General features: G+C 57.6%; 52 protein-coding genes and 1 other RNA gene (2 of these 53 cut by a window edge). 10 read left to right on the top strand and 43 right to left on the bottom strand.

The features are described from left to right. From FO268_RS10290 to FO268_RS10245, 10 genes are all read right to left on the bottom strand, one after another. Positions 1 to 579: the 5' portion of an MFS transporter gene (locus FO268_RS10290; RefSeq protein ID WP_150992594.1), read on the bottom strand. The gene continues 561 nt to the left of window position 1, outside the view; 579 of the gene's 1140 nt are visible here — the first part of the coding sequence; it begins with the start codon at positions 577 to 579; its stop codon lies off the left edge, out of view. 224 nt (positions 580 to 803) lie between these two features. Beyond that, positions 804 to 1898 (bottom strand): chorismate synthase, encoded by a 1095-nt coding sequence (aroC, locus tag FO268_RS10285; RefSeq protein ID WP_150992592.1) that lies wholly within the window; start codon positions 1896 to 1898, stop codon positions 804 to 806. Positions 1899 to 1922: 24 nt separating this feature from the next. After that, complete coding sequence (gene prmB, locus FO268_RS10280) at positions 1923 to 2807, bottom strand: 50S ribosomal protein L3 N(5)-glutamine methyltransferase (protein WP_150992590.1); 885 nt, start codon at positions 2805 to 2807, stop codon at positions 1923 to 1925. Positions 2808 to 2867: 60 nt separating this feature from the next. Continuing rightward, on the bottom strand, positions 2868 to 4079 hold the full coding sequence (locus FO268_RS10275; protein WP_150992588.1) for a patatin-like phospholipase family protein: 1212 nt from the start codon (positions 4077 to 4079) through the stop codon (positions 2868 to 2870). Positions 4080 to 4084: 5 nt separating this feature from the next. After that, positions 4085 to 4987 carry a DUF4892 domain-containing protein gene (locus FO268_RS10270; RefSeq protein WP_225316600.1) on the bottom strand — a complete coding sequence of 301 codons (903 nt, stop codon included), beginning with the start codon at positions 4985 to 4987 and terminating at the stop codon, positions 4085 to 4087. Next, the gene (locus FO268_RS10265) at positions 4977 to 5894 is read right to left on the bottom strand and encodes an alpha/beta fold hydrolase (protein ID WP_150992586.1); all 918 of its coding nucleotides are present in this window, start codon (positions 5892 to 5894) and stop codon (positions 4977 to 4979) included. Before FO268_RS10265 ends, FO268_RS10270 begins: the two co-directional genes overlap by 11 nt. Positions 5895 to 5902: 8 nt before the next feature. Continuing rightward, on the bottom strand, positions 5903 to 6253 hold the full coding sequence (locus tag FO268_RS10260) for a PilZ domain-containing protein (protein WP_008171779.1): 351 nt from the start codon (positions 6251 to 6253) through the stop codon (positions 5903 to 5905). A 114-nt stretch (positions 6254 to 6367) separates the two neighbouring features. Beyond that, on the bottom strand, positions 6368 to 7372 hold the full coding sequence (holB, locus tag FO268_RS10255; protein ID WP_150993329.1) for a DNA polymerase III subunit delta': 1005 nt from the start codon (positions 7370 to 7372) through the stop codon (positions 6368 to 6370). A gap of 31 nt (positions 7373 to 7403) precedes the next feature. After that, complete coding sequence (locus FO268_RS10250; RefSeq protein ID WP_150992584.1) at positions 7404 to 9506, bottom strand: transglutaminase family protein; 2103 nt, start codon at positions 9504 to 9506, stop codon at positions 7404 to 7406. After that, on the bottom strand, positions 9503 to 10540 hold the full coding sequence (locus FO268_RS10245; RefSeq protein ID WP_150992582.1) for a DUF58 domain-containing protein: 1038 nt from the start codon (positions 10538 to 10540) through the stop codon (positions 9503 to 9505). Before FO268_RS10245 ends, FO268_RS10250 begins: the two co-directional genes overlap by 4 nt. 221 nt (positions 10541 to 10761) lie before the next feature. Between FO268_RS10245 and FO268_RS10240 the strand changes: the two genes are divergently transcribed. Further along, positions 10762 to 11394 carry a hypothetical protein gene (locus tag FO268_RS10240; RefSeq protein WP_150992580.1) on the top strand — a complete coding sequence of 211 codons (633 nt, stop codon included), beginning with the start codon at positions 10762 to 10764 and terminating at the stop codon, positions 11392 to 11394. A 149-nt stretch (positions 11395 to 11543) separates the two neighbouring features. On the opposite strand, the gene FO268_RS10235 is transcribed toward FO268_RS10240, so the two are convergent. After that, positions 11544 to 12479 carry a DUF6160 family protein gene (locus tag FO268_RS10235; RefSeq protein ID WP_150992578.1) on the bottom strand — a complete coding sequence of 312 codons (936 nt, stop codon included), beginning with the start codon at positions 12477 to 12479 and terminating at the stop codon, positions 11544 to 11546. Between the two features lie 176 nt (positions 12480 to 12655). After that, positions 12656 to 13258, bottom strand: a complete 603-nt coding sequence (locus tag FO268_RS10230; RefSeq protein WP_150992576.1) for a hypothetical protein — start codon at positions 13256 to 13258, stop codon at positions 12656 to 12658. Positions 13259 to 13386: 128 nt separating this feature from the next. On the opposite strand from FO268_RS10230, the gene FO268_RS10225 reads away from it, so the two are divergent. Further along, a complete protein-coding gene (locus tag FO268_RS10225; protein ID WP_150992574.1) occupies positions 13387 to 14691 on the top strand; it encodes an anthranilate synthase component I family protein in 1305 nt (434 codons plus the stop codon). Positions 14692 to 14735: 44 nt separating this feature from the next. Here FO268_RS10225 and thrH read toward each other — a convergent pair whose 3' ends face one another. Then, the gene (gene thrH / locus FO268_RS10220) at positions 14736 to 15347 is read right to left on the bottom strand and encodes a bifunctional phosphoserine phosphatase/homoserine phosphotransferase ThrH (protein ID WP_150992572.1); all 612 of its coding nucleotides are present in this window, start codon (positions 15345 to 15347) and stop codon (positions 14736 to 14738) included. Positions 15348 to 15550: 203 nt separating this feature from the next. On the opposite strand from thrH, the gene FO268_RS10215 reads away from it, so the two are divergent. Beyond that, entirely contained in the window at positions 15551 to 16273 is a 723-nt protein-coding gene (locus FO268_RS10215) for a phosphoadenylyl-sulfate reductase (RefSeq protein WP_150992570.1), read from the top strand. Between the two features lie 17 nt (positions 16274 to 16290). On the opposite strand, the gene cysB is transcribed toward FO268_RS10215, so the two are convergent. Then, positions 16291 to 17268, bottom strand: coding sequence for an HTH-type transcriptional regulator CysB (gene cysB, locus FO268_RS10210; RefSeq protein WP_150992568.1), 978 nt, complete (start codon positions 17266 to 17268; stop codon positions 16291 to 16293). Positions 17269 to 17783: 515 nt separating this feature from the next. Here cysB and FO268_RS10205 point away from each other — a divergent pair. Then, on the top strand, positions 17784 to 20510 hold the full coding sequence (locus FO268_RS10205; protein WP_150992566.1) for a LuxR C-terminal-related transcriptional regulator: 2727 nt from the start codon (positions 17784 to 17786) through the stop codon (positions 20508 to 20510). 260 nt (positions 20511 to 20770) lie between these two features. On the opposite strand, the gene dinG is transcribed toward FO268_RS10205, so the two are convergent. The 5 genes from dinG to FO268_RS10180 all read right to left on the bottom strand — a co-directional run bounded on the left by dinG (position 20771) and on the right by FO268_RS10180 (position 27852). Then, positions 20771 to 22957 carry an ATP-dependent DNA helicase DinG gene (gene dinG, locus FO268_RS10200; RefSeq protein WP_150992564.1) on the bottom strand — a complete coding sequence of 729 codons (2187 nt, stop codon included), beginning with the start codon at positions 22955 to 22957 and terminating at the stop codon, positions 20771 to 20773. Further along, a complete protein-coding gene (locus FO268_RS10195) occupies positions 22957 to 23727 on the bottom strand; it encodes a general secretion pathway protein GspB (RefSeq protein WP_150992562.1) in 771 nt (256 codons plus the stop codon). The genes dinG and FO268_RS10195 overlap by 1 nt, the downstream gene beginning before the upstream one ends. A gap of 1 nt (position 23728) precedes the next feature. After that, positions 23729 to 25438, bottom strand: coding sequence for an ExeA family protein (locus FO268_RS10190; protein WP_150992560.1), 1710 nt, complete (start codon positions 25436 to 25438; stop codon positions 23729 to 23731). A 98-nt stretch (positions 25439 to 25536) separates the two neighbouring features. Further along, entirely contained in the window at positions 25537 to 27024 is a 1488-nt protein-coding gene (locus tag FO268_RS10185; RefSeq protein ID WP_225316594.1) for a DUF3336 domain-containing protein, read from the bottom strand. A gap of 36 nt (positions 27025 to 27060) precedes the next feature. After that, positions 27061 to 27852, bottom strand: a complete 792-nt coding sequence (locus FO268_RS10180) for an MlaA family lipoprotein (RefSeq protein WP_150992556.1) — start codon at positions 27850 to 27852, stop codon at positions 27061 to 27063. A gap of 36 nt (positions 27853 to 27888) precedes the next feature. Here FO268_RS10180 and FO268_RS10175 point away from each other — a divergent pair, with 36 nt between their 5' ends. Further along, a complete protein-coding gene (locus tag FO268_RS10175; protein WP_150992554.1) occupies positions 27889 to 28296 on the top strand; it encodes an acyl-CoA thioesterase in 408 nt (135 codons plus the stop codon). A 26-nt stretch (positions 28297 to 28322) separates the two neighbouring features. On the opposite strand, the gene FO268_RS10170 is transcribed toward FO268_RS10175, so the two are convergent. The 3 genes from FO268_RS10170 to FO268_RS10160 all read right to left on the bottom strand — a co-directional run bounded on the left by FO268_RS10170 (position 28323) and on the right by FO268_RS10160 (position 35142). Next, positions 28323 to 29444: a beta-ketoacyl-ACP synthase III gene (locus tag FO268_RS10170; protein ID WP_150992552.1), complete on the bottom strand. Its 1122-nt coding sequence runs from the start codon at positions 29442 to 29444 to the stop codon at positions 28323 to 28325. Positions 29445 to 29530: 86 nt separating this feature from the next. After that, positions 29531 to 33457 (bottom strand): ATP-dependent RNA helicase HrpA, encoded by a 3927-nt coding sequence (gene hrpA, locus FO268_RS10165; RefSeq protein WP_191966939.1) that lies wholly within the window; start codon positions 33455 to 33457, stop codon positions 29531 to 29533. Positions 33458 to 33465: 8 nt separating this feature from the next. Continuing rightward, positions 33466 to 35142: a long-chain fatty acid--CoA ligase gene (locus FO268_RS10160; RefSeq protein ID WP_150992550.1), complete on the bottom strand. Its 1677-nt coding sequence runs from the start codon at positions 35140 to 35142 to the stop codon at positions 33466 to 33468. Positions 35143 to 35350: 208 nt separating this feature from the next. On the opposite strand from FO268_RS10160, the gene FO268_RS10155 reads away from it, so the two are divergent. Further along, positions 35351 to 35836, top strand: coding sequence for a MaoC/PaaZ C-terminal domain-containing protein (locus tag FO268_RS10155; protein ID WP_150992548.1), 486 nt, complete (start codon positions 35351 to 35353; stop codon positions 35834 to 35836). Here FO268_RS10155 and FO268_RS10150 read toward each other — a convergent pair. The 19 genes from FO268_RS10150 to dnaX form a co-directional block, all read right to left on the bottom strand. Continuing rightward, positions 35833 to 36795 (bottom strand): AgmX/PglI C-terminal domain-containing protein, encoded by a 963-nt coding sequence (locus FO268_RS10150; protein ID WP_150992546.1) that lies wholly within the window; start codon positions 36793 to 36795, stop codon positions 35833 to 35835. The genes FO268_RS10155 and FO268_RS10150 overlap by 4 nt on opposite strands. After that, positions 36788 to 37282, bottom strand: coding sequence for an ExbD/TolR family protein (locus FO268_RS10145; protein WP_150992544.1), 495 nt, complete (start codon positions 37280 to 37282; stop codon positions 36788 to 36790). Before FO268_RS10145 ends, FO268_RS10150 begins: the two co-directional genes overlap by 8 nt. Further along, on the bottom strand, positions 37279 to 37794 hold the full coding sequence (locus tag FO268_RS10140; protein WP_150992542.1) for an ExbD/TolR family protein: 516 nt from the start codon (positions 37792 to 37794) through the stop codon (positions 37279 to 37281). The genes FO268_RS10145 and FO268_RS10140 overlap by 4 nt, the downstream gene beginning before the upstream one ends. Before the next feature lie 15 nt (positions 37795 to 37809). Beyond that, a complete protein-coding gene (locus FO268_RS10135) occupies positions 37810 to 38460 on the bottom strand; it encodes a MotA/TolQ/ExbB proton channel family protein (RefSeq protein WP_150992540.1) in 651 nt (216 codons plus the stop codon). 16 nt (positions 38461 to 38476) lie between these two features. Continuing rightward, positions 38477 to 38794: a hypothetical protein gene (locus FO268_RS10130; RefSeq protein ID WP_150992537.1), complete on the bottom strand. Its 318-nt coding sequence runs from the start codon at positions 38792 to 38794 to the stop codon at positions 38477 to 38479. Continuing rightward, on the bottom strand, positions 38795 to 39268 hold the full coding sequence (locus FO268_RS10125) for a tetratricopeptide repeat protein (protein WP_225316591.1): 474 nt from the start codon (positions 39266 to 39268) through the stop codon (positions 38795 to 38797). After that, positions 39255 to 42050, bottom strand: coding sequence for a tetratricopeptide repeat protein (locus FO268_RS10120; protein ID WP_225316589.1), 2796 nt, complete (start codon positions 42048 to 42050; stop codon positions 39255 to 39257). Before FO268_RS10120 ends, FO268_RS10125 begins: the two co-directional genes overlap by 14 nt. Next, entirely contained in the window at positions 42047 to 43633 is a 1587-nt protein-coding gene (locus tag FO268_RS10115; RefSeq protein WP_150992535.1) for a tetratricopeptide repeat protein, read from the bottom strand. Before FO268_RS10115 ends, FO268_RS10120 begins: the two co-directional genes overlap by 4 nt. 69 nt (positions 43634 to 43702) lie before the next feature. After that, the gene (locus FO268_RS10110; RefSeq protein WP_225316587.1) at positions 43703 to 44272 is read right to left on the bottom strand and encodes an AraC family transcriptional regulator; all 570 of its coding nucleotides are present in this window, start codon (positions 44270 to 44272) and stop codon (positions 43703 to 43705) included. Positions 44273 to 44576: 304 nt separating this feature from the next. Next, complete coding sequence (locus FO268_RS10105) at positions 44577 to 45755, bottom strand: vWA domain-containing protein (RefSeq protein WP_150992533.1); 1179 nt, start codon at positions 45753 to 45755, stop codon at positions 44577 to 44579. Between the two features lie 22 nt (positions 45756 to 45777). Further along, entirely contained in the window at positions 45778 to 46620 is an 843-nt protein-coding gene (locus tag FO268_RS10100) for an AAA family ATPase (protein WP_150992531.1), read from the bottom strand. Between the two features lie 91 nt (positions 46621 to 46711). Next, complete coding sequence (locus tag FO268_RS10095) at positions 46712 to 48718, bottom strand: vWA domain-containing protein (protein ID WP_150992529.1); 2007 nt, start codon at positions 48716 to 48718, stop codon at positions 46712 to 46714. A gap of 3 nt (positions 48719 to 48721) precedes the next feature. Next, on the bottom strand, positions 48722 to 49066 hold the full coding sequence (locus FO268_RS10090) for a hypothetical protein (protein ID WP_150992527.1): 345 nt from the start codon (positions 49064 to 49066) through the stop codon (positions 48722 to 48724). Then, positions 49066 to 49512, bottom strand: a complete 447-nt coding sequence (locus FO268_RS10085) for a YcgN family cysteine cluster protein (protein ID WP_150992525.1) — start codon at positions 49510 to 49512, stop codon at positions 49066 to 49068. The genes FO268_RS10090 and FO268_RS10085 overlap by 1 nt, the downstream gene beginning before the upstream one ends. Beyond that, a complete protein-coding gene (locus tag FO268_RS10080; protein ID WP_150992523.1) occupies positions 49509 to 49802 on the bottom strand; it encodes a YcgL domain-containing protein in 294 nt (97 codons plus the stop codon). The genes FO268_RS10085 and FO268_RS10080 overlap by 4 nt, the downstream gene beginning before the upstream one ends. Then, a complete protein-coding gene (locus FO268_RS10075; RefSeq protein WP_150992521.1) occupies positions 49799 to 50947 on the bottom strand; it encodes a ribonuclease D in 1149 nt (382 codons plus the stop codon). The genes FO268_RS10080 and FO268_RS10075 overlap by 4 nt, the downstream gene beginning before the upstream one ends. Positions 50948 to 50966: 19 nt before the next feature. Next, positions 50967 to 51569 (bottom strand): recombination mediator RecR, encoded by a 603-nt coding sequence (recR, locus tag FO268_RS10070; RefSeq protein ID WP_150992519.1) that lies wholly within the window; start codon positions 51567 to 51569, stop codon positions 50967 to 50969. Positions 51570 to 51581: 12 nt separating this feature from the next. Beyond that, positions 51582 to 51905 carry a YbaB/EbfC family nucleoid-associated protein gene (locus tag FO268_RS10065; RefSeq protein ID WP_150992517.1) on the bottom strand — a complete coding sequence of 108 codons (324 nt, stop codon included), beginning with the start codon at positions 51903 to 51905 and terminating at the stop codon, positions 51582 to 51584. A gap of 33 nt (positions 51906 to 51938) precedes the next feature. Continuing rightward, positions 51939 to 53870: a DNA polymerase III subunit gamma/tau gene (dnaX, locus tag FO268_RS10060; RefSeq protein ID WP_150993319.1), complete on the bottom strand. Its 1932-nt coding sequence runs from the start codon at positions 53868 to 53870 to the stop codon at positions 51939 to 51941. Between the two features lie 190 nt (positions 53871 to 54060). Here dnaX and FO268_RS10055 point away from each other — a divergent pair, with 190 nt between their 5' ends. After that, positions 54061 to 54780, top strand: a complete 720-nt coding sequence (locus FO268_RS10055; protein ID WP_150992514.1) for a hypothetical protein — start codon at positions 54061 to 54063, stop codon at positions 54778 to 54780. Between the two features lie 83 nt (positions 54781 to 54863). Here the strand turns inward: FO268_RS10055 and ffs are convergent. Both ffs and FO268_RS10045 read right to left on the bottom strand, forming a co-directional pair. Beyond that, positions 54864 to 54960: signal recognition particle sRNA small type (gene ffs / locus FO268_RS10050), an RNA gene on the bottom strand. Positions 54961 to 55047: 87 nt separating this feature from the next. Beyond that, on the bottom strand, positions 55048 to 55728 hold the full coding sequence (locus FO268_RS10045) for a 2OG-Fe(II) oxygenase (RefSeq protein ID WP_150992512.1): 681 nt from the start codon (positions 55726 to 55728) through the stop codon (positions 55048 to 55050). A 143-nt stretch (positions 55729 to 55871) separates the two neighbouring features. Between FO268_RS10045 and FO268_RS10040 the strand changes: the two genes are divergently transcribed. The 3 genes in view from FO268_RS10040 to FO268_RS10030 are tightly spaced (at most 17 nt apart) and all read left to right on the top strand, a layout consistent with a single transcriptional unit that may run on beyond the window. Further along, a complete protein-coding gene (locus FO268_RS10040; RefSeq protein WP_449806511.1) occupies positions 55872 to 56765 on the top strand; it encodes a D-hexose-6-phosphate mutarotase in 894 nt (297 codons plus the stop codon). Positions 56766 to 56782: 17 nt separating this feature from the next. Further along, the gene (locus tag FO268_RS10035) at positions 56783 to 57598 is read left to right on the top strand and encodes a lysophospholipid acyltransferase family protein (protein ID WP_150992508.1); all 816 of its coding nucleotides are present in this window, start codon (positions 56783 to 56785) and stop codon (positions 57596 to 57598) included. Beyond that, a protein-coding gene (locus tag FO268_RS10030) for an SDR family oxidoreductase (protein WP_150992506.1) crosses the window boundary here: on the top strand, positions 57598 to 57671 show its 5' portion. It continues 874 nt past the right edge of the window; only the first 74 of its 948 coding nucleotides appear in the window; the start codon lies at positions 57598 to 57600; its stop codon lies off the right edge, out of view. Before FO268_RS10035 ends, FO268_RS10030 begins: the two co-directional genes overlap by 1 nt.

Genomic DNA, 57671 nt, shown 5'->3' with positions numbered 1-57671 from the left:
CACAATTGCCTTCAGGCTGCCCTTGGGCGCGGGCGCTTTGCGCTCTCCCCGCTCCGACGGCACCAGAAATGCCGACACCGCTATCCCGGCAAATACTGGCAACAGCAGCCAGGGCAACAGATCAATGGGGACCAGCTCCAGAATTCCACCCACCAGGGCTACCGCACCGATAAAGCCTACCGACCCCCAAAGCCGGACCTTGCCGTATTTATCCCGCTGGGCCCCCAGTGACCGAAGGGTAATGACCTCGTAGAGCGGAAGGATCGCGTTCCAGAAAAACGTGAACGCCAGCATCACCAACAGGAGCCCGTAAAAGCCTGGCTCCATGAACACGCCAGCAAAAAACAGCGACCCGGTGATCGCCCCGAACCGGACCAATCGAACCCGTTGCCCGGTCTTGTCCCCCAGCCAGCCCCACACATTGGGGGCCACGATCTTGGTTAACTGGATGGTTGCCATCAAGGTGGCAATTTCAAGATAAGAAAAGCCCTGGTCTTCCAGGTAAAGGGACCAATACGGCAGTAATCCGCCCAATAGAGCGAAGAACCAGAAGTAGAGGTTGGAAAGGCGCCAGTAGATAACAAAACCTCTCTCGAGATATCACAAAGTCTGGTGGCTTTGGCGGGAAACAGGGTTCAAAAACGTGGAGCGCCAGGGATGGCGCGACCGAGCCCTACAGGGACGTATTTACGGGCGTTTTTTGAACCCTGTTTCCCGCCGAAGCCGCTTTGCCCGTAGAGACTGCCGGCTTGCTGTCGGATTACGGCTTCGCCTAATCCGACCTACGGGGTTAGCGTACGATGTCAGAGTTGGCCTATATCTGGTGTGGATACTGAAACATCGCCATTTTGGCCGCGATGGCGCAGGTAATGGTCCATCAGCACTATGGCCATCATTGCCTCAGCAATCGGTGTAGCCCGAATCCCCACGCAGGGATCATGCCGCCCGGTCGTGATCACCTCCACCGGGTTGCCATGCACATCAATACTTCGCCCCGGCAACCGCAAGCTAGAGGTCGGCTTCAGCGCAATACTCGCAAGAATCGGTTGGCCGGAAGAAATGCCACCCAATACACCGCCGGCATGATTCGACAGGAACCCCTCCGGTGTCAGTTCATCCCGATGCTCAGTGCCCTTTTGGTCAATACAGCCAAAACCGGCACCAATTTCCACACCTTTTACCGCATTGATACTCATCAGAGCATGCGCCAGATCCGCATCCAGTCGGTCAAAAACCGGCTCTCCCAACCCCGGGGGCACACCCTCGGCGACAACATTGATACGGGCCCCGATGGAATTACCCTCTTTGCGCAGGGCGTCCATATAGGCTTCCATCTCTGCGACCTTGTCGGCGTCGGGAGAGAAAAACGGGTTCTGGTGAACCTGATCCCAGTCCAGCTTCTCAATCTTTATAGGCCCGAGCTGCGACAGATAACCGCGAATGGTAATACCCAGGCGTTGTTCAAGAAACTTCCGCGCCACCGCACCAGCGGCTACACGCATGGCCGTCTCCCTCGCCGAGGAACGGCCACCGCCACGATAATCCCGCACACCGTATTTGTGCATATAGGTGTAGTCAGCATGAGCTGGACGGAACTGCTCCGAGATTTTGGAATAGTCCTTCGACCGCTGGTCCGTGTTTTCAATGATCAGACCAATAGGCGTACCAGTGGTTCGGCCCTCGAAAACGCCAGAGAGAATCTTCACTTCATCCGCTTCGCGGCGCTGCGTGGTGTGTCGCGAGGTGCCCGGCTTACGGCGGTCCAGATCCCGCTGCATATCCTCCACCGACAGCTCAAGCCCCGGAGGACACCCGTCGATAATGCATCCCAGCGCAGCGCCATGGCTTTCACCAAAACTGGTGACCGTAAATAATTTTCCGAAGCTATTTCCCGACATGATTCAGTATCTTATCCAGGGTTCTTAATTAAGGTCTTCAGCAGTCAACAGGAAAACTCCGTCGCCACCATTCTCGAATTCCAGCCAGGTAAACGGCAAATCAGGATAGGCTTCCTGCAGCGCTACCCAGCTATTGCCCACCTCAACAATCAACAGCCCACCCGGGTTCAGGTGCTTCGCGGCACCCGCAAGGATCCTGTGAGCAATGTCCAGCCCGTCACCGCCAGCTGCCAAACCCAGTTCCGGCTCATGGCTGTATTCTGCCGGCATGTCCGCCATGTCTTCAGCATCTACGTAGGGCGGGTTGCTGAGGATGACATCGTAGCGGCCTTCGATACTGTCAAAGACGTCTGAGCCAATGGTTCTGACCCGGTCACCGAGCTCATGATACTCGATGTTTGCGGCTGCGACTTCCAGGGCATCGAGCGAGATGTCCGACAGGTCGACTTCCGCCGCTTCAAACACGGTAGCTGCAGCAATGCCAATGCAACCGCTGCCGGTGCAGAGATCCAGAACTCTGCCCACCGGGTGATCCCCCAGCCAGGGCTGAAATCCGTTCTGAATAAGCTCCCCCAACGGCGACCGCGGCACCAGCACACGCTCATCCACATGAAACGGTAGCCCCATAAACCAGGCTTCGCCCAGCAAATAGGCCAACGGCACGCGCTCGTTGATCCGACGTTCCATACGCTCGACGATCAGTTGCCGTTCATGACGGGTCAGGCGTGCGTCCAGAAACAGGGTATTGTTTTCCAGTGGCAGATGGAGGCTGCGCATAACCAGATGGACCGCTTCGTCCCAGACATTGTCGGTGCCGTGTCCGAAAAACAGGGGGGAATCGGCAAAACGTGAGGACACATAGCGCAGGTAATCCCTGACTGTATGCAGGTCATCGATGGGGCTGGTCACAAGCTCTCTTCCCGTCCAGAAATGGTAAAAGAACGGAATTATACGCTTCCGCTGCCAGGATTACAGTGCCAGCGGCCCGGAGCTGTTGAGGTTTTCTTCGTAGCGATCCAGGGCAGCGGCCATTCGCTCGCGGCCCAGCTGGATCAGTTCCGGCGCCTTGTGGTAGTCATAGCTGCGGCCGGCATTCTTGGGTATGTTCACCAGCAGATCCGGCGGATAGCCGGCAATTTTGTACTGCACCAGCGCGCTCTGCATGGTTTCAATGGTCAGGTTCATTACGTCGAACTTGCCGATGCCCAGCTTGTCCCAGTCGACAGTTTCGTGATCATCCTTATGCCGTGCAGGTTCCGGTTTCACGGCCGGGAAGGCTTTCTTGATTTCCTCTTTTTTCACCGCCTTGCTGATCTTGGCTTCCGGGGAGTCAGGCGGACTCGCCTCTTTTCGTGCAGAGAATGTCTTGATCGCGTCCCAGTCAAACCAGCGAGAGGCCTTGTCGCGAATCTTGTCCACCCACTCATCCATATCCACACCGGCCTCGCCGGGGTGGCCAAAGGCTGCATCGGGCAAACGGCGGCCACGATCATCCTCACCACTGAGGTTTACGGCTACCACCATATCCGCATGGGATGAAATCGTCGGAATAATCGGCAGCGGATTCAGCAAGGCGCCATCCACCAGCACACGCCCGTTGAGTACCAGCGGTGTCACCACACTCGGAATGGCGACGGAAGCCCTGATGGCCTGATCCAGAGGGCCTTCCTGAAACCAGATTTCCTTGTGGGCGAGAAGATCCGTCGCAACCGCGGTATAGGCCAACGGCAGATCTTCGATCCGTGTATCTCCAATCATTTCCCGGACTACCGAAAAGATCTTCTCGCCCCGGATCGCTCCCACGGAATTAAAGGTGACATCAAGCAGTTTAAGCACATCGAACTGCCCCAGGCCGGTCACCCAGTCCTTGTAGTCCTTCATTTTGCCAGCAGCGAAGACCCCACCAATCAGCGCCCCCATGGAACATCCCGAGATGGCGATAATCTCATAACCCCGCTCCACCAGAATCTCGATGGCACCGATGTGAGCGTAGCCTCGAGCACCACCACTGCCGAGTGCTAATGCGACCGTTTTGCCCTTACCGGGCTTTTCCGGAGCCGGCTCCTTTTCGGACCTTGCGGACTGCGCCGCAGAGATACCCGTGCTGGTGACTATCTGTGAGATATCATCTTCAGGTTTCTGGTCTTCATCCTGAGATGCAGAATCTTTGGGCTTGTTCATCCCCTTCACCTTGTAATCACCATCACTTCAACCCGGTCACCCTGGCGGTCGGGATTCGGGATCACAACCGCAGGACCAACTGTAATAATTGTTTGCCGACTTTCGGACACCCCACTCTTGGCAAGCACCTGCGCCAAAGACTTTGCAGCTTCCTCCGCCCGCGCTGCGGATTCCTCGAAACTCTCGTTTTCCTTCAGTTCCGAGTAAGCAGTGAGAATCACCCTGGCACCCTCTTCCCCGGCCCAATCATTAATAATCCGGCGGTCGGCGCCACTCCAGTCAAAGCGGTAAGTAATGCCTCCCTGCCAGGGTACGATAACCGGCCCTTTGATGCGGGCGCTTTCGTTACCCAGCCCAGGTATTTCGGTGCCTTGGGGCGCCACCAGGTGCTCCACCCAGACGTACTGGCGCTGATTCGCGCGGGTGACGGTATACACCAGGGTCAGCCAGGGCTTGCCGTTCTCATCAACTGAACCCGCCACCAGGTAGTCCTGGTTATTGTCTCGGCCATAGAGGCTGGATTGATCAAAGATCTGGTTAGCCCAGACATTGCTTCGCCCGCAGTTCCGCCCGGAACACTCGAACAGGATCTGCGCACCACGGGTCTGAAGTTCCCTCAAATAGTGATCACGAGCTTCTTCACGGTTCGCTCCTCCCCGGACTTCGTACAACTGGCCGACCCCTTTGACGGGAAGCCGCGCCATGGCAGCTGACCGGATTTCATTATTCACCTCTCGGACCGGACTGAAGAGAACCAGGTGCCCGGGAGACGAAATAGCCACTTCCTGCTCCAGTTGCGAATCCGGAAAAGCTTCCGGGGGTGGCATCTGGGCCGACACCACGGCCGAGCCACCCGCAAAAAATACGGCGACCAACATGACAAACTGCGACAAGCGCTTATTCTGCATCGTCTAAAAAGCCTCTGACTGCATCGACAACAGGACCGACATTTCCTTCGAGATGGCAGTGATGGCCCCCCGGAACGTTTATCAGGTCAAGCTCTGCAATGGCATTCATTCGTGAACCCAATTCCGGGCGACTCGCAAGCAACCCTTTCTCGGCACGCAAAAAGCGTGTGGGAGTAACAACCTTTTCGAGGCACGCCGTTACCTGTGCTTCGTCCATCATGATCATCGAAGGATGACGTAGCCGGGGATCTGCCCGCCACATAAAGCCTTCCCCTGATGGTTTCATACTTCGGGCAACCAGCATCCGCGCGGCCGGAGGAGACAGGGGAATCATTCCTCCCTCCCGGGCCTTGGCTGCGGCCGCGATATCAGGGTATACGACCGGTTTTCCGGAACCCGTCATTCGCTTGGTAATCGCCTTGCGCATCTGTCCGATAACTTCCTCGGGTTTGCGGCTGATGGGGCCGATGCTATCAATCATTACCAGCCGCCGTACCCGTTCGGGAAAAGCCGCCGCATAAAGCACACTGACAATTCCACCGAGGGAGTGACCAACAAGATCAATCTTGCCGCATCCTCCTCTGTTGAAGCCGGTCTCAACCAGTTCCGCCAGGTCCGCGACATAATCCATCAACAGGTAGCCCTGACCCGGAGGCCGGTGCCCGGAATGGCCATGGCCTGCCATATCAATGGAATAGACATCGCGGTGGTCGGACAGTTCCGGCGCCAACCGGGCAAAAGACAACGCGTTGTCCAGCCAACCATGAAGCATCAGTACCGGGCAGTCGTTAGTGGTGCTGGCAGCGGGCCAGTGCAGCCCGGCGAGGGTGATATGACGCAATGGCCAATCTATTTCCCGATGCGAGATGCCGGCATCAGGAGGGGTATCCAGTGCAGTATCATTCATTGAAACACTTACATGGTGTGGGTGGGTCGGTCAGAACTCAGTGATCCCGCCAGATAGGATTCAATCTTGGTGCGTGCGGTCTCATCGTCGCCGTTGAACTGGACACCAATGCCCGCAGCCCGGTTACCCTGGGCGCCTTTCGGGGTAATCCAGATCACCTTGCCAGCCACCGGGATTTTTTCCGGCTCGTCCATCAGGTTGAGCAACAGAAAAACTTCGTCCCCCAGCTGGTATTGCTTCTGCGTGGGGATAAACAGGCCTCCCTGACGGATATAAGGCATATAGGCGGCATAAAGTACCGCCTTGTCCTTGATCGTCAGGGTAAGAATGCCACTGCGCGCGCCAAAACCGGGCCCCATAGTAAACACCTATCTCTTTTTTGATGACCGGAGTTAAGAAACTCCTGATATTTCGCAATCATAGCAGTAGTCGGCAGAAACTGCCCTATCCTGCCAGGCACCTGGCCGGGAAAATTATCCCGCGGCGGAACGACGCACCGGCATGAGTTTTTGCCAGGCAATGAGTAACCGCCCTGCCTCCAGTTCGGGATTCACATTATAGACACCGGCTGACCGCGATTCGTGGATGGCATCCAGAAGTTCATGGGCACGCCAGGGCGGATTATGGCTGGCCAGGAATGCCAGCATCTCCGCTGCGTCTTTATCTCTGGGCGCGCTACCCGCACCGATACGAGCCAGATCGCCAGCCCAGCCTTCGAAAAGCCACAACGCGCTTTCAAGCCCCATGGCCTTGAAAGGCTTTGCCGCCTCGGCAAGGGAGAGCTGCCCTTTCATAAAGCACCGGAAGTTCTCCAGCGCTTCGTCCCTGAGAGTGATGAAATCACCGGTAACATACTCCAGGGCAAGGCGTGGTGCATTGGCGGCCAGGCTCAGGGCCTTTTCACACTGTTCGGGTGTGGGACGACCGTCATCGTCCAGTTCACTTACCGCACCGGCCAGCCAGCCGGCAGCCTGCTCCTTTCCCGGCGTTGCAATCAGCAAACTCTGGCACCGCGAACGGATGGTGGGCAATACCGGCCTGCCACTTTCCTGAAGCAGAACGAGCGTAACATCGTCAGCCGGCTCTTCCAGCGTCTTTAACAAAGCATTGGCGGAATTGATGTTGAGCTGGTCAGCGCGGTCGATGATGGCCACCTTACGAGACGCCACCTGGGGGGACCCCACCGCAAACGAAGACAGTGCGCGAACCTGGTCGATCTTTATCATCCGGGACTTTTCCGGGGTGTAAACCCGGATATCCGGATGGGTGCCGGCAGACACCAGTTCACACTGTTTGCATTCGCTACAGGGCGCGCCGCCGGCCATATCAGGCCTCTCACAGACCAGCAGCCCTGCCAGGGCGTCTGCGAACAGGCGTTTACCGACGCCATTTTCGCCGGTCACCAGCAGTGCATGGGGCAGCCGACCGTCACTCATGCGCTGCATGAGCCTGCCCCAGCTATCCTGTAGCCAGGCCATTGTTGCTATGGACGTGTTCACTTGTTCACCTTCAATGGTTTCCCTCTGGCGCACCCGAGGGCCGGCGATTAACTTGTGGTTTACGGTCGGCCTGTCGTTTCATGGTTATCAGCAACCGCTTCATTCTGGCAAGATCGCCCCGTTTTTCAGTCTCAGATTCGCTCCCATAGTAATGTTTGTTAACCATGCGGGCAAAAGCGTTTGCGGTCCCTGCCGCCGCGGGCCTGGCCCGGGCCAGTCGGCCTGCCAGCTGGGACGGCGTCTCGCCATGTCGTACGGGAACGCCAGCGCGATCACACAGTCGGTGCCAACGTGTCACCGTGCGCCCAATCGGATCCCGGATTTCAACGCGACGGTACTGCCAGGCCGTCACCAATCCCGCGAGCAGCAGGCCGGCGCCTATGATGCCGGCGGTAATATAACCGAGCTCCCGCAGGCCGATACCGCCCGGCAACCGCGACATCAGGTCCATTTGGGACTGGCCCTGGTAGCCCACCACCCAGCGCTGCCAGTGGTAGTTCATCAGGTCCAGTTTAAGAGAGGCCCACTGAAGCACCGCCATGTCGCCATAGCGCTGCGGGGAAGCCCATTCATTTTCCAGAAACGAACCCTCCTCTGCCATGGCATCCCGCAAGCCTGACTCAATCCTTTGCGGAGCGATAGCCGCGGTTGGATCCATACGCACCCAGCCCTGCCCCGGCAACCAGACTTCCACCCAGGCATGGGCGTCGTATTGGCGAATAATGAGGTATTCGTCATCGGCTCCGGAGTCACCACCCTGGTAGCCTACAACCACCCGTGCCGGAATACCGGCAGCGCGGAGCACAAAAGTAGCGGCGCCGGCATAGTGGGCACAGAACCCCCGTTTTTCATCGAACAGCAAAGCGTCGATACCGTCATCGGGCATGGCAGGCGGGCGCAGGGTGTAAAAATATTCCTGTTCGCGAAAGCGGTCCAGCAAGTGCTGAACAATAGCCTGCGGGTTGCTGTACTCGGCGGCCAGATCTTCGGCAAGTGCCCGGGCTCTGGGATTGCCTGAACGGGGCAATTGGAGATAGCGCTGGACCTCCTCCGGTGCTGCTCCGGCTTGACCGGCCGGGTTGTCGTCGGTGAGCGCCATGCGGTACCGCACTGCACTGTCGGCTGGCCGGTCAAAGCGGAAAAGGCCCTGATCGTTGGGCTTGACGTTGTCGGAGACGGCCTTGGAATTTTCCAGGGCGAAAGCCCAGGTCTGGTCCGTGGGTTCCATCAACACATCGTACTGGTCCGGTGACAGCTTACCCACACCGCCGTCAACGGAAACCCGCCCGGGCCTGCGGAACTGGCGCCCGGAACCTTGCTGCCAGGTTTCACCATCCAGCCGGTCCAGAATCAGCCCGCGCCAGTAACGGTCCCGGTAGGGAGGAATTTGGCCACCAAAGGTCACCCGGAAAGCCCGCTCACTGCTCTGGGCAAGACTGGAAATGTCGCCAGGTGTCATGGTATCGCTGATACCCGTGCGCGCTTCCCCTGAGACCAGCGGCACACTCCACAACGGGGCCATGCGGGGAAAGAACACAAACAGAAGCACCACAATCGGCAGGGTTTTCAACAACATCATGCCCAGGCGCCGCCAACCTGATTTCATGGCGCCCGGAATATCAGGTGCATTGACTACCTGCAGGCCGACAAGCAGCAAGGCAACCCCAACCAGGTTAATGACACTCCAGTGGATTTCCTGATGAAACAGAAAATTGACCGTGGCGAGATACACCAGAATGAAAAACAGCACATAGAAATCGCGCACCGAGCGGGTCTCCAGCCATTTCAGCCCTACTGCCAGCACGAAGAAAGACGACGCCGTCTCCACCGTGAAGCGTCCCTGGACCGTGGCTATGTAGACCGCCACCAGGGCCAGCATAATACCGCTTCGCAACCATTTGCCCGGCAATCTCAGGCGCCCGGACTGAGCCAGCCAGCGCCAGCCCGCAAGTCCGGCGCAACTGGCGACCAACCAGATTGGCAACCGGTCCCATTGCGGCACCAGCAGCAGCGCGAAGCTGGCAATCAGCCATATCAGCGCCCTGCCCGAAACCAACTCGGTGGTTTCGCCAGAGTCACTGACAGAACCCCGGTTTCCACCACGTATTATCATATAGCTCCCCTCCCACCGGCAGCAGCCACAGGCCTGGAACCTTCGCCTGCACGGGTACCATAGGTAAGAGGCCCTCCCTCTCGAGGCTGCTCAAGGCCGAAAATGGCCAGTGCCTTCAGGCAGCGGCTGGTATGCGCAGCCCCGGTATCGGGCTCGATAACCTGGCCGGGCAGGTTGAGCCCGAAACGGCTATTGCTCCGCGAACGCTCAAGCACCTGATGCGCCAGGTAGCCCAGCCGTAGCTCCCGATCCACCCCGGCGAAGGCCTCGTAATCGAGCCAGTGGGGGCTACCCTGTTCTCCCTCCCAGTCCGCAATCACCATTTCACCGGTGCGGGCATAGCGCTTCCACTGAACCCGCTGGCTCATATCGCCTTCGCGCCAGGGCCGGATATCTGCATGATCATTGCCATCAAGGGAGCGGGTTCGGGACTGTTCATCGCCATCCTGCACCGTGCTCGCAACGTCTGGCGCGGCCAGCGGATTGGGATAGACAATGGCGGAGGTAACCGGCCGCAACCAGGACCAGGCGCGGAACAACCCGAATGGAAAGCGGGTTTCCACCAGGATGCGATCCGGTTGCAGGTAGCCGCGCTGGTACGAGGGAACAGAGAGGCTCACGTCTGCCTGTTGCCCGGCCGGTATATGCTGCTGCGTCAGAATGACATCATCGCAGGCCAGGGACAGGGCCAGGGTATCGTGGCGAGGAGAGACTGCGCGCAAACGAAACGGGATGAGACCGCCGGCAAAGCCCTCGCCGGCCTGGATCAGAGTCAGTTCCAGCCCTGACAGATTGCGGTGGGTCTGATGCATGGCCGCTACCACCACGGCACCAAGAAGGAACGTGAGCAGGTAAATCAGGCTGTTCTGGTAGTTGATACCGGTGATCAGCATGATCAGTAACAGTGCGCCAAATACGACACCGGCCCCGGTCGGCAGTATAAAGATGTTGCGCTGCCCGAACACGCGCTGGTCGGAGCGGGGTATCCGCTGGTTCACCCACTGCTGCCAGCGTTTTCGAATTACCTTCAACATAAATACCCTGTAAAACCGGATCGATCAGCCACGACTATAAACACCTTTAAGGGCCGTTGCAGAAGAATACTGCAAATACTCCGATTCTGATCACAAATGCCATAGAAATGGCTTGAAATACGGCCCGTGCGGCCGAATACTTGTAGTAAGGAGCCTACTGACTGCAGTCGAAATTCAGCAGCGCCTCATTTTCGCGTTTGGACACGGCAAGAGGCTACGTCATGATACGCCGCACCCCCCTTTACACTGCACTCGCCGGGACAGCTGGCCTGGCTGCATCCTTCGCCTCGCCATTAATGGCAGGTGTGCAATCCATGACATCTGATGAAATGGTAGAAACCTACGTGAAGGATTCCGCCGTTATTGTGGTTCCCAAGCAAAGGCAGAAAACAGAAGCGGACCGCAAGCAGATTCTCCGCTCTCTTACCATCTCACCGGGAGAACCGGTGCTGACAGAAGCAGAAGAAGAAGCCTATCGCGACGCGCTTGAACGCTTCCAGCGTGAAGGCAAGGCCGACGCACTGGAAAATGCGGAAGAGGAGTTTCTCAGACGTGCCCTGCTTCTGCCTCAGGAAGAACTGGCACGAGCGCAGCCACCACGGGATCTGACGCCGAACATTCCGCCCATCATATTCGGGCAGCAGGCACAGATACCGGATGAGCCCTTCACCCAAACATTCCTTAACGACCAGCTGGGTATCGGCTTCGACGGCCAGAACCTGAACTTTTCCATCGGCAATCCGCCTGGCATTGATAATATCCAGGTGCCCCATGGCATTAACGAGGGGCCGGTAACCCTGACGCCACGGCCCGGTGGCGGGTTTGATCTTTCTATCAAGGTGCCGGATCAGTAAGCCTGCAACTTCCATCGAGTCACCTCGCAAACAAAAAAGAGCGGCAACCTGGTAAAGGCGCCGCTCTTTTTTATGTCTGAGAAATGCTCAGGCATAAAAAAACGCCCCGCAGAGCGGGGCGTTCACACCGGAGTTGTTATCCGGTCAGCTTAGTGACCGTAAACAGCCAGCTTGGTGTTGCTGATGTGCAGGTTGTCGATACCGATAGTACCGATGTTTGCACCACCGATAACGGTTTCGGCAACGTTGATGTCCATCAGGACGTCTTCAACATCTACACGCAGTACGTCGGTTGCTGTGGAAGCACCCAGGCCGCTGCCCTTGTAGACATCCAGACCAACGATGGCGAAGCCAGCCTGTGCCAGTCCAACCTTACGCAGCTCTGCTGCAGTCGGAGCAGTCGGGTCCTCTGCGAAGATTTCGACCAGGGCGGTTTCACCGAGAACTTCGCCGCCAGCCTCAGAGCTGTTGATGGTCATACCGCGAACACCGATGCCCAGGAATTCAACGTCGAAGCTCATTTCGTTCACAGTGAACGCCGCGTCGATGTTCAGGGTACCAGTGCCGGCCTGGCCGTCTACGTCGTCAGTATCAACAACGATGTCCAGTGCGCCGAGAAGACCCCAAGCGTCCATGTTGGAAACCAGAACGGTGTTCTGGCCGCCGTTACCGTCAAGCTCCATGGAGCCGGCGGTGAAACCCCAGTCGATGGGAACCGGGTTGCCACTGCCATCGGTCTGCAGGGAGCCAACGTGAATGATCGCGTCACCATCGTCAGCGATGTCGATGTCGATCTTCAATTGGTCGAGCAGTTCACCGGCACCAGTTGCAGCAGCGTAATCAGCAGCAGACTGTGAGCTACTGGCCAGGGCACCACCCAGTTCGATGTCCTTAACAGCGAAGGTACCTTCGTCCGTGTAGGTGAACTGTCCGATGCTTACCTGGGTTTCCAGCTCGATGGTCACACCGGCCTGACCGGTGACGTTACCCATCATGCTGTCGTCCATCGCCTGCAGCTCTGCTTGAGCGGCGAAGGGCGCGGCGGCAACTGCGGTTGCCAGTGCAATTTTCTTCAGGCCTTTCATATTGTTCTCCTTGATTGAACTTATTGTTATCCAGTTGAACTTTTAGTCTTGGTGTGAGGCTCAACCTCACCACTCCATTTAAGATTGTTTTACACTCCGGTTCCGTGAATACATTCACAAAATGTCACAAAACAAATCACTTATTAATAATTCAACGAATATTTCCATATTTTCAATCAGTTACCGTTTTCAGAATTATTTTCTTTTTCGTCATAAAAAATCTGGAACGGCTTGTCCTGGGACATGGGCTCACCAAAACTTGCTTCCCCGTTTTCGAGACTGACCGGAATCAGCTTGATGCCGGAAACCCCCAGGCGATGTTCGTGCTCCAGAGCCATCGCGCGAATCGTCTCGCCATCTTTCTCAACGCTTCCAGGATAAGCAATTATCGCTGAATGGATTTCGCCCCGACGGGCGATCGACTTCAGCCCCGCGCGGTACATCAAAACTTTCACCTGCCCCGGTGCCTCCTCGGCTTCGTCAGCCAACCTCATCTGCTGAACCTTGTCGGACTTCATCACCATGAACGCCATGGGCCGGAAAATCCCTGCTTCCTCCAGCTCATCACCAGCCTTGTTGACAGCCGCATCCGTCATTTCCTTGAGATGGCGCTGAGCAACCTTGACCACCGCCGCCAGATCCTTGTCATCAAGTTTGCCATCGGAAAGCACATGGTCCTCCATCTCTATCGCTTCCTGTGCAAAAGCCGCGGTTGAAATCGCAAATCCGATAATGAGTGCCGGGACAAAACGCTTACCAATGCCGCTACAAGTCTTCATACTGGTTACTGCCCTCAGGTTTATTGTTTAGAATGCACCGGCTCAGCGGCCTTTCCAGGCCCAAACGCGGTGACTTGCCGCACAGGCTACCGTGAACCCATGCAAGATTTTGTTAAGTATGTAACATCGTGAAAACATTAAATGCGGAAGAGGCTCAACGCCTCATTTCACAGCTAACCGGTCATCATGGGTTTATCGATTACACGGATGCCGGCAGGCAGCGGCGGGTCGTAACAGCGCTTCCCTTGGAATACTGGCCGGTTCCCCGGGAGCCATCGGCGTTTTCGGAGCTGACCGATCGCATTGAAACCGTCTGGGCGGAATTTTCAACAGATGACGCTCAGGCCCCAGCCGGCGGCGTCATGGGCACGTTGTTTTACGAGGCCGGCAACCTCACTGTGCCCGGTTTTTCCGGCCGTGCCGCTACCGACGCCGGGGACTACGGCTACATTGGCCTCTACCTTTGGCACCTCATCCTTGATACCTCTGGCAAGCAACCTCCCAGGCTCGATTTCCATCCTGATTGCGACAGCGAAACAAGGGAACGAGTGCTCAGCCTTTTCAGATTCACCACTGATAATCCCGCCCCATTCGTAATAACCCGGGATTTTGCCGCGGCCAAACCCTCCGAGCACTACTGCCACGGCGTAACCGAAGTGCTGCGCTACATCCACGCCGGGGACTGTTACCAGGTCAACCTGTCCAACAAGTACACCGGTGGTTACCGGGGCGCTCCCTACTCCGCCTTCCACGCGCTATGCAAGGCGGTTCCTGTTCCCCATGCCGCTTATGTCAATGCCGGTACCTATCAGGTCCTCAGCATTTCGCCGGAACTGTTCCTCAGTATCGAACGGGGCCGAAAGGTGATCAGCAAGCCCATCAAGGGCACCCGCCCCAGGGACCTGCTCTGTGAAGAGAACGACCAGAAGATTGCCCGCTCCCTGGCAGCCGCGGAGAAAGACCGTGCAGAGAACCTGATGATCGTAGATCTGATACGCAACGACCTGTCCCGGTTCTGTGAACCGTTTTCCGTCTCGGTGCCCCGGTTATTCAGCATTGAAAGCTACGAGAATGTACATCAACTGGTCAGTACGGTTGAAGGGAAATTACGTCCGGATATCACCCCGTTTCGCGCCTTTCTCTCTGCCTTTCCGGGAGGCTCAATCACTGGCGCTCCAAAACGCAGAGCGATGGAGATCATCGACGATCTCGAGGCACACAGTCGGGGCCCTTATTGCGGCTCGGTCTTCCGCTGGGATTTTTCCAACACTCTGGAGAGCAATATCGCCATTCGAACCCTGATGACGGATTCCGAGGGAGAGGTTCACTGCTGGGCGGGGTGTGGCATTGTGGCAGATTCAGATCCGGACGATGAGTACCGGGAATCCGTGGACAAGGTCCAGAAGCTGATGAAAGTGCTGGAAGCCTTGTAATCCGAAACCGGGACGGCTTGCCCACCCCGGTTTCCTCGAGCAAATCAGTTGTGAATGGCGCTGGCCTTGAGGAACTCCGCTTTCAGCTCGTCAAAGGTATGCACCGCCGGGAACTGCGGAAATTCCTCGATCACGTTCTGGGGCGCATGGAAAAGGATGCCCGCTTCCGCCTGACCCAGCATGGTGGTGTCGTTGTAGGAATCACCGGCTGCAATCACCCGGTAGTTAAGCAACTGGAATGCACGCACGGACTGGCGCTTGGGGTCCCGCTGGCGCAACAGGTAATCGGTAATCCTGCCCTCGTCATTCACTTCCAGCTTGTGGCACAGTAGCGCCGGATAACCCAGCTTGGCCATCAGTGGCATGGCAAACTCGTAGAACGTGTCTGACAGAATCACCACCTGGAAACGTTCGCGAAGCCAGTCCAGAAACTCGCTCGCACCAGGCAGCGGGTCCAGCTCACCAATCACTTCCTGGATCTGAGGCAGACCATAACCGTGCTGGTCCAGCAACTTCAGGCGCTGCGTCATCAGCACGTCGTAGTCGGGAATGTCGCGGGTTGTCGCCTTGAGCTCCTCAATGCCGGTTTTTTCCGCAAACGCGATCCAGATTTCCGGGATCAGTACTCCTTCAAGGTCAAGGCACGCGAGTTCCACATTGGTCTCCTGATAATTAAGCGCGGGTCAACCCGGCGTGTCGGTAACCGCCGGGGATTGGAATCAGGCGGTATGATAAGAAAAACCCGCGCGGAATGCATCGTGGATCTTTCCGGCTATAACGATATAGACCGGCATTCCTTCAGACTGACGCGTGTTAATGGTAGATTTATCACACATTTACACCCCAGGTGATGCGTTCAATGACGGATATTTCACAGCTACAGAACGAGCTCGAGGGCCAGAGCCCAAGGGCCATCCTCAAGGCTGCACTGGCGAAGTACGACAATATCGCCATTTCTTTCAGTGGTGCTGAAGACGTTGCGCTGATAGAACTTGCCCACAAACTGACCGACAACCTTCAGGTATTCACCCTGGATACCGGACGCCTTCACCCGGAAACCTACGAATTTATCGACAGGGTTCGAGAGCATTACGGGATCAAGATTGAAGTGATGTTCCCCGATGCCGCCGAAGTGCAGGATCTGGTTACCCGCAAGGGCATGTTCAGCTTTTATGAGGACGGTCATTCTGAGTGCTGTGGTATCCGCAAGGTAAACCCGCTGCGAAAAAAACTGGCGACGGTGGACGCCTGGATCACCGGTCAGCGCAAGGATCAGAGCCCGGGTACGCGCAACGACGTGCCGACTGTGCAGATTGATGACGCCTTCTCGACAGAAGACAAAAAGCTGGTCAAATTCAATCCGCTGGCGAACTGGAGTTCAAAGGAAGTGTGGGACTATATCCGTATGACGGAGGCGCCCTACAACAAACTGCATGAAAAAGGCTTTGTCAGTATTGGCTGCGAGCCTTGTACCCGTGCCATCCTGCCGGGGCAGCATGAACGGGAGGGCCGCTGGTGGTGGGAAGAAGCCACGAAGAAAGAATGTGGCCTGCATTCCGGAAATCTGATCGCCCGGGCATAGGCCCGGGCGACAGCCGGTCAGTAGGTGGGCAGTTCGACGTCCTTGAACAGGCCTTCGATTTCCGCCCGGCTACCCTGGTGCGCAACCGCCTCATCAACCCGCTCGCGGGTAAGATGGGGCGCAAAGCGCTGGATAAAGTCGTACATATACCCCCGCAGGAAGGTGCCCTTCCGGAAACCTATACGGGTGACGCTGGGACGGAACAGTTTGCTGGCGTCCAGTGCCACCAGGTCAGGGTCACTGGCCTCATCGAAGGCCATGCTGGCGATAATGCCAACCCCCAGCCCCAGGCGCACATAGGTCTTGATGACATCGGCATCCGCCGCCGTGAAAACCACCTTGGGCGTCAAGCCGTAGGCCTGGAAGGCTTCATCAAGTTTTGACCGGCCGGTAAAGCCAAATACGTACGTAACCAGTGGGAACTGCGCCAGATCAGGCAGGGTCAACTCAGACTTCTGGGCCAGAGGGTGATCCTTGGGCACGATGATACTGCGGTTCCAGCGGTAGCACGGCATCATGATCAGGTCGTTGAACAGTTCCATGGCTTCAGTGGCGATGGCGAAGTCCACAGCCCCGTTGGCCGCCATTTCCGAGATCTGCATCGGTGTTCCCTGGTGCATGTGCAGGGACACGTCCGGATAGGACTCGATAAACCCACTGATAATCGGCGGCAGAGCATAGCGGGCCTGGGTGTGAGTCGTGGCAATGCTCAGGTCACCCTTACGCTGATTGCTGAATTCCTGAGCAATCTTCTTTATGCCTTCCACCCGGCGCAGAATCTCGCCGGCTTCGCGGATAATAATTTCGCCACCCGGCGTTATACGTGTCAGGTGTTTGCCGCTGCGGGCAAACACTTCCAGGCCCAGTTCATCTTCCAGAAGGCGAATCTGCTTGGATATTCCCGGCTGGGAGGTAAAAAGGCTCTGGGCAGTGGCGGATACGTTGAGATCATGGTGCGCAACTTCCCAGATATAGCGCAACTGTTGTAATTTCATCTACCCTGTCGCTCCCCATAGGGCCCGGATTGACTCCGGGCATTTATATGCTGGTGTTATTGTAGAAGAATACGCATAAAGAAGTGATTTTTCATTCTTATTGAGCATAGAGAATCCTTTCCACCTCAGTTTAGACCAAAAAAACGAGAACGCAGCATGGTGACGCGGGCATTTGGCTTTGCGGCCCTTGACTTAATTGTGACAAAGCACACAATCCGTTATCTGGTGTCCCGTCTGGTTAATTCGTTGACCTACTGAGCCACTGAGGGTCTTGAGAGCTAGGCGCGATGGTGAAGGTTTGGTGGCTCCAAATCGAGCCAGCGCAACGCGGCTATCACGGCCCTCAGTGGCTCCCGAAGGGCGAGACGCTGCGGCCTCTGGCCGGTGTTGCCAGCCCTTGATGTGGAACCACCACACCTTCGGACTGGCGCCTTGGCCAGAGGCCGCAGCGTCACGCAGTAGGTCAACGAATTAACCAGACGGGACACAACCATTCACCGGCATTCAGGGCAACAATGCTGTTAACCACCAAGTTTCTCAGACCCACCGCGGACCCCCGCTCGGTAAAGCGTGAGCGCCTTAGTGCGCTACTGCAACCGGATGGCGCAAAGCGGCTGAATCTGGTGGTAGCCCCGGCCGGCTTTGGCAAGACCACACTGGTGAGCCAGTGGTGTGCTCAATCCCCTTCCACCGTCGCCTGGCTATCCCTTGATGAACACGATGATGAACCCCGACGGTTCTGGCAGTACGTGGTCGGGGCGTTTGAACACAATGGTCTTGCAGGCCTCGAAGAATGCCGGCAACAGCTGAGCCATTGCAGCCAGCAGGAGCTGGAAGGCCCCATCACCGCGCTGATCAACGTACTTGCCGCAGACGGCACGCCCTGGTCGCTCATCCTCGACGACTACCACTTCATCCGTGATCCGCAACTGCAACGGCAGGTGTCCTATTTCATTGACTACCTGCCGCCCGATATCCTGGTTACTCTGGCCTCCCGTACCGAACCTGCATTGCCGCTTTCGCGCTGGCGGGTGCGCCGCTGGGTCGAGGATGTCCACCCTGGCCTGCTGGCGTTTTCCGAAGAGGAGTGCCAGCGTTTCTTTCACGACACCATGGGGCTGGAGCTTTCTGAGCAGGAGGTTCGCAGGATCTGTCGCAAAACCGAAGGTTGGGTAGCGGCAATGCAACTGTCGGCACTTTCCGGTGGCAGTATCGATGAGCAAAGTGCCGAGAGCGGCCAGCCGCGAGTCGATCTGGATGAACGGAAAATCAGCGACTATGTGCTCACGGAAGTTCTGGAACAGCAGCCGGCACCGGTGCGGGATTTCCTGCTGGACACCGCCTGCTGCCCCCGACTATGCGCCTCCCTCTGCGATGAGGTACGGGGTACCACCAACAGCCAGGTGTTGCTGGAGCAGTTGTTGCGCGAAAACCTTTTCCTGATTCCTCTGGATACCCGTAACGAATGGTTCCGTTATCACGATCTGTTCCGTGACGCGCTTTTGCAACGGGCCAGGCATCTCAAACCGGAAGACACTGAAAAACACTGGCAGAGAGCGGTCAACTGGTTACTGACCCATGGCCACGTTCAGGAAGGGATCTCCCAGATCGTCCAACACCAGGACTGGCCCTGGCTCGCGCGGGTGCTGGCCGAACACGGTAACAACCTTATCCATGGCGGATTTCACCTGCCTGTACTCAGCTGGCTCGATTCTCTTCCCCCCCATAGCCTGCAGGAAAGCCCACAGCTGCTGATGCTACGGGTGTGGGCCCTGTTCTTCGCCAACCGCGTGGATGTACTCGACCCTCTGCTGGGCGACCTGGAGGACATGCTGGACAAGCAGGTGGCAGACTCCCACCCGGATGCCGAGGGTGCCCTCGGCCTGCAGAGCGAGATTTCACTGATCCGCTCCTACCTCGCCCGCTCCAAAAGCGATGACAAAAGTGCCAGCGACCTCACCCAACAGGTGTTACGGGATATCGACCACACCCGTATTCCTCTGAAATCAGTAACCTATTACGGGGTCGGGCTGGACTACTATGGCAAGGGCGACCTGGCTGCCGCCGAAGACGCGCTCAAGTCTGCGGTGCGTTACGGCGAGCTTGAACGCAAGCCCAGCACGGTGCTTTCCAGTGGCGGACTCCTGGCCTGGATCCAGTACAACCGGGGGGATATCGACGAAGCACTGGATACCTGCACGCGTGTCCGGCAGTGGGTGGACCAGCACCACAGCGACCCGCGCCAGCCAATGCTGATTTCCTGCTGGCAAAACAGCGCACTGATCGAGATATACCGCGAACGCAACGAACCCCAACTGGCGGCCTCTTATCTGGCGCCGCTGCTGGACCACGTCAACAACGGAACGGAGCCGGGGCAGCATGTCATTATTCAGTATGTACGCGGTCACCTGGCGTTCAGTGAAGGGCGGTACCAGGACGCCATAGAAGCACTGGAAGATGCCGCCAGCGTTGCCCGGCGCAGGCGTGATCACATCCTGTTCGAGCCGCCGGCCTGCTCGGCCATGCTTGCCCGTTGTTATCTGGCCACGGGGCACCTGGGCCAGGCGGATGAATGGGTGCAACAGGTTACCAGTGACCGTTTTACCAACCCACTGAATCGCGAACAGAACCAGATCAGTATTGCCCGGGTGCAGGTAGCACTGGGTCACCCGGCAGCTGCCATGCAGACACTTGCGCCCCTGCGCCTGAGCGCCGAAAAGGACCAGCATTACCGCCACCTGGTGGAGATTCAGCTGGTATATAGTGATGCGCTTTATGCCGAAGGCAAGACGCAGGAGGCGGAACAGATGCTCGCCCAGGCAGTGCACCGGGCAGCCGATGCCGGCTTTATGCGCCTGCTTGCCGAGGAGAGCCCCACCATCCGCAAGCTGTGCCTGGAGCTACCGCAACTGAGGGCTCCGGGGCGCTGGAACACCCGCGTGCTGACCATGTTACGGGAGCAGGCGGAGACAAGCACCTCTGAACCCCGCCAGGCGCCCACAAGCGAAAGCACAACACCTGAGGGTTCCCGCAACCAGGAGCTGGCCGAGCCTCTCAGCCAGAGGGAACTGGAAGTTCTGGAACTCATCAACCAGGGGCTGGCCAATAAAGACATCGCCGACCGCATGGGCGTAGCACCAACAACGGTGAAAGCCCATATCCGTAATCTCTATGGCAAACTGGCCGTGGGATCGCGAACCGAGGCCCTGGCCAGGGCCAGGGAACTACGGTTGCTGGCGTAGCGGGACTTTTCTGATGGGTCCCGTTTCGGGCCACACCTGTGAAGCGCGTCACATTTTTTCGTATATTTAGTGACCCACTACGCCCTTTGGACGATCCGGATACGCCCCCTACTCCCTTATTATTCTCCCAACGCTGAGGGAAACCTTGGTAAGAATTCTGAAACTTCAGGCCTTCAGACTTCTTGTTCCGCGTTGTTTCGACGCCCGGGTTCGTTAAGAGCCCACTCTATAAGAGCCACCCAAATGGGTCGGCTCTTTTTTTATGGCTCGATGATCCTTCGGAAAGGTGGCAGTGCATCCAGCAGCAACTGGCCATACCGACGCGCAATGATGCGGCGATCCAGTATGGTGACCCGGCCCGTGTCGGATTCGGTCCGCAACAGGCGGCCTACCGCCTGCACTAATTTGATGGAAGCGTCAGGCACTGTGATTTCCATAAACGGATTGCCGCCCCGATGCGTCACCCACTCCGCCAGGCTGGCCTCAATGGGGTCATCCGGCACCGAGAATGGCAGCCGCGTGATCACCACATGGCTCAGGTACTTTCCAGGCAAGTCGATACCCTCCGCGAAGCTGGCAACGCCAAACAAGACGCTGGGAAGCCCCTCATCCACACGGCTGCAGTGGCGGCGTAGCACTTCACCTTTCGCCATATCATCCTGGGTGGTGATCAGCTCCGGAAACTCCGGCGCCAGTGCGTCCCTCACCAGTTTCATCTGTTTGCGTGACGTAAACAGTACCAGAGTCGCCTTCTCACCGGCCCAAAGGTCCGGCAGTCGCGACACTACCTGATCGGTAAAACTGTCGTCCGTCGGCATGGCGGTCATGGCAGGCACTTCCACAGTTGCCATCTCGCCGTAGCGGAATGAGCTGGGGACCACCACAAAACGACTGGTTTCGGGTAAGCCAGCGCGGGCCTTCAGGCGGTCAAACCGGCCCAGGGCGGTGAGAGTCGCACTGGTCAGAACCGCGCCATAGGCGCGGGACCAGAGCCGGGAATACAAAAGGTTGTCCGCCAGTACAGGGCTGCTGTAGAGGGTAATGTCTTCAGCATGGTCCCAGCGTTGCCGTACTGCCCAGCGAGCAGCAGGCGGCCCGGAGCGTTTCTTTTTTGAGGCCTCTTCTTCACTGGCTTCCGGATCTTCCGCCGGCTGGCCCGGGTTGTCGCTCCAGGCCACCCATAACCGCAGCTGATCCTCTGCCCGGCTGTGGAACGAACCAATCACGGGGTACCAGGATTCCGCCGTATCCCGGTCTACATCGCTTGCCTTGCGCTCGTCGAACGCCGTCTGCAGCTCCTCCACCATCACCCCAAGCTGGCGCGTGAGCGTTGCAGTGGCAATGCGGGCCTCAACCGCCAGTGCTGCCATTGCTTCGGGCAACGCGCCCTCGGGATAGCGCCATTGGGCGGACCGGCGTTCTTCATTGAATTCCCAGCCGGTGTTCTGCTCTGCTTCCTCATAAACTTTTGTCAGGGTGAGGTCCACGTCCCGGGAGGCGGAGCTGATCCGGTCGATGGTTTTGGCGGCCTGAGTGCCAGGAGTCAGGAACGGCTGCATCTTGCCGAGCGCCTGGGCCAGCTGTTTGAGCCATTGGCGGGTGGAGTTCAGGGGCACCGAAGCTGCAAAGTGGTTCAGCGCCTTGTCCGGCAGGTGATGCGCTTCGTCGAAAATAAACAGTGCGTTTTCCGGCTCCGGAAGAATCGCGCCGCCGCCGAGCGCCAGGTCTGCCAGCACCAGGTCGTGGTTGGCCACCACGATATCGGCGTCATCCAGATCCTTGCGGGCATCAAAAAAAGCGCAGCTGTCGAAATAACTGCAGTGGCGGTTGGTGCATTGCCGATGATCCGTGGTGACCTGGCGCCAGACATCGTCGGGAATCTGGTCCGGCCAATGGTCGCGGTCTCCGTCCCATTTGCGGGACCCGTAGCTGGCCAGCATGTCCTCGAAGAAGGCCCGGGTACCGGGCTCTTCCTTGCCAGGGCCGTCCAGCAGGAACAGCGGCATGGTATCGCTGTCTCCGTTGCCTTCGTCGTGAAGGCGCGCTTCCAGGCGGGACATGCACAGATAGCGGCCACGGCCCTTGGCCAGGGTCCAGGTGAAGTCCTGCTTGCTGTGCTTCTTCAGGTCTGGGAGGTCCTTGTGCACGATCTGGTCCTGCAGCGCCACAGTTGCTGTCGAGATCACCAGGGTTTTACCCAAGGCTCGGGCCACGGGAATGGCGGCAATCAGGTAGGCCAGGGTCTTGCCGGTACCCGTCCCGGCTTCCACCACACAGGCGCCCGCCGGTGAAGTACGCTGGCCGTCGTTCTCGGTGATATCCCCCATGTAGCGGGCGATCTCGGCAATCATCAGGCGCTGGCCGTAACGCGCGCGGATGTCCTTGCCGGCCAGCACATCACGGTAGGTCTGTTGTATCTGCTGTTTGACGTCCTCGGAAAGTGCCATTACCTGGGGCTCACCCAGTCCCGGACAACACCTACGCGGAATCGGCGGCCGTCCATACTCAGCTCTACACCTTCCTCGGTAATCCGTTCCACGGTAATGCCGGAGAATGATTCCCCGGGGCGCAGATAGTTGTCATTGATCATCACCCGTCTGGAAGACGGCTCGGACGCGTAGATGTGACTGTTAAAAATCAGGTCAGGTACCCTTTTCTGGAATGACAATGGAAGCTCAACAAGGTGTGGAGTGCGGGCAGCAGCCGCTTCGCCATCGGCCACACTGGAAGAATTAACCGGGCTGGGTCCCCTCGCGCTCGGAACAATCACCGTGGGCCGTTCCCGTTCTGCTTCCTCAACCGCAGGCTCAGCTGTCCCGGGCATGGGGATCTCGACGGCATTGGCAAGCACTTTATCACGTTTCGCCGGGGTCGCCGGGGTCGCCGCTGGCGCAGGCGACGACTCGAGCGACGGCTCCGACGAGGGCTTGACCGGCTCCGGCGCGGGTTCGGCGGGGTTTACCTGGGGTACTGAAGCAACGGTTTCTGCTGAGGCGGAGGCAGGCTCCTGGGCAGCCGTGTCTGAAACCCTGGGCCAGAACAACCAGGCCAGGAGGACGGCGTTCAGGACGAGAGCAATGGCTACTACCCATACCAGCACCGGTACCGATTTCTTCTTCGGTTTGTGGATCATCTGGACTTGTTGGCCAAGATCCGGCACCCGCCCCTGGCGGCGCTCCGTTTCCGATTTTCTCAGGGCATCAAGAATATAGGACATGTCAGTTTACTATCCCCCCTGAATAGAGCCGGGGACCATCGGATTCCAGATCGTTGTTCATCTGGATGATGGTCATGGCACCGGCAATGCCGTCCACCGTCAGACCTTTGCGCTCCTGATACCAGCGAATCTGATCTTCACCGGGCATGCGGTTAACGCGATTTTCCTCTTCACGGGAAGTCGAATAACGGCCGGCCAACTCCATCATCCGAGAGCTCATCCATATCTGCTCGGATACATCGTCGTCACCGTCTCCCCCGCCGCTTTGCCGGATATGGGGAGGCACCTCCCAAAGTACCGTGAATTCACCAAACCAGTAGGGCTCCAGGCTGGAGAAGCTCACATCGCGCTGGCCGTCCGGAAGTTCGATGGTAGCCCGATTGTTGTCGAGACCGCTCAATACCGCGTAACGACTGCTCCCGTCGTCACTGCGAAGCTGCAGAATGGCAGGCCGGTTCAGGTATTCCAGGCTCCGGCGTGAACCACGGTTCTCAAGACACCGCAGGCCCTCGTCCTCGGCATAGCGACAGGCAATGGGATTACCCGCTACCCGGTATTCACGCCCCCATACATTGAACAATTCCCGGAATGCTGCGGACAAAGACAGTGTGTTAGCGGAATAGTCAAAACCTGGCAGTACCTCTTCCGTTACCACCGGCTCTGGTGAAAGCTTTGGTGAAGGCTCCGCAGACAGCTCTGGCAATGCTTCTTCTGATAGTTCTACCCGCTCGATTATGCCGGACAATCCCTCGCTGCCTTCTTCTGCGGACGCGCCTGGCGTTATCTCATCGGCTCCAGGCAAGCGATCCAGCGCCAAGGCCGTCATGATAACGGCTATTACAAGACTGGCGGCTACCAATAACAGCCGGGATTTATCAGAAGACCCACCGGAGCGCCGGCGGGACCGGTTTCCATTCACTTCACGTGCGGCCGTACGTATGTGGGAGGCACTGATCTGGTGCTCTCCCTCAGCATAAGCCCCCAGCAAGGCACGGTCACTAATCAGGTTGATCAGTCTGGGTACGCCGTGGCTGGCACGGAACAGGGCCCTGACCGCTCCGTCGGTGAAGATCTCACCGCGAAGGCCGGCAACGCTGAGCCGGTAGCGCAGATAGGCTTCTATCTCCTCACGCCCCAGTGCATCCAGGTGATAACGCGCCGTCACCCGCTGGTTCAGCTGCCGTAACTCCGGTAGTTCCAGAATATCCTGCAATTCCGGCTGGCCCAGCAATACGATCTGCAACAGCTTTTTCTCGGCGGTTTCCAGGTTGGTAAGCAGGCGCAACTGTTCCAGCACCTCGGCGGACAGGTTCTGGGCCTCGTCGATCATCAGCACCTTGTGACGACCCGCCGCATGCGCCTTGAGCAGATCGTCATTGATCAGCCCCACCATGTCCTTGATGGACGCGCCTGCCGGATGGGTAATTTCCAGCTCATCACAGATGGACGATAACAACTCCCGGGCGGAGAGCCTGGGATTGAGGATAAGGGCAATATCGACGTGGTCCGGCACGTTTTCGATGAAACAGCGGCTGACCGTGGTCTTGCCGGTACCGACTTCGCCGGTAATCACGATAAAACCACCCTGCCCTTGCACACCATACATCAGGTGCGCCAGCGCTTCTTTGTGGCGCTCGCTGAGATACAGGTAGCGGGGATCGGGAGCAATCGAAAACGGGGGTTCCCGAAAACCGAAGAAATCGTAGTACATGAGTGTCCAGTCAGGTGCTCAGACGGAGCTTGCGGGAACCGCCACAGGGCTCCCCGGCTATCGCGGTATCATACCGCCCGGCTCCCCGGGCTGTCATCTCATGATGTGCCGGAATCCGCACTACTTACCAGTCTCAACTCGACAGTAGCGCGACGCTGCTCCGTCTTGAGCCTGCTAACGCAGCGCTCCAGCGTCTTGGAAATCCGGGCATGGGAGCGGATCATGGAGATCTTGGGCCAGGTCGCCCGCTCTCCCTGAAGGATCATCTCCCGCACCCACACCGGGTCGGGGTTGGCCAGCATGCGGCGATAATCCCGCAGCCGGTAGGCCGGCGATATCGTCACATCGCCGGAATACCGCTGCCCCATAATGGTGTGCATCTGGCCTGCCATCTGCCGCAGAATCTCAGGCCGAACCCGTTTGCGCAGGAAGTCAAAAATCCCCTGCCCATGAAACTGAATCTCCGATTTCAGCAGGTGCAGCGGTAAGTTGGCGAGACTGATTTTCTCGTCCCGGCCGCGACGGTTCAGAAACGGGACTACATGGGGATTGGTCTGGCTGACGATAGTGAAATTCACATCGTACAGGTGCATTAGCCGCTCAATCGGCAGGTCACTGACCACGGAGCCATCCACAAACTTCAGACGGGGCATGTAGGGCAGGATATTACCCTCGATGTCTTTCTTCATCAGCGGCACTGGCGGAAAAATACCCGGCACAGCCGCACTGGCCAGCACCGCGCTCCACACCAGCAGATACGGAGATGTATAACCGCACAACAGGCGGGCCTTCTGATGAGCCTGAACGGGAGAAACGCTCACATTGATCGAACGACCACTTTTCTGGAAGGCTTCCTCAAAGGTGTATTCACCGATATTTGCCCGCAGACAGCGCTTCAGCTGTTCCTGGTCCATAAGGCCGTCGCCACTTATAGCACTTACGAGGCCCCGCCATTTCCAGGCCTTGAGATCGTGGTTCTCCGGCACCAGCATTTCCGGCACTTCGGCATCGCTGTGAACACCCAGTATTCCAGCAATAATGGCACCGATACTGGAGCCGGCAATCACCTGGGGCAACAGCCCCTTTTCCCAGAGCGCCTTGATCACCCCGAAATGAAACATGCCCAGGGTTGCCCCACCGCTTAACAGCAACGCGGGTCGCCCGTAACTCGTAAGCGTATCGCGGAAGAACTGCAGCTTGTCAGCAACCGGGAAGCCCGGGACTGTGGTGTCACATAGAAAATCCAGCGACTCGCACACCTGCGTAATGTATTCCTCAATGAGATGCTTGGTGCCCACGTGGGAGCGGGTGTAAAGGGCGGTGTTGCCCATGTTACCCAGATCGTGGTGCAAACCCTCCCTCAAGGCACGTTTCAGGCGCTCGAAGTCGTTCTGCTGGCGATAATTGCGAAGGTTGCTGAGACGGTCGTAGATCAGTTCATAGTGGTACTGGTCGGAGGCAAAGTCTTCCTTCCACTCGACATTGCCTTCCAGAAAATCCAGCTCCAGGGCAGCTGCCTTCCAAACCTCGTAGTTAGGGGCCTCCGCCATCATCTTGCGGAACTTGCGGATACGGTCATCGACCATCAGGTTAACCTCCCTTGTTCCTGCTTCACCCTTCCGTCAGAAGTCCTCCAGCATCAGATCCTCGTCATCATCGCTGGCAAACGGATCATTCACTGTCCGTCCATCGTTAATCAGATAGGCACGGCGCTGAAGGTAGGCGTTCCGTACAAATGTATAGTTATCACCCGACATGAACGCTTCGGCGGGGATCAGGTCGGCACGCTTGTCCACCACCTGCAATGCCCTGGCATAGTATACATCCGGGGTTTCCGCCAGATCCCAAGCTGACGGCAACACCAGGAAGTCCGTGGCAAAACCGCCGAAGTCCCGGGGGTTTGAGGGGCCCAGGAACGGAAGCATCAAATAGGGGCCGGACTCCATGCCCCAGTAGCCAAGTGTCTGGCCAAAATCCTCTGGCCGTTCCGGCAGCTCGAACATGGTGGCCACATCAATGAATCCGCCAAGCCCGAACACGGTGTTGTAGGTAAACCGTCCCGCGGCAACCACGGCCGCTTCGCCCTTGAGCTGGAAAATACTGTTGGCGAAGTTGCGGATTTCTGTAAGGTTATTAAAAAAGTTGGTTACCCCACGGTCGGCGAAACCCGGCATAATAGAGCGATAACCCTTGGCAATGGGCCTCAGAAACCAGTTATCAATGGTTTCGTTGAAACGGTACACCTTCCGGTTCCAGCCCTCGTAAGGATCGACCTCACTTGCCGGGGCCTCAAACGTTTGGTCAGCCATGTCCGGATTGGCCGGCTGGACAGTTTGCGCCTTCGCTATGCCTGCAAACAGGAGCAAGGCAAACAGGGCACCGAGTAAAGGGAGCCGAAAAAAAACGTGTCTCATCATCAGACCTGAGGTTGTTAAAAAAGGAGCATACCGATGTCAGTACCCGGAAATCTTGTCAGCACTCTTTCCATGCCGCTGCGATGGGGTGATATGGACGCCTACGGACACGCCAACAATACGGTCTATTTCCGCTTTTTCGAAGAAGCCCGCATCCTATGGCTGGCATCCCTTGAACTTGGCGCAGAAAATGACCCTGACGGCCCCATCATTATAAAGACCAGCGCCACCTTTCTGAAGGAGCTTTCGCATCCGGCAACGGTGGAAGTGAAAACATACGCTGACAAGGCAGGCAATTCCAGCCTCGACACCTATCATACCGTGACCGATGCCGAGAGCGGGGAGCTTTATGCGGAAGGTTACGCAAAGATTGTCTGGTTTGACCGCACCAATCGCACATCCATGGCCCTGCCGGACAAACTCAGGGCGCTAGCGGCCAGTTAACCGCAAGCGCCCTTCGTGGCCTTGTTCTATCGGCGGCGAACCACTACGCTGCCGATGGAATAGCCCGCACCAAACGAGCAAATAACACCCAGATCACCAGCGTTGAAATCATCCTTGTGTTTGTGGAAGGCAATGATGGAGCCCGCTGAGCTGGTGTTGGCGTATTCGTCCAGAATAACCGGCGCTTCTTCCGTAGTCGCTTCCCGCCCCAGAACCTTACGGGCGATCAGCTGATTCATGTTCAGGTTGGCCTGGTGAAGCCACATGCGCTTCAGATCATCCGGTGACAGCGACAGGCTGGAAAGCTGCTTGAGAATGGTTTCTGCCACCAGTGGCGAGACTTCCTTGAAGACCTTCCTGCCCTGCTGGACAAACAGTTTGTCCGGCTTGTTGATGCCGGATTTGTCGCCCCGGTTCAGGAAACCGAAGTTATTCCGAATGTTATTGGAGAACTTCGTTATCAGGCTGGTTCCCAGTATTTCGTAACCCTGGGTTTCGGCGACATCAGTATCCCGTTCGACCAGGATGGCAGTGCAGGCATCGCCGAAAATGAAGTGGCTGTCGCGGTCACGGAAGTTCAGGTGGCCGGAACAGATCTCCGGACTGACCACCAGTACTGCCCGCGCTGTGCCGTTCTCGACCGCATTCACTGCTGCCTGCAGGCCGAAAGTAGCTGAGCTACAGGCCACATTCATGTCGTAGGCAAAGCCCTCAATACCAAGGGCATCCTGAACTTCCACCGAAATAGCCGGGTACGGACGCTGCATATTGGAACAGGCCACGATAACGGCATCCACATCCGACGCAGACTTGCCGGCCTGTTTCAATGCCTCGTTGCACGCTGTCACTGACATTTCGCACTGTACCGAGGGTTCATCATTGCTCCGGTCCGGAATGTTGGGGCACATCCGCTCCGGGTCCAGAATGCCTTCCTTGTCGATAACATGACGGCGCTTGATGCCGGATGCCTTTTCAATAAACGCAGAAGAAGAAGGCTGAAGTGGCTCGACATCCCCGCTGGCGATGTCGTCGGCATGACGGGCATTGTGGAGTTCGACGAAGGCATTGAATGCCTCCACCAGCTCGTCGTTGGAAATGGTTGCTGGCGGTGTATACAACCCGGTCCCGCTGATAACGGCTCTAATCACGCTAACCCCACATCGTAGTTAAGAATGCACCAATATTGCCCAAATACTAACACAGTCTCAGAGTTTTGCCCGCGGCGACCATTGTCTTAGACGCGGGTTTTCTCCCACTGTCTGTCGAGGCGTTTCACCGAAACCGGCACTGCCGTACCAAGTTGCTGGGCAAAGAAAGACACCCGGAATTCTTCCAGCATCCACCGGTACAGCACCAACTCCGGGTCCCGCACGCCCTGACGTTGCTGTTCATCCCGTTTACTGGCGTAACGGGACCACAGTGGTTCCATGGTATGCAGAAACTCCCTTTCTCTGCCAAGCTCCCTGGGCATCTTTTCGTAACGGACGCTGGCCGCCTCGAAATAGCGGCCAAAATGGCCCAGCCACTCCGGCGGCGTGGCTACAAGAAAACCCGGATAAACAAGATTCTGGAGCTGAAACTTCAAGTCAGCCATGCTGTTGGCCAGCGCCAGGCTGATTTTGCCTTTGAGTTGCTTAATTATCCCATGATAGCCGGTCATGGCCTGATGTAGCCGCTCGTCCGCCCCCTCCAGGGCCGGCACAAACTCGGCCCGACCAGCATCGAACACCCGTTCAAATGAGGCGCTGTCACGGGGTATCTCCCCCGGAATGAAATGCTGCATGGCCGTGGCGAGTAACAGGTCGTCCAACAACACACGGGCCTTTCCCACCGGTGCAAACATCAGCGCAGAGGCTTTGAAGTGAGGTAGTTTACGGTCGATATCATCTAATCTGCTGCCCAGCCGTATCAGGATGAGCCTCGCCACCGCCTTGCGGGTAGCATCTTCCGCTGTGAGGCGATCCAGGAAACGGGTCTGGCGAACTGAATCGCCGTGATCTTCCAGCGCCGGGTAAACAGTTACCTCCATGCCGCCTTTCTCGGTTCTGACCGATTGCGCCAGTTCTCCGAAATCCCATCCTGTCGAAAGTCGTGCAGGTTCCTCCCCCGGCTGCGTTCGGGTAGCTGAGGACAACGCGGCTTCTGCCCGACCTTCGAGCTCACTTTGGAGTTTCTCCGTCTCCCTTCCCTCGGCGATGGGTTTGCCGGCGTCGTCCACAACCCGCAGGTTCATCCGCAGGTGCTTTGGCAGATCGTCCTGCGGCCAGGCATCCGGATCTATCCGTACGCCGGTCATTCGCCGAAGCTCCTCTCCCAGTTGCAGTGCAAGGGGTTCGTTGGAAGGCTGGAGATTTCCCAGTGCCGCCTCCACAAAGTCCGGTACCGGTACAAAGTTGCGCCGCAACGCCTTGGGCAATCCTTTGACCAGCGCAATACACTTCTCCCGCAGCAGGCCCGGCACCAGCCATTCAAGGCGTCTGGCCGGCAGTTGCTTCAGCGCCATCACCGGTGCCTGCAGGGTGACGCCGTCCCGTTCGCTGGTGGGCTCGAACTCGTAACTCAGCGGGTACCGCACACCCTCCCATTCCAGATAATCCGGGTACAGGTTGCCAGCCTGCTGATCCAGCGGGCGTTGGAGAATATCGGACTCCGTCAGCTCCATATTGCGGAGTTCGTCGGCACTGAGCTGCTTCCACCAGCTTTCAAAATGTCGACCACTGACAACGTCGGCCGGCAGGCGCTGGTCGTAGAAATCCACCAACACTTCGTCTTCCACGAGAAGATCCCGGCGGCGGGTCTTGCGCTCCAGGTTCTCGACGGTATCCAGCAACTCCCGATTACGGGCAATGAACGGCGCTTTGGACTGGTAATCCCCTTCCACCAGCGCATGACGGATAAACAGGTTGCGGCACTCGGCCGGATCTACCTTGCTGTAGGGAATCCGCCGCTTCGGAATAATATCGAGGCCGTAAAGGCTGACTTTTTCGTATCCCATCACCTGGGCGCGTTTCTGCTCCCAGTGGGGCTCGAAGTAATGATGCTTGACCACGTGGCCGGCAAGAGGCTCAATCCATTCAGGCTCGATTTTTGCCACCACGCGGGCAAAAACCCGGCTGGTTTCGACAATTTCAGCAGCCACAATCCACTTGGGACCGGATTTCGACACCTTGGAGCCGGGAAAAATCATCACCTTGCGATTGCGGGTTGCCAGGTATTCCTTTTTTTCCAGCTTGACGGCGACCTGCCCCAACAGCCCGGCCAATATGGCCTTGTGGAGAGCTTCGTAACTGGCGGTTTCCTTGTTCAGCCTGAGCTTCTGTTCGCGGCAGATCAGCGTGAGCTGGCGATGGATGTCACGCCATTCCCGCATCCGCATCCAGGAAAGGAAGCTTTTCTGGCACACCTTCTTGAGCTGGTTCTGGGACAGTTCCTGGCGTTGTTCCTCGTAGAAATTCCAGATATTCAGGAATGTCAGGAAGTCGGATTCCTTGTCGTTGAACGGCGCATGAGCCTGGTCGGCGGCCTGCTGTTTGTCCTGCGGCCGCTCCCTGGGGTCCTGGACACTGAGGCCGGCGATGATCACCAGGGTTTCCGCAAGACTGCCCTGTTCCGACGATGTGACCAGCATGCGGGCCAGACGGGGGTCCAGAGGCAAGCGCGCCATGGTACGGCCAAGACCGGTGACCCGACGCTTGTCGTCCACCGCCCCCAGTTCTTCCAGCAGTTTGTAGCCGTCATTGATCAGGCGGGCGTCCGGCGCCTCCAGGAACGGGAAATGTCGGATGTCCCCCAGCCCGGACGTGGTCATCTGCAGAATAACCGATGCCAGGTTGGTGCGAAGGATCTCCGGGTCCGTGTACTCCGGGCGGTTAATGAAATCCGTCTCGTCATACAGCCGGAAACAAATGCCCGGTGCCACGCGGCCACACCGCCCCGCGCGCTGGTTGGCACTGGCCTGCGATACCGGCTCAATAGGCAGGCGCTGGATCTTGGAGCGCACACTATAGCGGCTGATCCGCGCCATGCCCGTGTCAATCACATAACGGATACCCGGCACCGTCAGGGAGGTTTCCGCCACGTTAGTGGAAAGCACCATCCGCCGGCCACGATGGCTCTGGAATATCCGGTTCTGTTCCTGGTTGCTCAGGCGGGAATAGAGCGGCAACACCTCGGTATGGCGCAGGTCGGCGTGACGCAGGACTTTGCTCAGGCTACGGATTTCCCGCTCACCCGGGAGAAATACCAGCACATCGCCCGGCGGTTGTTTTTCCGCGCGCTCATGCTGCTCGATTTCCTCCATGGCCCGGAGCACACCGTCGGTCCATCCCTGGTCCCTATCATCCTCATCACCGGTCAGGGGGCGATAACGAATATCCACCGGAAAGGTACGGCCGCTGACCTCAATCACCGGCGCGTCATTGAAGAACTGGCTGAATCGCTCTACTTCGATGGTGGCAGAGGTGATAACCACCTTCAGGTCGGGGCGTTTCGGCAACAGCTGCCGCAGGTACCCCATCAGGAAATCGATGTTGAGGCTGCGTTCGTGGGCCTCGTCGATAATCAGGGTGTCGTAACGATCGAGAAAACGGTCGTGCTGGACTTCCGACAGCAGAATGCCATCAGTCATCACTTTCAGCCGCGACTGTTCGGAGGTGGTATCTGTGAAGCGCACCTGGTAGCCCACCTGGCCCCCGGGCTGCTCTCCCAATTCCTCGGCAATGCGGCCTGCGACCGTTCGGGCGGCAATCCGCCTGGGCTGGGTGTGCCCAATCAGCCCGCGGATGCCACGGCCGCTGTTCATACAAATTTTGGGGATCTGGGTAGTCTTGCCGGAACCGGTTTCCCCGGCGATGATGACTACCTGATTCTGTTCGATGGCCTGGCGAATATCATCGACGCGGTCCGATACCGGCAACGATGGTGGAAAGGTGGCAGGTTTATGCAGTGCCAGGCGCTCTCTGACCCTGGCCTGACCGCGGTCAAGCCATTGCGCCATTTTTTCGAGGTCCTTCTGCCCCGGGTGGCCTTTTTTACGGGCCACCAGCTTGCGAATACGGGCTGCTTCAATCTGATTGCAGGTGTCCAGCTGTTCCAGGACGGCCTTTACGGCCGCCCTGCTGTCTGGTGCATTCGCTGGCTGTTCGGGTGGGGCTTGGGTCATCGGGCCTTTTACTTGTTGTTGGCTTCGTCCCGGAGCTCACGGCGCAGGATCTTGCCAACGTTGGTTTTTGGCAGCTCGTCGCGGAATTCGAACGACTTGGGCACCTTGTAGGCAGTCAGGCGTTCCCGACAGAACTCTTTCAGTTCGTTCTCTGTAACACCTTCGGCGGTGGGTACCAGGAAGACCTTTACGGCTTCGCCGCTTTTGGCATCTTCTACGCCGACTGCGGCACATTCAACCACTTTTGGATGACCGCTCACAACATCTTCTATTTCATTCGGGAACACATTGAAGCCAGACACGATAATCATGTCCTTCTTGCGATCCACGATACGGATGTAACCATCTTCCTGAATCAGGGCGATATCGCCGGTTTTCAGGAAGCCATCATCAGTAAAGGACTTCTGGGTATCTTCCGGACGCTGCCAGTAGCCGCGCATCACCTGCGGGCCTTTCACACACAGCTCGCCAGGCTCGCCAATCGGAGTCTCGTTGCCGTCATCGTCAATGGTCTTGATTTCGGTACCCGGAATCGGCAGGCCGATGGTGCCGAGCTGAATGGCACTGTTGGGGTTGAAGGTAACCACAGGCGAGGTCTCGGTCATGCCGTAACCTTCACTGATTTCACAACCGGTCACACGCTGCCACATCTTGGCGGTGTCGCTGGTGAGAGCCATACCGCCGGAGGAGGTCAGCTTAAGGCCGCTGAAGTCCAGATCCTGGAACTCTTCGTTGTTACACAGCGCCACAAACAGGGTGTTCAGGCCCAGGAACGCGGTGAACTTGTGGTTCTTGAGCTCCTTCACAAAGCCCGGAATATCACGGGGGTTCGGAATAAGCACGTTATGGGCGCCGGCTTCCAGCATGATGCCGCAGTTCAGGGTAAACGAGTAGATATGGTAAAGCGGCAGCGGCGCGACCACCACTTCCTTACCCTCTTCTACGGTGTCTTCCATCATCGGGCGAACCTGCAACAGGTTTGCTACCAGGTTTCCATGGGTCAGCATGGCGCCCTTGGCAACACCCGTGGTGCCCCCGGTATACTGCAATACGGCGATATCGTCTTTCTTGCATTCGACCGGGGTGAACTTTTCCTTGCTGCCGGCGCTGAGCACCGCTGGCAGTTTGTGGGCCTGGGGGAGATTATAGGCAGGCACCATTTTCTTCAGGTGTTTTACGGCCGCGTTCATCAGCGTGCGCTTCAGGGGCGAGTGCATGTCTGCAACTTCGGTCACGATAACGTGCTCGATGCCTGTATGGGGGAGCACTTTTTCGGCGTTGTTGGCCATGTTGGCGAGTACGACAAGCGCTTTAGCGCCAGAATCGTTAAACTGGTGCTCCATCTCGCGGGTGGTATACAGTGGGTTGGTATTCACCACGATCAGGCCAGCGCGCATGGCACCAAAGACAACAACGGGGTACTGGGAGACATTGGGCATCTGAACCGCAATCCGGTCCCCGGGTTTCAGATCGGTCTTGTTCTGCAGCCAGGCGGCAAAATTACGGCTCTGGGTATCCAGATCGCGATAGGTGAGCGTAGCGCCAACAGCGCTGAAGGCAGGCCGGTCGGCGTACTTTTTCACCGCCTGATCAAATACGTCCACCATGCTGGTGTACTTGTCCAGGTTTACGTCGCGAGACACACCGGCGGGGTATTTATCCTGATAGAACTGCTCAAAATCCATCACCATCTCCTGTTAGGCGTTTGTGCTTATAATGTGTACCGATATCGGTTTGATCAAAAAATCAACCAGACAAAAGTATCAGCCTCGAAAAGTCGGGAGAGAATAGCAGTTTTGTGAACGATGAGGTAGTTTTCGAAACAGCACTGTAGCATTTACAACCAATAACCAGATTGGCTGTTTACCCACCAGGACCCTCGGCGGAGCCCATATGAGCGATACTCTCGATACGCTTGAAAACATTACCTACGAAGAACTTCAGGAAGGTGACTCAGCAACCTTTGTAAAGACGCTCACCGAAGATGAACTGGTGCTCTTTGCCGCAGTATCCGGTGATGTTAATCCGGTCCACCTGGATTCCGAATTCGCCGCCGAATCCACGTTCCGGGAGCGCATTGCCCATGGCATGTGGAGTGGATCATTGATATCCGCAGCCCTGGCCACCGTGATGCCCGGCCCGGGCACTATCTATCTGGAGCAGAGCCTGGCGTTCAAGCGCCCGGTAAAACTGGACGACACCCTCACCGTCCACCTGAAAGTGCTGGCCAAGGAACGAAAGAACCGCGTCACCCTGGCGTGCGATGTTCGTAATCAGAATGATGAGCAGGTAGTCACAGGCGAGGCGAAGGTGATCGCCCCCACCCAGAAAATGTCATTCAGCAAACCCCGCCTGCCCAAAATCACCATTGAGCGCTAGCCTGGCAGGAAATCGATGGGGAATCTCACTGTGCGGGTTTCCACATCGTCCTGACCAAAATTGAACAGGCGTACCCGTGTGGCGATACGCTGCTCCAGGTGATCATTGTCCAGCTCTGAACTCACCACCTCGCAGCGGGAGACGGAGCCATCGGGCTCGATCACCAGCTCCAGCATAACTTTGCCCTCCAGGGTCGGGTCCTGTCTCAATTCCCTGCGATAGAGCGAATACAGCGCAGTTTTCTGGGCATCAAACACCTGGCGGATGTTACTCATGGCGCGTTCACCCGGCCCTGCATCCTTCGCTGCTGCCGGCTCAGGCGCCGCTTCCTGCGCCATTTCGACCTCCCGGACTTCGTGGCCGGCAACGGCGACTTCCGCTTCCGGGGCCAATTCACGGCTTACACCGCCACTGCCAGCCAGAGCTGAAGCCCTGTCAGCTTCAGCCGCGAACAGCTCGCTGGAATCGGAGGCACCGGCAGCATCGACATTTGCAGAAAGAGTTTCCACCCTGTCCTGTTCCGGCGCACGCATACTTGCTAGCTGATCCTTCATGGCCAGGAGCCCTGAACGCGACGCGGTTTCGCGAGCCTGCTCCACGCTCTGTTCTGGCTCGGGCCGGTCAGGCGCCGGTGATGGCGTTTCTTCGACGGTCTCGGCAACCGGCGGGGCTGGGGCTTGCGGCTCCGGCGCGGCAGGCTCTTCGGGTTCTGGTTCTGGCTCCGGTTCTGGCAGAACGACCGGCTTCGGAGGCTCTGGCTGCTCTACCATACGCGCCAACTGGGGCGGTATCGTTTCAGCCTCACTGCGATCCGGCTCCGGAAGATCCAGGGTCGGAATGAGTAATGCCGGGGGGAGAAACACCGCAAGCATGACGACAAGGGCCAGCACAAACCGGCGGCGTTCCCCCTTCTCCGCACCCCAGGGCAACCCGGAAGACAGATTCTGTCGGTCAGCCACTGGTTACCTCCCCGGCTGACTCCACGGCCAGCCGTACCTGGCGGAAATCTTCATCGATACAGGTCTGCATGATCTTTCGCAGCAGCCGGTAGTCAGTCGTGCGCCCAGCCATAATAGTCACTTCGTGACCCTGCTCTGGCACATCTCCCCTGCGGTCCCTGACCCATGCAAGTTCTTCCGCCAGCCCGCCGATCGTCCTGTCGCCGGTCTCGATACTGTCCAGCCGCGCCACTTCACGACCCTGAACCAGAATAGACTGGCCAATCACCTGCACCATCATGGATTCCACAGCGTCATTCTTGGCGGTGGACTCTGGAAGCGACACCTCGGCCGTATTCTGCATTACTTTCACATCGGAAGAGTTCACCATCAGAAAGAACACCAGAATGGTGAAGATATCCATCAGGGATACCAGATTGAGGCCACCAGGCCGGTGCATGCGCCGGTAGTGTCTCTGCATTCGGCGGGCGCGGCGAGATGTTTTCATGCACCCTCCCCTGTGCCCGTCAGCATCCGGTCTTCCGGTGCGTCGGCCAGGGCAACGTCGGGAAACAGTTCCCCTTCGACCACACTGGCGGCCACCACGGCAGGGTAGGAACGAAGGGTATCCATGGTGGTGACGAGTGTCTGATAGTCAACATCGGGGCCGACCTCAAGGACGATATCGGTCTTGTCAGGAACCCGTTCCTTGATCTGTTTCAGGGTTTCCCGCAGGCCGTCGAAATCCTGCTCTCCCTCAACCAGCGGTAGGGTCCGAATTACACCGCGCTCACTGTCCAGCACTTCCAGACCCTCCGGAATCAGGGCGACCACAAGCCGCAGCTCCTCAGCCTCCGGTGCCTCTCCAGCTTCCATGCCGGGGAAGTTCAGTTCAATCATGCGGATCTGGCTGAACACCATGCCCAACAAAAGAACCGGCACCAGCACGATCATCAGATTCAGGAACGGCGTAATGTCCAGTTCCGGGTTGCTGGCAAGCCTGCGATGCTTTCGTCTCATACTGCGAACCCCAGCTCAGGCGGCGGACTGTCGTGGTGAAGACTGCTCGGAAATGATGTTCAATAGCTTCACGCCGGCCATTTCGAAACTGTCGACTATTTCATTGGTACGGGTCTGGAGCAACGCGTGGAACATCAGTAACGGAATGGCGGACATCAGCCCGAAGGCGGTGGTATTCATCGCAACGGAAATGCTTTCCGACAACAGCGATGCCTTCTGTGACGGGTCTGCCGCGGCCACCGCCGTGAATGCGGCAATCAGGCCGATGATGGTACCAAGCAGCCCCAGCAGGGTGGCGACGTTGGCAAGGGTCGCAAGGTACTGGGTGCGCTTTTCCAGCCTGGGCAGTACTTCCATCAGCCCCTCTTCCATGGCGTATTCCACATCTTCGCGAGGGTGATTGTTCAGGAGCCTGCCGATACCGGCACTCATAATGGACGCGATGGCGCTGTCGGAACTGCTGGCCGCTTTCATGGCACGCTGGTAGTCCCGCTTTCGCAAGAGCGGCAGGATGCCTTTCTCGAACGCCACCCGGTTCCGGCGACGCACCGACGCCAGATATACAAACCGCTCAATCGTGATGGCCAGGCCCACGGCCAACACCATGGCGATCGGATACATGAAGGGGCCACCTTCCTGAAAAAAACGAACAACAGTTTCCAGCATATTCAGACTCCCGTTTTCACTGCAGGGACAGGATGGAATCCAGTGATGGATTCAGCGTTTCACGAAATCTCCGGTGACGCTCCAGCGTCAACGGATCCTTGGGTTCAAGCAATTCTTCATTACCGGCCTCCAGCTCCGCCCGGGTGCGGCGCGGGAGGGTCGGTGGCTGCCAGGGCAGAATGTAGAGCACTGCCGGGTCATCGTCCCCGGTGTGCCGGGTAATGCCCTCCACCGCAAGCGCTACGGTTTCACTTTCCGTCGCCAGAGCCTTTGGTGAGATGGCTGCCAGCAGCCCGATCAGCCCGGTAACGGTTATCAGGACGGTTTTGCTCATCTATTCGACCCTCCTTTCCAGGTCCGCAATCCAGCCGGCCACCTGTTTACCTTCGGCTTTGGAAAGATCCTTATAAATCCGGTAGTGACGTAAGGCGGTATCCAGGTCGAGCAGATAAAGCTCGGAGATAACCGCCAGGTTGTAATGCAGCTCTTCCGTATCCGGCGAATGTTCCAGGCCTTTTTTAAGTATCGATACGGCCTCAGCGAAACGCCCCTGTTCCCGCAACAGCAAGGCCAGGTTGTTCGCCGTCATGGCATTGCCCGGGTCCAGGCTGAAAGCCTGGCGGTACTGATCCAGTGCACTGTCGGTGTTGCCCTGTTGCTGCGCCTGCCATGCCTCGCGAACCAGATTTCCTGCCTCGGCGCTGTTATCCTCCGCCGGGAGAGGCTCGGGCGTACTGGCACATCCGGTGACAAGCACAACAAGACACGACATCACCACCAGGGAGCGAAGCACATCAGGCACCATCATTGGGCTCCTCATTCCATGTCATCCATCGAACGTCCCGCTCATAGCGGCCGGGAAACAGTTTTGCCAGCACCTGAAGACTTTGCTCGACCCAATGATCGAACACACCGTCCGCCACCCGCTGATGGTTCCTGGCATGCAGCTTGATGGCTTTCTCTTCAAACGGATAAGCCTCTTCCTCCAGCAGCATCTGATACTGCATCGTCTCGAGCTCGTTCAGTTCTGAAGGCGCTTCTGAGGCCATCAGGTCGTCTGCCATTACCCGGTAGAGTTCAGCCCGCCGATACAGAATTTCCGAGCCCAGGGCGTCACCATCAAGCTGTTCAGCCTGCGACAGGCGCGACCGGGCTGCCTCCAGGGCCTGCTGTTTTTTCTCGAGCGAGGGCCCCAGGGGATGTTGCAAAGCCACTTCTGCAAACCGCTCCGCTTCGCGTTCACCCAACACCATCGCGGCCCGTCCGGCCCAGGTGAGGGTATCCTCCGAGCGCCACTGGCTGGCCAGTTCCTGCTCAACCAGCTCGGCGCGATACCTGTATGGCTCAACACCACCCTCTACCAGGCGCTGGCGCATTGTTTGATTGCGTAGGTGGGTGTCAGCATCGGATAGGGTAAGAGCGACTGCATCACTGTTCAGCCATGCCACATAAATGCGGTTGCGCCGTTCAAAGGCACTGGCCTGATGATACAGCTCGGCTGCTCTGAGCTGACGCTCCCACGATGGTGACTCGCCCCCTCTCTCTGTCATTAGTTCGTCTGCGGCCCGAACGGGTTGCTCTGATGACTGGTAGGCAAATACCAGCTTTTCACTGACGGTGTTGGAAAGCTCATGTTGCGGATAGTCGGCACGGAAACGATTTAGCTCATTGACCGCCGCCTGCCATTGCTGCGCTTTTAGCAACGTATTGGCCGCGTCGTAACGGCCCTTGATGGCAATATCAGAGCCCGGGAGCACTGACTCCACCCGCTGATAATGGGCAACAGCCTGATCTGTTTTGCCCTCTGTGGCAGCCTGCTCGCCCTGATAGTAGATACTGCTTGCCAGTTGGCGCTGGAGACTTTGGCTGTCTTCGCCCTGTCTGTCATACAATTCACGGGATTCCAGTAACGCCAAAGACTCGCGCCAGGCGTTTTCAGCCAAACCAAACGACTCACTGGCAACGTATGCGTTTCCGGAAACCAGCCAGGCACTGTACCGTTCCTGAACATTGGCCGCCGGATGGGCAATGGCGGCCTCAGCAAAGCGCAATGCGTCGGCCTGACGATTCTGCGCCTGCATCCGGTTGGCAACATCGGCGTGCAGTCCCGGTAGGCGTCGATCCTGAGGAAAGTTCGCGGCAAAACGGTCTGCTTCCTGCGCCAGATCGTCCAAGGTGGCAGCCAGTGCATAGCGGCTGTCAACGGCTCCGCGCTGAAGCACTACCGCAGCCCAGGCTGCATCGGAGGCACCGGAATAGTCACCCTTTTCATAAGCAGCATGCCGGAACGCGGTAAGTGCATCCTGATACTCTCCCGCCTGCAGGAACGCATCCCCGGAAAGCCTGAGGACTTCCCCTGGGTCGGTAATCCGTGACGCCAGCTGGCGGTAGTAGTCTGCGGCCAGCTGAAACTGTTGCTGCCTGAGGTGAGCCGGTGCTTCTTCCGCCTGGTCGTAATGGTAGTCTGCCAACAGGCGGCTGAAATCCTGCCAACGCTGACGGTCAGCCCCGGTAATCATCCGGTAGCGCTCGTCGTCCGCAAACGCGTTTACGTAGTGCGCCCGCGCTTCCCGCGCCTGATCTGACCGCCCGGCCATCAGCCAGACGTCCACGTTCTGGGCAAGGAATGCGGGGACTGCGGGGTGGTTCGGATGCTTTTCAACAAAGCGGCGGTTGACCGCCACACTCTCCTGGTATCTGGCCTTGCCGGCATAGTAGTCAGCGAGGCGATCATAAAGCAGATAGTCGTAGCCCTTGCCGCCAGCCCTGTTCAACCATTGAGCCAGTGACTCAGCCCCTCTGGCATCTGCGGCCATCAGCGCAACAATCCGGAAGGTGTCGTTGACCAACCCGGCCTCATTGGCAGGGATCTGGCGAAAGCTGTCGGTCTCATCACTGAAGCGATCCAGTACAGCGAGAAACGTTTCCCCGGCTCTTTCCCATGCGGAAGGGCCCTGTTTGTACTGGCTCCAGCCCTGCATGTATTGCGCCTTGGTTTTGAGACTTTCCGCCCCATCCCCTGAGATTACGCGGCTGTACTCAGACTCAGCCACGGCATAGTCGCCGGCCGAGAATGCCGATTCAGCAATGCGGAACCTTGCTTCCGGGACGAGGGACGAAGAGGGGTACAGGCCCACAAGCTGGCGCAGACGATCGATAGACTCTTCCCCCTGCCCGGTGTAGGCATGGGCTTTGGCCATCTGGTACAGCAACTCATCAAGCCGGCCCTGATAGGCCCCCCGGTCAAGAATGGACTCGTAGCTGTCCAGGGCCTGACGATATACCTGCTGTTCTCGCTCACTGCTGAAACTGACGTCCTGCTCAGTGACCTTCTGGATATTCGATAAACGGTTCAGTGCATCAATCCGTACTTCAGGCTCATCAGAGTTATCGAACAGCCGCTGGTAGCGCCGTGCCACTTCAGCGGGAGATATGGCGGGCATGGGGCGGGATTTAAACTCGAGAAACACCGGCCGCATATCGCCGATGGTTTCGCCATCGCGCCCCAGTTCTACCCGAAAAGACTCCTGGGCCATGGTGCTCTCGCCAGCCAGCAACAGGGTCAGACAAAGGTACGGCAGGCGTCTCACTGGTCACCCCGTTCAATGTTCTGCAGCGCGAGATATTCATAAAGATGAGCTATCTGCTGCTCGGAACGCTCAAGGGCAAAGGTCATGCGCTCGTCCTGATCTTCCACAAAGGCCAACGCCATCTCGTCGAGGGTCTTTTCCGCTTCCACCTGGAGTCGGGCGGCCCGGCTACGAACCCTTCGTACCCGCTCAAGGGCCTCATCCGTGCGGGAGAGCAGTTCGTTCAGGTGCCGGTCTCTCGCTGCCAGCCTCTGCTCCAGCTTCCCGAGAGACGCCTTCAGGTCCGCCAATGTATGCGCGGCGCCCCTTAACGCCTCCTGCCCGGGAACAGAGACGGCACGCTCCTTCAGCGCCGCAACGCGCGCGGTCAGTGCCTCGATTTCATCGTTAAAGCCAGCGATATGAGCGGGCGAAGCATTAGCAGACCCCAGACGTTCCCTGATCGCACGACGGAAGACGTCAAGGCCAACTTCACGCTGAGCAAACTGATAGTCAATCTCCTCCAGTTCCGCTACGCGCCTGACGGCTTCCTGCGCTCCGGGCTTTTCCATGAACCGCAGCAGGTAAGCGGTTCTTGGCTGGGTCAGTGTCCGGCTGTCTGCGAGGAACCACTCGGCGTTGGAATCCCTGGCATCCCTGACCAGGGCCTGGTAGGCGCCTTTATTGCGGATCTGGTCTGCCAGTTTTCGCAGGGTAACCCGCTCGCTCTCGAATGAGGCGTTGGCCGCCAGGTAGGCTTCCCCCGCCTGACCGAGATAGCCGGAAAGATCATACCCCCGCCCGGTCCCAAGCCAGGCGTTTGCCACGCCCGGGTAAGCCAGCGGGTATTTCCTGGCGCGATGCCAGGATTGCATTGCCGCCCTGTGGTTGCCGTTAGCGGATAACGCCAGACCATGAAGATACAGGCCCTGCGGTGTGCTGTAGCTTTCGAGAGGCACCTTTTCCAGAAAACGGATGGCCTTATCATAGTCCTCGTGCTTATGGGCCAGGTGCCCTGCCCGGACCAGAAGCCGGCTTTTCAGCTCCTCGCGGCGCCGGCTGTCGGAGTCTTCTTCAGTCATGGCCAACGCCACGCGCAATGCCACTAGTGCACGGGACGGATTCAGGTCCCGTTTGCCATACTCGGCAGCGATATTCATGTAACCCAGGGCTGACCAGTAACCTGGCTCCATGGAAGCGAGCAGTTGCCCGGCCCCGTCTGTTTCACCCGCCTCACGACGTATCTCTGCCAGCCGATACAGGGCCTGCTGGCGTACGTCACCATGGGAAAGCTCTGCCGCGGTTTCAAGATAGTTCCCCGCGATCTCCGGTTCACCCCTGCCTGTTGCCAGATCTGCCAGCAGCAGAGCGGCCTGGCCGCGATAGTATTGCCCTGCGACAAGTTGCTCAAGCAGCCCACGGGCCCTATCGCCACTACCGGTTGCGATCATCGCTCTGGCGCGGACAAGCTGGCCCTCTTCGGTGGGCAAATTATGGGTGTAGCGCAATGCCGCGGCCGGGTCTCCGGAGTCCAGGGCGAATTTTGCGAGTCCACCGATCAGTTCTTCCCCGGCATTACTCGCAGCATGGCCGTGCGTCGGCATACAGGCCAGCGCGACGAGAATAAAAGCATTGCATGTAACGAGCCGAAGTCTCCGCACCATAATTCCGCCCTACTTCCATTCCTGAAACGAAACAACCGGTTCGAAGTCGGGCGCCCGGGCATCCAGTGTCATCTGGATACGGGATTCGCCGGGACGTTTGCGGAAATCGTGAGTGACTTCTCTGCGAACAAATCGCTCGTTTGCCGATCGGGCGGTGAGTACGGCTCTCAGCTGGTGGGCCCCATGGGGAAGGTTACCGAGGTAAAGTCGCTGAACGCCGCCGCGCTTCAGTGACGTGCGTTCCCGCTCGGTATAAAGATGGGAAGCCACTGGCATGTCATCGAGATACAGCTCCACTGTATCGAGCTCAAGCCCTTCCCGATCCTTGAGTGTCAGGAAAACTGCCACCTGTGTATCGGCGGGATAAAGCACGTCTTCTTCGAGCTCGTAAAGGGTCTGGCTGAGGTCCGCTACGTCGGCTTTCAGGCGATCTATCTCGGTGTCCAGCGTATCGGCGAGTAACCCTGGCGCTAAAAGGGCCAGGGTTAGGAACAATACCGCAGCCACGGCCACCGTGAGTCCGAATCTACGTCGAACCGGCTCTGTTACCTGCGCTATAACCTGCGTCCCGGCGATCATACGCGTTCTGCCTCCAGCAATGTTCCGTAACAAACTGGCAGAAAGAGTAACACTTGGTAACAGGCAAGAACGGTATCCAGATCACCAATTGGAAAGTCGAAAGCGTCGGTTTTTTTGACAAGGGCAAAACAGAGAGGAGTGTCACGTTACGTCGGATCGCCGAGAAAAACGCTAACCTATTGATTGTTAGGGTCTAAATTTACATGGCCCCGGACTTGCAGGGAGAGAAGTGCGGGGAAGCTATTTTAGCCACCCCGTTTGATATGCCGAGCTTAGCCGATGCTCTCAACCGCATCGGCTTTTTTTATTTGCTCAACTGCCTCATGGCCGATTCCAGGCCTTCAATCGTGAGTGGGTACATGTGGTCATTCACCAGCTGCCGGGTCATACCCAGTGAACCACCCTGCCCCCAGTAACTCTCCGGAAGCGGATTAATCCACACCACCTTGCGGAAATGATCAGTAATGCGCTGGAACCATGTCGCCCCGGCTTCTTCGTTCCAGTGTTCTATGGAACCGCCAGGGTGTGAAATCTCATAGGGGGCCATGGTGGCATCACCCACAAAGATCACCTTGTAGTCCGGGGTGTACTTGTGAAGGATGTCCCAGGTGCTGGTGGTTTCGTTCATCCGGCGAATGTTGTTCTTCCACACACTCTCATAGACGAAGTTGTGGAAGTAGAAGTATTCCATGTGCTTGAACTCCATCCGGGCGGCGGAGAAAAGCTCTTCGCACACCCGCACGTGAGGGTCCATGGAACCACCGACATCGAAGAAAATCAGCACCTTCACCGCATTGTGCCGTTCCGGAACCATTTTCAGGTCCAGGTAACCAGCGTTTCGGGCTGTGGAGCGAATGGTGTCATCCATGTCCAGCTGGTCGGCAGCACCCTGGCGAGCAAATTTCCGCAACCGGCGCATGGCCACTTTGATATTGCGGATGCCCAGGGTAATGCTGTCGTCCAGATCCTTGAACTCACGCTTCTCCCAAACCTTCACAGCCCGGCCATGACGGCCCTTGTTCTGGCCAATACGGAAGCCTTCGGGGTTGTAACCATTGGCACCAAAAGGAGAAGTACCACCGGTACCAATCCACTTGTTGCCACCCTGGTGACGTTCCTTCTGTTCTTCCATACGCTTCTTGAAGGTTTCAATCAGCTCTTCCAGGCCCCCCAGGGAATCGATCTTTGCCTTATCTTCCTCAGACAACTGCTTTTCGAATTCCGCCCGTAACCAGTCGTCCGGAATCAGTGCTTCCATCAGGTCATCGAGGTTTTCAATACCCTCGAAATAGGCCTGAAAGGCACGGTCGAACTTGTCGAAATGGCGCTCATCCTTGACCAGGCACACCCGCGCCAGATAGTAGAATTCCTCCATGTTGGCAAAGGCCAGCCGGTTCTGCAGGGCTTCCAGCAGATCGAGGAATTCACGCAGGCTGGCGGGTACCTTTGCGCGCCGGACTTCGAGAAAAAAATCAATCAACATACAGTGCTGCTCTTGCCGGATTTCAGCCGCGACGACGGGCCATGAAGGCCAGTTTCTGCAACAGGTGGACATCCTGCTCGTTCTTCACCAGGGCGCCATACAATGGCGGCAAGGCGGAACTGGTATCCTTTTCCTGCAACATTTTGGCAGACAATTCGTCCGCCATCAGCAATTTCAGCCAGTCGATCAGTTCAGAGGTAGAAGGTTTCTTCTTAAGGCCCGGCACCTTGCGTACATCGAAGAATACTTCCAGTGCATCCCGCACCACCTGCTGCTGCAGGCCCGGGAAGTGCACGTCCACAATGCTCTTCATGGTGTCGTGGTCCGGGAAGCTGATGTAATGGAAGAAGCAGCGGCGCAGAAAGGCGTCCGGCAGCTCTTTCTCGTTGTTACTGGTAATAACAATGATGGGGCGGTGTTTCGCGCGCACGAGCTTTTGTGTCTCGTAGACAAAGAACTCCATGCGGTCCAGTTCCAGCAGCAGGTCATTCGGGAACTCGATATCCGCCTTGTCGATCTCGTCAATCAGCAGGACAACCTGTTCCTCAGACTCGAAAGCTTCCCAGAGCTTGCCCTTGACGATGTAGTTGCTGATGTCCTTGACCTTCTCGTCACCGAGTTGGGAATCCCGCAGGCGCGAGACTGCATCGTATTCGTAGAGACCCTGCTGGGCCTTGGTGGTGGACTTGATGTGCCAGGGAATCAGGCGCATGCCCAGCGCCGCGGCCATTTCCTCGGCCAGCAGGGTTTTACCGGTGCCGGGCTCACCCTTGATCAGTAACGGCCGCTGCAGCGTGATAGCCGCATTCACCGCCATTTGCAGGTCGTCAGTGGCTACGTATTTCTCGGTACCGGTAAACTTCATGCTGTCAATATCCTGTTCAATTAACGATTAAACGACTGTTTGAAATAAGCACTCAAGTATAAAGAACCGAAGCCCGTCTGATAAGGGTCGGTTACTTTTTCCCGTTGTCAGGCTCCTCGTCGTCGTCAAGGAGCCCCTTTTCATCCGTATCCGGCAGATCGTCAAATTCAGATAGATCGAAATCCTCCAACCCGAACTCGTCGTCCTCTTCGTCCTCAGGAAGCTCATCTTCGCTTTTTTGCTCTGGCTCCGGCTCCGGCTCCGGCTCCGGCTCTGGCTCCGGCTCTGGTTCCTCAACTTCGGCATCAGCGACAGGAATCCCGTCTTCTGGCACTTCCTCTACTGGTTCCGGTTCTGGCTCTGATTCAGGCTCAGGTTCGGGCTCAGCCACAGCGACGGGAATCTCCTCCTCGACTTCCGGATGCTCTTCACCTCTCGCTTCTTCACCTTCCTCCTCTTCACCCTGCTCTTCCGCTGCTATCACAGGCGGCTCTTCCGTGGCCTCAGATTTTTTTCGGCGCATCACCAGGAACGCCACCCCGGCAATGACCAGTATGCCCAGCCCGCCAGCGGCCGCTATTATCCAGAGCGGCAGCCCTGCGGAATCTTCGGGCTCGACAACAGGCTGACTTTCAGCTTCTTCGACCTGGCTGATATCAATCGGGCTCTCCCCGACGGCGGGCTCTTCCGCCACCTCGGGTTCCGGCTCGGGCTCGGGCTCTGGAGCAGGCTCAGGTTCCGGTTGCGGCGCTGGTCCGGGGGCTGCTTCAGGCGACGTATCGGCAGGCTGGGTCGTACCCGGTGCTTCCTCACCCTCAGGCAAGACAAAACGGGTCACAGCGCTGAACCTTCGTGAGAACGTCTGGCCATCGGCCACGATATCTATCTCGTACTCACCTTCATCCGGCAGCCGCGCGATATCGTCGGTGTAAACGCCATCCTCGGGGGGCTCATCTCCTGAAAGCGTCTTGGTGCCACTGCGGTCATCGTCCGACGTCAGCGTCAGCCGAACGTCAATCACACCGAGGAAATCCGGATTATCGATTTTCTTGTCGTCTTCGAAGAAGGCGATACGAACGGCTATCGGCTCACTGGCAGTGAACGTAGGCGGTACCGGGCTCACCACCATTCGCAAATCACTGACAACCGTCACCCGGCTGCCTTCGCCCAGCTCCCCGTTAATCCGCCACTTTCCCGCTGCCGGGGCGGTAACGGTAATGAGGTCGTATTCGGTTTCCCTTACCCACCGCGTATTGTCGGCTACTGAATCAGCTGTCGCTTCTTCCCCACCCGGGCTGACCAGTCCGAGTTCGCGGGTCGCGGCTGGTTCCTCGTCCGCGCGAAAAATCAGTGCAGTAAATTCCTCAACGCCTTCGTCCACCGTAAAACCGTTCCCTTCGATGGGAATCTGCTGTTGTGGAACCGCCGTGTTCAGCGCTTTCAGGAATGCCCGGGTCAACGCTTCCGCTGAGCGCGCGAGGGAATAGCTGCCTCCGGTTTCTGCCGCAAGAGTTTCAAGCAATTCCAGATCCGCTTCGTCTGACAGCGCAACGGTATGGATGGTGGCGCCACGCCCCTGCAGGTCATCCAGCAGCGAGCCAAGAATACGTTCCCGCTCCTTTTCATTGGCGTCAGCATCGTCGGCAATATCCACCTTGCCGTCGGTGAGAAGGATAAAATCAGTATTGTCGAGTTCACCACTGCCGGCCAGGTAACGATCGCTGGCCACGCGCAGGGCCTCACCGAGATTGGTTCTCAGGGCAACGGAATTGATCTGCCCGGACCGCTCGACGGCTTGCGCCCGCCAACCATCGTTGACCTCGCCATGGGGGACCAGCATGTTGACGTATTGCCCAAAGGTCCACACCCCGGCGCTGGCCCCTTCTGGCAACATCCGGGCCAGCAGCCGCACGGCGGGCTGGCGCAGATTGTCGGGGTCGTTGGCTTTCATCGAACCGGAAATATCCACGATAATGCGGATATCGGCGTTGGCAGGCAGCTCGAGAACAGGCGCCTGTTGAGAGGATGCCTGCTGGGCGGATACCGCGAAAGGCAGACTGACTAAGACGACAAACAGACAGTTGAGTAGTCTTCGCATGGCTTAGCGTTTCACCAGCCGGTATCTGACCAGATCAAGGATCCACACCAGCAACATGGCCACAGAGGCCATGCCAAAGTTCAGGATGGCACGACCAGCCTCACTGGCATCGCCCAGAATGGTTTCGTAGCCACCATACAACCAGGCCGGTATCCACCAGTTGGCTACCTCCGCGGACTCCACTGGCGTCAGGAAGACAACGACCAAAGCAGCCTGCAGTAGCGTGCGGATTGCATAAAGGGGGATGATACGGAACAGCCGCGCCATCATGTAAAAGAAAACCACAAAAGCAACGGCGTAAAGGGCCCAGAAAATTCCGTAAGCGAGGTTCGTTTCAGCGTCTATCATTAAAGCATCCAGTGAATAATGTGTTCTTCCCAGTCTTGCTCTGCTACGTCGGCTTCCGACATCACCCGGTGACGCACCGACACTCCGGCCTCATGCACCGACTGTGGATCGCCGGAGCGCAGCGGGTGCCAGTCCGCCAGCGGCCGACCCTCCGCAAGTGTACGATACGCGCAGGTAAATGGCAGCCAGTGGTAATCGCCGAGTGAGTCCGGGGTCAATACGGTGCAAGCCGGCACTTTCTGCAAGCGCTCGGAATAGACCGTGCACTGGCAGGTGTTCTGGTCCATGTAACGGCAGGCCAGATCGGTATAGTAAACGTCACCGGTGTCTTCATCTTCCAGCTTGGCCAGACAGCATTTGCCGCAACCATCGCAAAGCGATTCCCATTCTGACGAAGTCATCTCGTCCAGACGCTTGCGCTGCCAGAACGGAATCTCTGCAATCATTCCCGGGTCTGCTCCGGCTTGCGGCGGAAGTCCACTACATAACCGCTGTTCTCTTCCGGCATCTGCAGGAAGAAATCCTTGTCGGCAATGGCATCGAGCACCTGCTTTCCAGAGGTGCGCGCCAGTTTCCTCTCAGGCGTTATGATCAGATCCATGGCGTGTACCGGAGTGCCAAAAATTTCCCTCAGGCTGTCCGGCAACTCATGCCAGGCCTGCCCCCGGCGAACATAAAGGTAGGTGTCCACTTTTTTGCTGCTGCGAAACACCGATATAAAGGTTTTTCCGGTCATGATGTCAGTAATTCCTCGATTTGTTCCCGCACCGGCGCAAGGATCTCTTTGCGCCAGCCTTCATCAAACAGCCCGACAGACAGATCCTTCTGATTTACTACGGCCTCAAGGCGCTTGCGTGGTGCCAGCAACTCTACCGGAACATCCCGTGCCTCAGCCGCCTGGATCATATGGCGCTTGACCTGTTTGTAGAACATTTGCTGCTCCCGGCTCAGTGGCGGGGCGATGGTTTCGATGCCGGAGTTATCAGCGGAGGCAGCATCAGTAACCAATTCAATGATTTTATCACCATAACGACGGACAACCGCAGACGGAACACCCTGTACCGACGATAGTTCCCGCACCGACGTCGGCAGCTTCTGGGCAATGGCGATCAATAATGGATCAGCAACAACGCGGCCCCTGGGGCGGTCGCGGTGCCGTGATTCGCCTTCGCGCCAGCGTACCAGATTCCGCAATACTCCCTGTTGCTGGCGACTCAGGGCCCATCCGCCCCGCAATTTGAGATAATGATTGTCGGGGTCATCCTGGGCCGCAAGCTCTCTGGAGAATCTTGTTGATTCCTCCACCAGTGCATTCTCAAGGCCCCGCTCCCGCAACTTTGACATCACCCAGTGGTACGTGGGCACCAGGAAGCGAACGTCGTCCAGCGCATAACGCTCCTGAGCTTCGGAAAGCGGGCGCGAAACCCAGTCCGAACGGGTGGCCGACTTGTCCAGGGTTTCCCCGAACAGGGTTTCAACCAGCCGCGCGTAACCTACGGAGAACCCTGCTCCGGCCAGTGCAGCGCCAATCTGCAGATCAATGAGGCCTTCCGGCTCCAACTGCAGCCAGTGGCGGAAGAGCTCAAGGTCTTCGCTCATTGCATAGAGCAGCTTGGGCACCTGTGGATTGGTCAGAATCTGGCGGAAACCTTGCGATGCCTCTGCAACGGCAGGGTCTACCAGGCAGAAGTTCTCTCCCATCCCCAACTGGACCAGGCCAGGGATAGGGTAAAAGGTATTCACACGCTCGAATTCGGTATCCAGCGCCAGCGGCTCGCCCTCGCCATCGGCAATCCAGCGGTCCAGGTCCTTCGGCTCCCGGATCCAGGTAACAGTCTCGGGAACCGCGGGAACAGGTGCGGCCGGGTGGGTTGTGTCCATAGTAAAAACCAGGTCAGGGTTAGTCAGTCAGGGGTTTGCGGCCACGGAAGGCGTGAGTCAGGGTAAACCCATCCACATACCCCAGCTCTCCCCCAACGGGAATACCGTGGGCAAGTCGGGTAATGAGAATGTTGCTGCCATCCAGCCTGTCTGCAATGTAGTGGGCCGTGGCTTCACCCTCCACCGTCGGGTTCGTGGCCAGGATCAGTTCGGCCACGCCTTCGTCATGAATACGCCTTAGAAGGCGCTCAATGCCGATTTCCTCTGGGCCAACGCCATCTATGGGAGACAGGTGGCCCATCAGCACGAAGTAACTGCCGCGGTAGTCGCCAGCCTGCTCGATGGCAAGAAGGTCCGAAGGGCTTTCCACCACGCAGAGGGTACCGTTACGGCGCTCGGGGTTCTCGCAAATATTGCAGGTGGGGGTATCGGCAAAGTTCTGGCAACTTTCGCAACGGCGAACGCCCGTCATCGCGCGCTCCAACGCGTCAGAAAGCCGCGAGCCGCCCGATCGTCCACGTTCCAGCAAGTGAAACGCCATTCGCTGGGCTGTTTTCTGACCGACACCAGGCAGACACCGGAGCGACTCTACCAGCTCGTCTACCAACGGACTAAAAGCCATCAGCTATCCTCATCAGAACGGCATTTTGAAGCCCGGAGGCATGCCCATACCGGACATCATGCCGGACATTTTGTCTTTCTGGTTTTCTTCCACACGGCGAACGGCGTCGTTAATGGCCGCTGCCAGAAGATCTTCCAGGATCTCCTTGTCTTCGCTCAGCAGTGAAGGATCGATGTCCACCTTGCGCACATCGTGACGACCGTTCATGGTCACCTTCACCAGACCCGCCCCGGACTCGCCGGTAATCTCGGCTTTGGCAGCCTCTTCCTGGGCCTTCTTCATTTCTTCCTGCATCTGCTGGGCTTTTTTCATCAGGTCGCCCATATTATTCATCATGCTCACCTTCTCCGGAAATGTATCAAGTACGCCTCACACAGGGCGGATACTTTGTTCGACTACCCTTGCCTCGAATCGTTCAACGATCGACTGCACCGCCGGATCGTTGCGAATAGCCTCTTCCGCCGCCTTCTGGCGAGCACGGCGCTGGCGCTCTTCCCACGCCGCCGGAGTTCTGCCCCCGGCATCGCCCTGCTCTACACGCAGGGTTATGGTGTCGCCAAACCGTTTCCTCAATGCCTCGCCAATTTTTTCTTCGTGGCGAGCATTCAGCAAACGGGCATGGCCTTCGTCGATAGTCAGTACGATCTCATCACCATGGCGGCTCATGGCAGCATTACTGGCCAGGTTACCCGGCATGCCGACAATTCCCAGGCTGCGGAAATGCTGTTCCCAGACAAATTCGCCGGATTCAGGCAGGGATTCAACCGGTAGCTCCGCTGGAACTGGAGCTTGCTCTGGCTCAAGTGCAGGCTCCACTACCGGCTCGGGAGTATAGTCGTCTACGCTCTCGGCTTCAGCTGCGGCGGACTCGGCAGTAGCATCAAGGCTTGCTAACCAGGCCTCATCGGCTTCAACTGGAGGGGGGCCGTCAGCCGGATCCTCTGCGACGCCTGCGGGCGCAACTTCCTCGAGCACAGGTGGCTCAGGCGCGGCTTGTTCGAGCACAGGTGGCTCAGGCGCGGCTTGTTCGGCCACTGGCTCTGGTTGCTCGGGTTGAGGCTTTGAAAACTCGGGCTGAGGCTTTGTTAACTCGGGCTGAGGCTCTGACAACTCCGGCTGAGGCCCCGGTGCTTCCGGGCCAGGTTCGGGTTCTTCCCGTGGCTCCTGTCCAGAAGACGAATCACCTGATGCAATCGCCGGCGGCTCCCTACGATCAGCACCTGGCCGGAAGGCCAGCATACGCAGCAGAGTCATCTCAAATCCCATGCGGGCGTCAGGTGTTACCGCCAGGTCTTTGCGGCCCATCAGGGCAGCCTGGTAAAAGAGCTGCGCATCTTCCGCGCTCAGCCTGCGTGCCAGAGACTCAACCTGGGCCGCATCGCCAAGGGCATTATCGACGCTGCCCGGCACCACCTGTTCCATAGTCACCCGGTGGAACAGGGAGAGCAGGTCTGCAAGTATCACGCTGTAATCCGGGGCGAAGTCGGAAATGCGACCGATTTCCGAGAGCAGCGCCGGCCCGTCGTTCTCCACGAGCGCGTTGACCAGCTTCTCGATATCCCTCTGATCAATGGTGCCCAGCATGTTGCTGACATCACTGCCTGAGAGCTTCTGGTTTCCAAAGGCGATGGCCTGGTCAGTGAGGCTCAGCGCATCCCGCATACTGCCATCTGCAGCCCGAGCGAGCAGCCACAGAGCCGGCTCTTCAAAAGGAATGCCTTCCTGTGTCAGTACATGGCGTAGGTGCCCGGCGATATGCTCCGGCGTCATTCGCTTGAGGTTGAACTGCAGGCAGCGGGACAGAACGGTGACGGGGAGCTTCTGCGGATCTGTCGTCGCCAGCAGGAATTTGACGTGCTCTGGCGGCTCTTCCAGTGTCTTCAGAAAGGCGTTGAAAGACTGGTTGGTCAGCATGTGTACCTCGTCAATGAGGTACACCTTGAAGCGGCCGCGGGAGGGCGAGTACTGAACGTTATCTGTCAGCTCCCGCATGTCGTCCACACCAGTGCGGGAGGCGGCATCGATTTCAATCAGATCGACAAAACGGCCTTCCTGGATCTCCTGGCAACTGGAACAGGTACCGCAAGGGGTAGCAGTAACGCCCGTTTCGCAATTCAGACAGCGTGCGAGCAAGCGGCCGATGGTGGTCTTACCCACCCCGCGGGTGCCGGTAAACAGGTAGGCATGGTGCAGCCGCTGGTTGTCCAGGGCGTGAATCAGCGCCTGGAGCACATGCTCCTGGCCGACCATATCTTCGAATGTACGGGGGCGCCACTTACGGGCAAGTACCTGGTAGCTCATGTTCTGCCAACTGCCGTTAAAAATGGGTTTAACCATAGCACGGTCACCGTGCCAGAAGAAGTCGCCAAGTCCCCCCGGGTGCGGCACGGTGAGCTACACTGGCTGTGCCGCAGTGGCTGAAGCTCGACATTTCGTCTTGCAGTTTCTACCTTTGCGGGGAAGTTATCGACCAACAGGGAATTTGTAGTCTATGGCCTCTAAAAACTTACGGATCGTCGTGACCCCCATTCGCGTGACAGCGATGTTGTGCGGGATTTTTCTGGCACTCTTTGTGGCTCACAGCATTGGCCTCTTCATGACCTATGGGCTTGGACACGACTATGTGAAAGGCCTGGTGCCTTTGTTCAACATCGGCCTGGAAGGGAATGTGCCAACGTTTTTCGCCAGTTTACTGCTGTTTTTTAACGGCCTCCTCTTCCTTTTCCTGTGGCAAGTCAGTGGCACCGGGGAAACTGGAAGAAAAACCTGGCTATTGTTATCAGTCGTGTTTGTGTTTCTATCTTTGGATGAGTTCGCCTCCATTCACGAACTGTTAATCCGGCCTGTGCGGGAAGTGGCGGGCACGGGAGGGCTACTATATTTTGCCTGGGTAATACCCTACGCCTTATTGGTGGTTGTTCTGGGCATCATTGTGGCCCCCACCCTTTGGAGACTAGGTTCTCGTTATCGGATTTTATTCGGGACTTCCGCTGCAATCTTCCTTGGCGGGGCCATTGGGGTCGAGATGCTTGGCGGTAACTATTTTGAGTCACAAGACGGAGAGGCTGATCTAAACTATCGCCTGTTTCAAACTGCAGAAGAGTCGCTGGAGTTTTTTGGTTTGATATTTTTGGTCTATACCTTGCTCGATTTAGTCCGGGCACGGGCGCCTCGAACCCAGATCAATATCGAAGTAAGCACCGCGAGATGAACACCTTCGCCCCAATGCTTTCCAGCAGCATGGATGCTAGGTAAATCTTCAGGTGTGAAACTCGGGAAGGGATTTGGGGGTGACTCCATCAGCGACACTCCGGCACACAAGTCCACCGCTTCGGCTGCTCCCTTCCGGGCCTGACCGGGTTCACGGTTTATCGTTGCGGAGGCACCAATGGAGCCACCATAACGGGCTTAGGGGCGAAAACCCCGAAAGCGGCGCGCATATTAGCAAAAGGGTTCGGGCACTACAATGGTAAACACACTACAATGCCAATGGCACCTCATCGCAACGGAACCAGCAGGCAATGCTGTACCGTGTGCGGTTGGCAGGCAACACCTCGTGAGGTACCTCCTCGCTCATGAATAGCGCCATCCGCCCCTGCTCCGGCACGACAATGCCGCAGATTTCATTCTCGCTCTCACGATTGTAAACCTGCAGAGCCCCGCCATCGGCTTCCTCCCAGTCTTCATTCAGGTACAGCACCAGGCTTACAACCCGCGAGGCCCTGCCCTTAAAGCTGTCCACATGGCGACGATAAAAGTCTCCCTGATGATAGGTGGCGTAGTGAGCCTCAAAACGCCTGAGTCCCAAAAACAGACGCTGATTCAGGCCGAGCCGAACGGCGTCAAAAAACTCAAACAGTTCCGCCTGCACCGGGGTCATGCCCTGGAGCCAGGCAATCTTGTCCCGGCGTACGGACCGGTCCCGGAGCAGGTCAGCGCCGCGCCCCACACCGGCCCCCCTGAGCGCCTCGGTACGGTCCAGTATCTGAACCTCATTACGCAAACCACTCAACAGACCCGCCCCCAGGCGGCAAGCCACATCCTGGCTCATCCAGCCATTCTCCGTCAGGCCATCGGCAAGCTCATCAAGCCACTGGTCGCTGACGACGGGGGGCGGATCACTTTGAGGAAGTACGGGTGCAACAAACTGGTCATTCATTAAACAGACTCCGGCGGGGATTCGCGATTTTAGGCAGGATTCTCGCCGTAAAGACAGTTTTAATTTACCCTGACCGTAAGCAAATGCCGTAACACCCATAAGCGATCGTGCAGCCACGATATACGCGAGCAATGAGGCACCAAGTGACACTGAAACCCGGGCATTGGTCATTCACCCGCTGGGCAACCGTCGGGCAGCTGGAAGCCATAGAAGTACACCATCCCCAGTTCCGCGCCCGCCTGTTTTTGCAAGGCGCCCACCTAACCCATTTCGCGCCCCGTGATGAACCCGAGTGGCTGTGGCTCAGCGACACCGCCCGCTTTGAACCGGAGCGAGCCATTCGTGGTGGTATTCCGGTATGCTGGCCGTGGTTTGGTGTCCCTGACAAAAATCCGCCGGAAGTGCGACGACGAATACACACTAACGCTTCCCATGGCTTTGCCCGCACCGCCGTATGGAAACTGGAGGATGTGCGCGAAACCGCCCAGGAAGTCGAAATCAGTCTCTCTCTTGATGCGAACGCCGACTTCGCCGATGCATGGCAGGGCCGTGCCCTATTGTTGATGACATTCAACTTCTCAGCCGATGGGTGCCAGCTTGTACTGAGCACGACCAATCCCGGAACAGAGCCGCTCGCTTTCAGCCAGGCGCTCCATACCTACCTGCCTACATCAGATATCCGCCAGACCCGGGTCGAGGGGCTGGAGAACTGTGGCTACGTTGATTCCCTTAAGGACTGGAGTTACCACACACAACAGGGCGCCGTGCAGTTTGATGGTGAAACCGACCGCATTTATGAAAGTGGCAATCCATTGATCGTCGCCACCCCGGCGGGATTTCGCAAACTGACCGCCATCGGCAGCGACTCCACCGTGGTGTGGAATCCCGGGCATGAAAAGGCGGCGCAGTTATCAGACTTCCCGGGTGAGGCCTGGCAGTCCATGCTGTGCGTCGAAACCGCCAATGCTCTCAGTGATTACCGCGTGCTTAATGAAGGCCAAAGCCACACTCTTGGCGTTATGATTGGAAGGGTTTAAAAAAACAGGGAGCCCAAATGGGTCTAGCATCGTTTCTGAAATCAAGGCTGATACCGGCGGACCTGGAAAGCCACATCAATCGTATCCGCAAGCCCATTGGCTCGCTCGGGTATGATCCCTGGGGCTACAACAACGAGGTAATGAAGTACGGCTTCTCACTCACCCGCCAGATCTATGAAAAATATTTCCGGGTGGAAGCGACGGGTGTTGAGAAAATACCAGCCGAGGGCCCTGTACTGATTGTTCCGAACCATAGCGGCCAGTTGCCGGTTGATGGTTTACTGATTGCCTACGCCCTGGCTTCCCGCGAAGAGAAACCACGTATCCCCCGGGCGATGATTGAGCGCTTCTTCCCCACTGTGCCCTACCTTGGCAACCTGCTGAACGAGTTTGGTGCGGTACTGGGCGATCCGACCAATTGTGCAAAAATGCTGGCCAACGGCGAGGCTGTGATTGTTTTCCCCGAAGGAGTTCGGGGCTCCGGCAAGCTGTACCACGACCGTTATCAACTTAAACGGTTCGGTAACGGCTTCATGCATCTTGCAATGAAGTACAACGCGCCTATTGTTCCGGTTGGCGTGGTGGGGTGTGAAGAAACCATTCCGGCCATCGCCGACATCAAGCCCCTGGCCAGGCTGCTGGGCATACCCTACGCCCCTCTTGCCATGCCCGTGGTGCTGCCTGCGAAAGTACACCTGAATTTTGGTGACCCGATGGTGTTTGATGACCGGGAAATCCCGGAAGAACAGGTCACCGAGCGGGTGGAACAGGTGAAAGCGGCAATCAGTGAATTGATAGACACCGGGCTGAGCGAAAGGAAAAGGCTGTTCTGATGGAAGAACAACGCAGACCTCATATTCTGGTCACCGGTGCTGCCGGTGCCCTGGCACAACAAGTGATCGACCG

This window comes from Marinobacter denitrificans, assembly GCF_008795955.1.
GTDB classification, from domain to species: domain Bacteria; phylum Pseudomonadota; class Gammaproteobacteria; order Pseudomonadales; family Oleiphilaceae; genus Marinobacter; species Marinobacter denitrificans.
This window is presented reverse-complemented; position numbering and strand designations above follow the sequence as displayed.

Excerpts from the sequence above, each read along its gene's own strand:
- aroC (WP_150992592.1), bottom strand. The coding sequence starts at position 1,898 with ATGTCGGGAAATAGCTTCGGAAAATTATTTACGGTCACCAGTTTTGGT.
- FO268_RS10275 (WP_150992588.1), bottom strand. The coding sequence starts at position 4,079 with ATGAACAAGCCCAAAGATTCTGCATCTCAGGATGAAGACCAGAAACCT.
- FO268_RS10270 (WP_225316600.1), bottom strand. The coding sequence starts at position 4,987 with ATGCAGAATAAGCGCTTGTCGCAGTTTGTCATGTTGGTCGCCGTATTT.
- FO268_RS10265 (WP_150992586.1), bottom strand. The coding sequence starts at position 5,894 with ATGAATGATACTGCACTGGATACCCCTCCTGATGCCGGCATCTCGCAT.
- FO268_RS10260 (WP_008171779.1), bottom strand. The coding sequence starts at position 6,253 with ATGGGGCCCGGTTTTGGCGCGCGCAGTGGCATTCTTACCCTGACGATC.
- holB (WP_150993329.1), bottom strand. The coding sequence starts at position 7,372 with ATGGCCTGGCTACAGGATAGCTGGGGCAGGCTCATGCAGCGCATGAGT.
- FO268_RS10250 (WP_150992584.1), bottom strand. The coding sequence starts at position 9,506 with ATGATAATACGTGGTGGAAACCGGGGTTCTGTCAGTGACTCTGGCGAA.
- FO268_RS10245 (WP_150992582.1), bottom strand. The coding sequence starts at position 10,540 with ATGTTGAAGGTAATTCGAAAACGCTGGCAGCAGTGGGTGAACCAGCGG.
- FO268_RS10240 (WP_150992580.1), top strand. The coding sequence starts at position 10,762 with ATGATACGCCGCACCCCCCTTTACACTGCACTCGCCGGGACAGCTGGC.
- FO268_RS10235 (WP_150992578.1), bottom strand. The coding sequence starts at position 12,479 with ATGAAAGGCCTGAAGAAAATTGCACTGGCAACCGCAGTTGCCGCCGCG.
- FO268_RS10230 (WP_150992576.1), bottom strand. The coding sequence starts at position 13,258 with ATGAAGACTTGTAGCGGCATTGGTAAGCGTTTTGTCCCGGCACTCATT.
- FO268_RS10215 (WP_150992570.1), top strand. The coding sequence starts at position 15,551 with ATGACGGATATTTCACAGCTACAGAACGAGCTCGAGGGCCAGAGCCCA.
- cysB (WP_150992568.1), bottom strand. The coding sequence starts at position 17,268 with ATGAAATTACAACAGTTGCGCTATATCTGGGAAGTTGCGCACCATGAT.
- FO268_RS10205 (WP_150992566.1), top strand. The coding sequence starts at position 17,784 with ATGCTGTTAACCACCAAGTTTCTCAGACCCACCGCGGACCCCCGCTCG.
- dinG (WP_150992564.1), bottom strand. The coding sequence starts at position 22,957 with ATGGCACTTTCCGAGGACGTCAAACAGCAGATACAACAGACCTACCGT.
- FO268_RS10195 (WP_150992562.1), bottom strand. The coding sequence starts at position 23,727 with ATGTCCTATATTCTTGATGCCCTGAGAAAATCGGAAACGGAGCGCCGC.
- FO268_RS10190 (WP_150992560.1), bottom strand. The coding sequence starts at position 25,438 with ATGTACTACGATTTCTTCGGTTTTCGGGAACCCCCGTTTTCGATTGCT.
- FO268_RS10185 (WP_225316594.1), bottom strand. The coding sequence starts at position 27,024 with ATGGTCGATGACCGTATCCGCAAGTTCCGCAAGATGATGGCGGAGGCC.
- FO268_RS10180 (WP_150992556.1), bottom strand. The coding sequence starts at position 27,852 with ATGAGACACGTTTTTTTTCGGCTCCCTTTACTCGGTGCCCTGTTTGCC.
- FO268_RS10175 (WP_150992554.1), top strand. The coding sequence starts at position 27,889 with ATGTCAGTACCCGGAAATCTTGTCAGCACTCTTTCCATGCCGCTGCGA.
- hrpA (WP_191966939.1), bottom strand. The coding sequence starts at position 33,457 with ATGACCCAAGCCCCACCCGAACAGCCAGCGAATGCACCAGACAGCAGG.
- FO268_RS10160 (WP_150992550.1), bottom strand. The coding sequence starts at position 35,142 with ATGGATTTTGAGCAGTTCTATCAGGATAAATACCCCGCCGGTGTGTCT.
- FO268_RS10155 (WP_150992548.1), top strand. The coding sequence starts at position 35,351 with ATGAGCGATACTCTCGATACGCTTGAAAACATTACCTACGAAGAACTT.
- FO268_RS10145 (WP_150992544.1), bottom strand. The coding sequence starts at position 37,282 with ATGAAAACATCTCGCCGCGCCCGCCGAATGCAGAGACACTACCGGCGC.
- FO268_RS10140 (WP_150992542.1), bottom strand. The coding sequence starts at position 37,794 with ATGAGACGAAAGCATCGCAGGCTTGCCAGCAACCCGGAACTGGACATT.
- FO268_RS10135 (WP_150992540.1), bottom strand. The coding sequence starts at position 38,460 with ATGCTGGAAACTGTTGTTCGTTTTTTTCAGGAAGGTGGCCCCTTCATG.
- FO268_RS10130 (WP_150992537.1), bottom strand. The coding sequence starts at position 38,794 with ATGAGCAAAACCGTCCTGATAACCGTTACCGGGCTGATCGGGCTGCTG.
- FO268_RS10125 (WP_225316591.1), bottom strand. The coding sequence starts at position 39,268 with ATGATGGTGCCTGATGTGCTTCGCTCCCTGGTGGTGATGTCGTGTCTT.
- FO268_RS10115 (WP_150992535.1), bottom strand. The coding sequence starts at position 43,633 with ATGCCGACGCACGGCCATGCTGCGAGTAATGCCGGGGAAGAACTGATC.
- FO268_RS10110 (WP_225316587.1), bottom strand. The coding sequence starts at position 44,272 with ATGATCGCCGGGACGCAGGTTATAGCGCAGGTAACAGAGCCGGTTCGA.
- FO268_RS10105 (WP_150992533.1), bottom strand. The coding sequence starts at position 45,755 with ATGTTGATTGATTTTTTTCTCGAAGTCCGGCGCGCAAAGGTACCCGCC.
- FO268_RS10100 (WP_150992531.1), bottom strand. The coding sequence starts at position 46,620 with ATGAAGTTTACCGGTACCGAGAAATACGTAGCCACTGACGACCTGCAA.
- FO268_RS10095 (WP_150992529.1), bottom strand. The coding sequence starts at position 48,718 with ATGCGAAGACTACTCAACTGTCTGTTTGTCGTCTTAGTCAGTCTGCCT.
- FO268_RS10090 (WP_150992527.1), bottom strand. The coding sequence starts at position 49,066 with ATGATAGACGCTGAAACGAACCTCGCTTACGGAATTTTCTGGGCCCTT.
- FO268_RS10085 (WP_150992525.1), bottom strand. The coding sequence starts at position 49,512 with ATGATTGCAGAGATTCCGTTCTGGCAGCGCAAGCGTCTGGACGAGATG.
- FO268_RS10080 (WP_150992523.1), bottom strand. The coding sequence starts at position 49,802 with ATGACCGGAAAAACCTTTATATCGGTGTTTCGCAGCAGCAAAAAAGTG.
- FO268_RS10075 (WP_150992521.1), bottom strand. The coding sequence starts at position 50,947 with ATGGACACAACCCACCCGGCCGCACCTGTTCCCGCGGTTCCCGAGACT.
- recR (WP_150992519.1), bottom strand. The coding sequence starts at position 51,569 with ATGGCTTTTAGTCCGTTGGTAGACGAGCTGGTAGAGTCGCTCCGGTGT.
- FO268_RS10065 (WP_150992517.1), bottom strand. The coding sequence starts at position 51,905 with ATGATGAATAATATGGGCGACCTGATGAAAAAAGCCCAGCAGATGCAG.
- dnaX (WP_150993319.1), bottom strand. The coding sequence starts at position 53,870 with ATGAGCTACCAGGTACTTGCCCGTAAGTGGCGCCCCCGTACATTCGAA.
- FO268_RS10055 (WP_150992514.1), top strand. The coding sequence starts at position 54,061 with ATGGCCTCTAAAAACTTACGGATCGTCGTGACCCCCATTCGCGTGACA.
- FO268_RS10045 (WP_150992512.1), bottom strand. The coding sequence starts at position 55,728 with ATGAATGACCAGTTTGTTGCACCCGTACTTCCTCAAAGTGATCCGCCC.
- FO268_RS10035 (WP_150992508.1), top strand. The coding sequence starts at position 56,783 with ATGGGTCTAGCATCGTTTCTGAAATCAAGGCTGATACCGGCGGACCTG.